The following is a 57,253-nucleotide window of genomic DNA, read 5'->3' on the forward strand; positions in this document are numbered from 1 at the left end:
GGAGGGGGCCGGTGGTGTAGGCGGCGAGGCGGGTCTGGTTGTTGGTGTCGGTGTGGGCGATGACGACGGCGTCGGTGATGTCGGGGAGGTCGCGCAGGGCGTTCTCGATCTCGCCGAGCTCGATGCGCTGGCCTCGGATCTTGACCTGGTGGTCACGCCGGCCGAGGAACTCCAGTTCGCCGGTGGGGAGGTAGCGGGCGATGTCGCCGGTGGCGTAGAGGCGGGCGCCGGGTGTGGTGCTGAAGGGGTCGGGGATGAACGCTGCCGCTGTGCGGGCGGGGTCGTGGAGGTAGCCGCGGCCCACGCCGGTGCCGGCGACGAAGAGTTCACCGCGGACGCCGATGGGCAGGGGGCGGAGGTTCTCGTCGAGGACGTGGAGGCGGGTGTTGCGCACGGCGGTGCCGATGGGGATGTGGGCGTGACGTGTTTCGGTGCCGGCGGTGAGGGTGGCGTGGGTGACGTCGTCGGAGCACTCGGTGGGACCGTAGGCGTTGACGATGTCGATCCCGGGGTGGCGGGCGAACCAGCGGGTGCACAGGTCCGGTGGCAGCGTCTCGCCCGTGACGACCAGCTTGCGCAGGGCGGGGAGTCCGGGCGCGGACCGGGGAACGGTGTCCCAGGCGTCCAGGGCCGCCCGGAGCAGTGACGGGACGACTTCGAGGATCGTGACGGCGTCCCTGTCGGCGCGGGTGAACAGGTCCGTCGCGTGATGGGCCGTCTCGTCCCCGTAGATCGTGGTGCGACCGCCCGCCACCAGGGCCGCGGTCATCTGCCACACCGAGATGTCGAAGGTCAGCGCCGCGTTCTGCGCGATCACATCACCGCTCGTCAACGCCAGATCATCGACCTTCGCCAGAAGATGGTTGTTCATACCCGCGTGATGGACCATGGCGCCCTTCGGACGCCCCGTCGACCCCGAGGTGTAAAGGACATAAGCCAGATCATCATCTGAAGCACGCACCGGGACGAGCTCATCGGGACCATCAGCCGTCATCGGGCAGACAAGGATGGCGGGGTGTGTGCCGGTTTCCGAGGCGATGGCATCGGTCTGCTCGGACTGGCCGGCCGTGGTGATGAGGTGGCGGGCGCCGGACGCGGTGACCATGTCGGCCTTCCGCGCCAGCGGGGCGTTCGGGTCCAGCGGCAGATACGCACCACCCGCGCCCAGGATGCCGAGGAACGCCACCACCGCGTCCACACCCCGCTCTCCGTGGTAGGCGACCCGGTCGTCAGCCGTGACACCCGCAGCGAGCAGCTCACGGGTGAGACGACTGGCCCGCCCCGCCAACTCCGCGTAGGTCAGGGAACCGTGGTCATCGGTGAGAGCGATGGCGTCCGGCCGGGTGGAGGCATGTTCCCTGACCCGGGAGACGAGACTGTCGAGCTGGTCGGAGCGGTCCGTCCTGTTCCAACCGGCCAGGATCCCGCTCTCCTCTCGGGAGACCGGGGCGAGTTCACCGACCGGTCGCGCGGGGTCGGCAGCCGCCGCACGGCAGGCGCGCTGGATGTCGTCGAGGACCGCGCGAGCCGTCTGCTCCGTGAAGAGGTCCGTGCTGTACTCCAGTACGAGGGAGAGTTCACCGCCCGTGGTCTCCTCGGCAAGGAGCATCAGGTCGAACTTGGCCGTGCTGTCGCCGACCGGCAGATAGGTGAGATCGAGGTCGCCGGGGGCCGCTTCGGTGGTCGGCGCGTTCTGGAAGGCGAGCATCACCTGGAAGAGCGGATTGCGCGAGCGGTCGCGGTCCGGAGCGAGCTCCTGGACCAGCCGGTCGAACGGCACATCCTGATGAGACAAGCCCTCAAGAGCGGTCCGGCTCACCCGGTCGAGCAGTTCCTCGAACGTCTCGTCCGCAGCCACCCGCGTACGAAGCGGCAGAGTATTGACGAAGAACCCGATCAGATCCTCCGTCTCGACCCGCGACCGGTTCGCCACCGGCACCCCGATCACCACGTCATCCTGACCCGACCGCCGCGACAACACCGCCGCCAGCACGGACTGCAGAACACTGAAGAGGGTCGTTCCCCGCTCCTGGGCCGTCTCCGCCAGCCGGGAAACCGTCGCGGTGTCGAGTGCTTCGGTGAGCTGGGCACCCCGATGACTCGGCGTCGCGGGGCGCGGCCGGTCGGTCGGCAGGTCCAGGGCGGGCGGTGCACCCGCCAACTTCTCACGCCAGTAACCGAGCTGCTCCTCCATGACATCACCGGCCAGCCAGGTACGCTGCCACGCCGCGTAATCCGCGTACTGCACGGAGAGCGGCGGCAGTTCACGCCCCGCGTAGGCGGCCTGGACCTCCCTCAGGAGCACCCCGACCGACCACCCGTCGGAGACGATGTGATGCATCGACAACGCCAGAACATGCTCGCCCTCACGCACCCGCATCACCACCACCCGCATCAACGGACCGGCCACCAGATCAAACGGCAAGCCCGCAAGATCCCGGGCAGCCTCCAACGCCGCAGCATCAGGATCACCCGCACCCGACACATCACGCACCACGAAATCGATCGCCGGCTCATCACCCACGACCTGCACCGGACCCGACACACCCTCAACAAACCGGGTCCGCAACACCTCGTGCCGCCCCGCCACCACCATCAACGCACCACGCAACCGCACAACATCCAGCACACCCGACAACCGCACCGCCGCCGGAACGTTGTAGAACGAACCCTCCGGATCCAACTCATGCAGGAACCACATCCGCTGCTGAGCGAACGACAACGGCAACTCCCCACCACGCTCCACCCGAACCAACTCCGGCAACGCACCCACACACCCCGCCGACACCACCACCGCAGCCAAGGACTCAAGCACCGGAGTCTCGAACAACGTCCGCAGCGGAAGCTGCACACCGAAGTCGGAACGGATACGGGCAATCAGCTGCGTGGCGAGAAGGGAATGGCCCCCGAGAGTGAAGAAATCGTCGTCCAGGCCCACCCGCTCCAAACCCAGCACCTCCGCGAACAGCGCCGCCAACCGGCACTCCTCCCCCGTCACCGGCGCCCGATAACTCACCCGCACCACCGACAGGTCCGGTGTGGGGAGTGCGGTGCGGTCGACCTTGCCGTTGGGGGTCAGCGGTATCTCGGCGAGCACGATGACGGAGGCCGGGATCATCGCCTCCGGCAGGGTCCTGGCCAGCGCCGTGCGGACCTCCGCCGAGTCAACGGCGCCGGTCACATAGCCGACGAGCGCGGTGCTGCCCGTGGTGTCGGACCGGGCGATGACGACGGCGTCCGTGATGTCGGGGAGGTCGCGCAGGGCGTTCTCGATCTCGCCGAGCTCGATGCGCTGGCCTCGGATCTTGACCTGGTGGTCACGCCGGCCCAGGAACTCCAGATCGCCGGTGGGGAGGTAGCGCACGAGGTCGCCGGTGCGGTACAGCCTGGCGCCCCGGACCGAGCTGAACGGGTCGGGCACGAACACGGCGGCCGTCTTCGCCGCATCGCCCAGATAGCCCCAGGCCATCTGGGTGCCGCCGATGTAGAGCTCGCCCGGCACCCCCACCGGCACCGGCGCCATCCGCTCGTCCAGGACGTACAGCGAGGTACCCGCGATGGGCCGCCCCGCGGGGATGCCCGGGCGCGCGGGCACGGCCTCGCCCGGGGCGAGCGGGTGGACACAGCACCCGACGACGGTCTCGGTCGGCCCGTACTCGTTGACGATCGACGCGTCGGGAGCGACCGCGCGGAACCGGTCGACGAGGACGGGGGACAGCGCCTCACCGCCGACGACGAAGCAGGCGTCGAGGCCCGCGAGGCCGCCCTCGGGGATGAGCCGGCAGAGGGCCTGGAGGTGGGAGGGGGTGAGCTTGATCAGGTTGGGCCGGACCGGGCCGGTCAGCACGGCGACCAGTCCGTCCAGCGGATCGGCCTCGTCCACGAGGTGGATCGTGCCGCCGGCGGTCAGCGGCACCCACAGGCTCGTCACCGTGAGGTCGAACGCCACGCTGGAGTGGACCGGGGCCACCGGGGCACGGCCCGCGCTGTACGCGTCGACGGCCCAGCGCAGGTAGTTGGCGAGGCCCTGGTGCGGCACGACGACGCCCTTGGGGCGGCCGGTCGAGCCGGAGGTGTACAGCACGTAGGCCGCGGCGCCCGCGCCGGCCACCTCCCGCACCGGGTGCTCGGGCAGGGCGGTGACGTCGACGACGGGGGTGGCGCCCGCCACGTCCCGTGCCCGTTCCCCGGAGCCGACGACGACGGCGGCCGAGGAGTCCCGCACCAGAGCGGCCAGGCGTTCGGCGGGCTGCCCGGTGTCCAGGGCGAGGAAGGCGGCGCCGCACTTCCAGGCGCCCAGCATCGCCGCGACGAGGTCGACCGAGCGCGGCAGCAGCACGCCCACCACCTGCCCGGGGCGTACGCCCGCCGCGAGCAGTGCGGCCGCGACGCGGCCTGCGCGGTGGTCGAGTTCGGCGTAGGTCAGCCGGGTGGTGCCCGCCACGACGGCCACGGTGCCGGCGGCGTCGGCCGCCTGGGTGTGGAACAGGTCGAGAGCCGTGATCCCGCCGTCCACGGCGGCGGCGCCGCGTGACCAGCCGGACAGCCGGACCTGGTCCTCGACCGACACCGCGGTCAGCGTGCACAGGGCCCGGTCCGGGTGGTTGACGGCGTTGCGGCTCAGTGCCAGCACCGCGTCGAGGAGCCGCTCGGCGGTCTGCCCGGTGAACAGTTCGGTGCTGTATTCGAGGGTCAGCCGGGCGCCGCCGGGGCTGTCCGCGACGAACAGGGTCAGGTCGAACTTGGCGGTGGGGTTGGGGATGTCGAAGCGGTCCGCGCGCAGCCCGGGGGCGAGGTCGAAGGCCTCCGGCATGTTCTCCTCGCTGACCATCGCCCGGAACAGTGGATGCCCCGTGCGGTCCTGCCCCTGGCCGAGTGCCCGCACGACGTCGCGGAACGGGACGTCGGCGTGGCCGAGCGCCGTGGCGAGCCGGCCGCGCACCTGGCCGAGGAGGGTGCGGAACCCCTGGCTCCGGTCGACCTCGGTACGGACGACGAGGGTGTTGGCGAAATAGCCGATCAGCTCCTCGGTGTGCGGGTGGTGGCGGCCCGCCGTGGGCACGCCGATCCGGATCTCGTGCTGGCCGCTGTACCGGGAGAGGGTGGCGGCGAACGCGGCCTGGAGTGCGGCGAACAGGCCCGTGTGCTGGGAGGCGGCCAGTTCCCGGAGCTGCTGGGTGACCCGCTCGGAGAGCACCGCGGTGATCCGTTCGCCCCGGTGGGTGGGGACCGCGGGCCTCGGGTGGTCGGTGGGCACGTCGAGGACGAGCTCCTCGGCGAGGTCGGCGCGCCAGTGGTCCAGCTGCTGTTCGCTCACGCCACCGGCCAGCCAGTCCCGGTGCCAGACCGCGAAGTCGGCGTACTGCAGCGCGGGGGCGGGCAGGGCGTCGGCGTTCCGCTCCGCGTACAGGGCGCGCAGTTCGGTCATGACGACGCCCATGGACCAGCCGTCGGTGACGATGTGGTGCATGGCGAGGAGCAGCACGTGGTCCTGTTCGGCGAGCCGGTAGAGCACCGGTCGCAGCAGCGGTCCCGCGGTGAGGTCGAAGGGGATGGCAGCGCGCGTGGCGCTGTCCTCGCGGCACTCCGCCTCGGCGGCCTCGGGCGTGAGGTGGTCCAGGGCGATGTGTTCCATGCGCCAGGCGGGCTCGGGGTGGAGGAACTGGGACACCTCCCCGTCCGACAGGCCGAAGGTGGTGCGCAGGATCTCGTGCCGCACACCGAGCAGCCGTACGGCGTCGTCGACAGCGGCGGCGTCGAGGGGGCCGGTGAGGCGCATGGCCACGGGCACGTTGTAGGCGCTCGACCCGGGTTCCAGCTCACCCTGCAGCCACAGGCCGAGCTGGCTCGGAGAGGCAGGCATGACGTAGACCTGATCTGTGGACATGGGGTTCCTCGCTGTTCCCTCTGGCGGTACTGCCGGTCGTTTCCGTGCTGCTGGTCGTCGCGGTGGTGCGGACGCGGGTCCTCGTGGTGCTGCTGGTCGTCGTGGTGGTGCGGGTCGTCCCGGGTGTTACGGGTGCGCGTGCGGACGCGGGTCGTCGTGGTGGTGCGGTCGTGCTCCTGCCGGGCCCGGACGGGGCGCGGGGGTTCGCCCCGTCCGGAGGGCGGCGTAGGCGTCAGGCGGGTTCCGCCGTCTCCGGGCCGGATTCCGACCGGGCCGCGAGGTCGTCCAGCGCGGCCACCCACCGGTCGGCGAGCTCGTCGGCGTCGTGCGGCGGCTCACGGTCGCCGGCGAAGGTCAGCACGAGTGCGTCCTCGGCGCCGCGCAGCACGTCGACCCTGATCGGGAACTCGGTCTGCGCCACGGAGAGACTCCGTCGCGCCAGCGGGTTCCCCGGCTGTACGGACTCGGAGACCGCGCCGAGCGAGGCGTCCACCGGGTAGTTGTCGAAGACGAGTACGGACTCCAGCGGGCGCCCGCCGGTCATCACGGCCAGCTCCACACCGCCGAACTCCTCCGCCTCCAGACGTTGCAGATGGAGCCTGCGCACGGCGGCCGTGACCGACTCGTCCGGGGCGAAGCGGAACCGGACGGGCAGGGTGCTGATGAACGGGCCCACCGCCGCCTCCGCCTCGGCCGTGGCCTGGCGGCCGTTGGAGGTCACGCCGAAGACGACGTCCTCGTGGCCCTCGCGGTCGGCGATGACCCGCGCCCAGGCGAGCTGCGCGAACGTGGCGTAGGTGGTGCCCGCGTTCCTGGCCGCCGCGTCGAGGCGCTCGGTGAGCCGCGGGTCGAGGGCCCGCTGCACCTGCGTCGGGCGCCCCTGGGTCCGCTGCGGTGCCCCGGCCCACGGTCCGGCGCTGCCCTCCATGACGCCGGCCCAGTGCGCGGCCGCCGCGTCCCGGTCCAGACTCCCCACCCAGGCGACGTGCTCCGCGAACGGGCGTGCCGGGGCGGCCTCGGGTTCGGCGCCGGTCGCGAACGCCTGGTAGGCCAGGAGCAGTTCCTGCCGCAGCCGCATGCAGGACCAGCCGTCGAGGAGGCTGTAGTGGTGGTGCTGGACGAGCAGTTGCAGATCGTCGGAGATCCGGTAGCGCAGCAGCCTGATCAGCGGCGGGCGGCCGAGGTCGAAGCCGGCCAGCCGTAGCTCGTCCAGCTCCGTGAGCAGCCGCCGTTCCTGCGTCGCCGGGTCGAGGCCGCGCAGGTCACGCTCCTCGAACCACGGCTCGACCCGGTCGGCGACGACCTGAACCGGGGTGTCGGTGTCCAGGCCTTCGTAGTACGTGCGGAGCACCGCGTGCCGGGCGAAGAGCCACTCCCACGCCTGGCGGAACGCCGTCTCGTCCAGCTCGCCGGGGAGCGGGAAGCCGGACTGGATGACGTACAGGCCGGGGAAGGGCCGCTGCCGGGCGGTGGTGAGCATGTGGTGCTGGATGGGTGCGAGGGGGTACCGGTCGAGCGGTACTTCCGCGCCGCCCGGGTTCCCGGGCGCCTGCCCGGCCTGCCGGGACTCCTCCGCCAGGGTCGTGGCGGAGGCGTCGACGGCCTCGGCGAGCTCCTCGACGGTCTGGTGCTGGAACACCATGCGCGGCGTGACGGCCAGGCCCGCGGCCCGGGCCCGGGTGACCATGCGGATGCAGGTCACCGAGTCTCCGCCGAGGGCGAAGAAGCCGTCCGTGGCGCTGATGGCCTCCAGCCCGAGCAGCTCCTGCCACACGCCCGCGAGCAGCAGTTCGGTGGGGGTCGCCGGGGGGCGTCCCGGCGAGCGCGTGGCCGCCGCGGCCGGGGTGCTCGGGGTGGGGAGCCGCCCGCGGTCGACCTTGCCGTTGGGCGACAGCGGCAGCTCCGCCAGCTCGACGAGGAACGCCGGCACCATGTAGCCGGGCAGTCGCGTGGCCAGGTCCTCGCGTACGGCGGCGGTGTCGACCGGGCCCGCGCCCTCCTCCCGTACGACGTAGCCGACCAGGCGGCGCTGTTCGCCGATCGTGACGGCCGCCGCGACGGCCTGGCCGACGCCGGACCGGTCGCGCAGGGCCGCCTCCACCTCGCCGAGCTCGATGCGGTGACCGGCGATCTTCACCTGGAAGTCGAGGCGCCCGAGGAGTTCGAGGCTGCCGTCCGGCCGGTAGCGGGCCAGGTCGCCGGTGCGGTACATCCGGTCGCCGGGCACCTCGCTGAACGGGTTGGGCACGAAACGGTCCGCGGTCTGCCCGGGGGCGTCCGCGTAACCCCAGGCCAGGCCGGTGCCGCCGAGGTACAGCTCGCCCGGTACGCCCTGGGGGACCAGGCGCAGGTCGCCATCGGTGACGTAGGCGGTCTGGTTGGCCATGGGAACGCCGTACGGGATGCTCTGCCACCCGGGATCGACCTGCTCGATCTCGAAGACGGTGGAGTCCATCGAGGCCTCGGTGGCACCGCCCAGGCTGATCACCCGGGCGTCGCGGGCCCGGGTGCGGAGCCGGCCGGGGAGGGTGACGGGGATCCAGTCACCACCGAGCAGGACCACGCGGAGCTCCGGGAGCGCCTCGACGCCGAGGTCGTCCATGCCGTCGAGCAGCAGTCCGAGCAGGGCCGGTACGGAGTGCCAGACGGTGACCCGGTGGTCCCGCATCAGGTCGAGCCAGTGGCTCGGGTCACGGTCCCGTTCCGGTGCGGGGAGGACCGCGCAGGCTCCGGCGATCAGGGTGCCCAGGAGGTCGTACGCCGTCATGTCGAAGCCGAGCGAGGACACCGAGAGGACGGCGTCACCGGTCGAGATGGTGAACCGCCGGTTGAAGTCGTGGAAGTTGTTCACCCGGCCGCGGTGGTCGAGCAGGACTCCTTTGGGCCGCCCCGTCGACCCCGAGGTGAAAATCATGTAGGACAGGTCGCCCGCGTCGGCCGGGCAGGGCACGGGGGCGTCGGACTCCGTGTCGAGTTCCCGGCGGACCTCGTCGGCGTCGAGCACGAGCACCGGGACGTCCACGGCGGGGAGCCGGCCGTGCACCGCCCCGGTGGTGACGACGGCCCGGATGCCGGCGTCCTGGAGCATCATCGTGAGCCGCTCGGCCGGCTGGTCGGGGTCGACCGGCAGGTAGGCCGCGCCCGTTCCGAGGACGCCGAGCACCGCGAGCGGCAGGTCGGCGGTCCGCTCGACGGCGACGGCGACGACGTCCCCCCGCCCCACCCCGCGCCTTCCCAGGACCCGGGTGAGCTGAGAGCTGCGCCGCGCCAGCTCCCCGTAGGTGACGGTGCCCGACGGGGTCCGCACGGCCGGGGCGTCCGGGCGGGCGGCGGCCTGCTCGGCGAAGAGGTCCGGCAGGGTGCGCTCGCGCGGGAAGTCGGCGGCGGTGGCGTTCCACTCCAGGGCGGCGCGCCCCTCCTCCTCGGCGGTGAGCACGCCGAGGTCGGCGACCGACGTGTGCGGCGCCTCGATGAGGGTGACCAGGGCCTGTTCCAGGTGGGCCAGCATGCGGTCGATGCGCTGGGCGGTGAAGATCCCGGCGTCGTACTCGCAGGACATCTCGATGCCCTGGGGCCCGTCCAGGAGGGAGAAGTCGAGGTCGAACTTGGCGGTGCCGTTGTGGGTGTCGAAGGTCTCGGCCTCGACGCCGGGCAGACCGAAGCCGTCGGCGACGCGCTGGTAGACGAACATCACCTGGAACAGCGGGTTGCGGTCCAGGCTCCGCTCGGTGCCGGTGCGGGCGACGATCTTCTCGAACGGCACGTCCTGGTATTCGTACGCGGCGGTGACGTCCTGCCGGATCCGGCGGACCGCTTCGGCGGCGGTGTGCGCGGCGTCGAGCCGCAGCCGCAGCGCGAGCGTGTTGGCGAAGCAGCCGATGAGGTGCTCGGTCTCCGCGGTGGGCCGGTTCATCGCCGGTGTGCCGACGAGCAGGTCGCTCTTGCCGCTGTAGCGGCGCAGCACCAGACCGAGCCCGGTGAGCAGCGTCATGAACGGTGTGACGCCGTGCTCCCGGGAGAAGGTGTGGACGCGTTCGGCGAACTCCGGCTCGATACGGCGGCGCCGGCGCCCCCCGGTGCGCTGTCCGTCGGCCGAACGGAGCCGGTCCGTGGGCAGGTCGAGGGAGGTGTCCGCGCCGTCCAGCCAGGTGCCCCAGAAGTCCAGGCCCTCGCTGAGCCGGTCGGCGCCGGTGCCGGACTGCTGCCAGCGGGCGTAGTCGGCGTACTGGACCGGCAGCTCGGGCAGGGCGAGCGGCTCGCCCTCCTGTACGGCGCGGGAGATGGCGGCGAACTCGCGGAACAGGATCTCCACGGACGCGCCGTCGGTGGCGATGTGGTGCACGATCACGGCGAGGACGTGGTCCTCGTCGCCGAGCCGGATCAGCACGGCCCGCACGGGCAGTTCGGCGGCGAGGTCGAAGTCGTACGCCGCGCGGCGGTCCACGATGGCGCGGGCCGCCTCCTCGCGCTCGTCGGCGGGCAGGCCGGTGACGTCCTCGACGGCCAGGGAGAACCCGGTGGCGTTCGGCGACGTCACGGCGACGGGTCCGTCGCTCCCGGCCTCCCCGTCCACGTAGCGGGTACGCAGGATCGCGTGCCGTTCGATGATGCGGCGCAGCGCCAGGTCGATGGTGCCGGCGTTGATCGCGCCCCGCAGCCGCAGCGCCATCGGCACGTTGTAGACGCCGGAGCTCTCCGGGTCCTGCTGCCAGAGGAACCAGAACTGCCGCTGCGCCGCGGACAGGGGTGCGGGACCGGTGTCGCCGCTCGGGGTGATCTGCGGCCGGCCGGCTGCCCGGCGCTCGCGCAGCATGCGGGCGAGCAGGGCCTGCTTGGCCGGGGACAGCCCGGCTATGCGGGTGTCGAGGTCGTTCATGCCGCGACGCTCCCGCGGCGTTCCCGCACGGAGCGGGGGGTGAGGTCGGTCCACACCTCGGCGATGTGGGAGAGGCATTCGTCGCGGGTGCCGGTGGCGCCGGTCTCGGTCCAGCCGGTCGGGAGCGGGCGCTCCAGGAACCAGACGGAGTACTGCTCCTCGGCGTTGACGACGACGCGGTACTGGAGGGTGTCGCTGCTCATGGGGTGCCTCACTTGGTGGTGGTGGATGCGAAGAAGTCGTTCACGACGCGACCGGCGCCGGCGGCCTGGGCGCGGGAGTGCACCCAGGAGCCGACGGCCAGGTCGAGGACGCCGAGGCCGAAGGGCGAGAAGACGACCGGCCTGGAGCGGTCGACCTCGACCCGCCCGAGCAGGACGTCGGCGAGTGTCCCGGTGATGAAGTCGCGCCCGTTCCCGGCCTGTTCGGTCAGGTGCAGCGAGGTGCGCTCGCGTACGGCGTGTTCGGTGTCGTCGGTGATGTTCTGTGCGGCGAGGATCATCTCCGGGGCGAGGTCGCGCAAAGAGAGGTGCAGCACGAGGGGGGCGTGGTCGAGGAGCCCGGGGTCGTGGATGTGCGGCTCGCCCGCGACGGTGGTGAGGATCACCAGGTCGCACTCGGTGAAGGCCTGGGCGACGTCGTCGGCGACGGTGAAGGCCTCGGCGCCCTCGGCGGTCAGCTCCTCGCCGAAGGAGCGGGCGGCGGCGGGGTCGAGGTCGTAGAGCGTGAAGCCGTCGATCTTCCAGTCCAGGTCGCGCAGGAACTTCCACACGTGCCGGGCGATCAGGCCGGTGCCGACGACGCCGACCCGGCGGGCGCTGCGGCCGCCGCCGAGGGTCTCGGCGGCGAGAACGGCGGAGGCCGCGGTGCGGGTCGCGGAGATGACGGAGGACTCCAGGCAGGCCGCCGGGTAGCCGGTGTCGGGGTCGTTGAGCAGCAGTACCGCGGAGGCGCGCGGGATGCCGTAGGTGCGCGGGTTGTCGGGGAAGCTGGAGATCCACTTCAGACCCGAGACACCGAACTCGCCGCCCAGGTGGGCCGGCAGCGAGATGATGCGGGACTTCGGGTTGTCGGGGAGGCGCAGGAAGCCGCTCTGCGGGTTGACGCTGTCGCCGTTGTCGTGCGTGAGGTAGGCGCGACGCACGAGATCCACACACCGCTCGCGGTGACCCTCGATCTGCGCGGCGACGGCTGCCTCGGGGATGAAGATGAGCGACGGCGGAGAGTCCGGGGTGCGGACGGACACGATGGTTCCTTTCGTACGGGCGGGACGAACGGTGGGGCGGGGTCAGAGCGCGGCCGTGGCCACGGCGTCGGGGGCGAGGGTGCGTTCCACCCAGTCGAGGTCGTAGACGGTGCGGGCGTAGGGGATGCCCCGGTCGGCGCAGAGGAAGACGGCGGTGGGCCGCTGGCCGGGGGGCACCGGGTGCTCGGCGAAGTACCGGCCGATCGCGGCGTAGACACTGCCGGTCGACCCGCCCGCGTACAGGCCGTGTTCGGCGTACAGGGTCCGGCAGCCGATCACGGTCTCGTACTCGCTGACGTGCATGACGTGGTCGATGACGGCCTGGTCGAGGAGGGGCGGCACCATGCTCGAACCGAGTCCGGGGATGTGCCGCTTGCCGGGGGCGCCGCCGAGGGCGACCGAGCCGTGGACGTCGACGGCGACGACGGTGGCCCCGGGGAACTGGTCCTTGACGCGTCGGGACAGTCCGGCGATGGTGCCGCCGGTGCCGACACCGACGAAGAGGTAGTCGATACGGGAGAACGCGCTGCTCAGCTCACCGCCGGTCAGCTGGTAGTGGGCGTCGGCCGCGTCGCCGTTGGCGTACTGGTTGGGCCAGTAGACGTCGCTGATCTCCTCGCACAGCTCGGCGACCCGCGCGAGCCGGGCCGGCAGCAGGGCGGCGCCGTCCGGGGCGATGACCTTCTCGACCCGCTCGCAGCACGAGCGCAGTACGGCTTCGGTCAGCGCGTTGCAGTTGACGTCGATGACGGGCACGAACCGGATGCCCAGGGACTGGCAGAAGACGGCGAGCGAGGTCGCGAAGTTCCCCGACGAGGACTCGACGACGGTCGTGTTCTCCGTGATGTCGCCGCGCTCGATGGCCTTCTTGAGGATCCAGTACGCGGAGCGGTCCTTGGTGCTGCCGTTGGGATTGACGGACTCCAGTTTCGCGAACAGGCTCAGGCTGTCGTCGGGCAGCCAGAGGAGCGGGGTGCGGCCCACGGAGGCGCCGATCATGTCGAGGCGTTTGCGCAGTGGGTTCACGGCCGGCTGCTCGGCTCGTAGCGGGGCAGCGGGAACTCGGCGGTCAGCTTGTCCACTTCGGCGCGCAGCTCGGCGGCGGTGAACTCGTCCAGGGTGAAGTCGCGGTCGCCGACGGGGCGCATGGTGGTGAGGACCGTGTGGATGATCCTGGCGCAGACGCGCATCTCGCGGGGGCCGAGGCCGCGTTGGGCGACGGCGTTCGTTCCGATGCGGACTCCGCTGGTGACGGCGGCGGGGCGGGTGTCGCCGGGGACCCGGTTCTTGTTCACGACGACGCCGATCGACTCCAGGGCCCGCTCGGCGGCCATGCCGCTGACGTTGTCGCGGGTCAGGTCGAGGAGCACGATGTGGTTGTCGCTGCCTCCGGTCACCACCTCGTGTCCGAGCGCCGTCAGTTCGGCGGCCAGGGCCGCGGAGTTGTCCAGGATGCGCTGGGCCGTCCTCCGGTAGTCATCGGTCGCGGCACGGTCGAAGGCCCGCGCCTTCGCCGCGATGGCGGGCAGGATGGGTGCGCCCTGGAAGTAGGGGAAGACGGCGCGGTCCAGCGTCCTGGCCAGGGTCCGGCCGGTGGCCGGCAGGACGGTGTCGGCGTCCCGGCCGGACATGATGACGCCGCCGCGCGGCCCGGCGAGCTGCTTGTGGGTGCAGCTGGTGGTGATGTGGGCGTGGTCGATGGGGCTGGGGTGCAGGCCCGCGGCCACCAGTCCGGCTATGTGGGAGATGTCGGCCATCAGCAGGGCGCCGACGCTGTCGGCGATGGCCCGGAAGCGCTCGAAGTCGACGGTGCGGGGGTAGGCCGTCGCACCGCAGATGATCAGCTTGGGCCGGTGTTCGGCGGCGAGGGCGGCGACCTCGTCGTAGTCGATGCGGCCCTGGTCGTCCAGGCCGTAGTTGACCGGGGTGAAGTACGTGCCGGAGTAGGCCACGCTGTAGCCGTGTGTGAGGTGCCCGCCGTGGTTGAGCCGCATCCCGAGCACGACGTCACCCGGGTTCAGGACCGCCGACAGCACGGCGTAGTTGGCCGTGGTCGCCGAGTGGGCCTGCACGTTGGCGTACCGGGCGCCGAACAGCTCGCGGGCCCGGTCGATCGCCAGCTGCTCGATCGGGTCGATGGCCTCGCAGCCCGCGTGGTAGCGGGCGCCGGGGTAGCCCTCGGCGGTGACGTTCATCGAGGAGGTCGCCAGGCAGGCGAGGACCGAGGGGTCGGTGACGCTGGAGGAGGCGACGAGCATCAGGGAGTTCTGCTGGCGGTGGTTCTCGCAGGCGATGGCGGTGACGAGTTCCTCGTCCTCCGAGGCCAGCAGCTGCGCGGCGTGCCGTGCGAAATCTTCGGTGGCGAGCATGGTCAATACAGCCCCTTGTGCAGTATCGGAAAGGTGGGATCGAAGAAGACCGGAGTGGACGGAGCCGGTGCGGGCCGGTGCGGAGGGCCGGGTACCGGGTGCGGACGCGCGGTGCCGGGAGGTCTCAGACCTTCTGCGGCACGGAGGCGGCCACGGAGGCGGGCCCGGAGACGGACCCGGCTGCGGGCGCGGTGGCGGTGGCGGGGAGCACGGGTACCGGTTCCATGAGGGACGGGTCGGCGTCACGGCGGAGGAACAGGCCCGGCAGGCACGTCGTGAACAGCGCCATGACCACCATCATGGAGTAGACCTCCTGGCTCAGCAGGCCCAGGCCGAGACCGACGTTGAGCACGATGAGCTCGGTGAGTCCGCGCATGTTCATGAGCAGTCCGAGCGTCCGGCTCTGCTGCCAGGACATGCCGAGGAGACGCGCGGGGACGGCCGCTCCGATGAGCTTTCCGGCGCAGGCGACCACCAGGATGAGCGCCAGTTCCAGCGAGTTCCCCACCGAGAGGGCGGTCAGGTCGATCGACATGCCGACGACGATGAAGAACAGCGGCAGCAGGAAGTTGCTGATCTGCTCGACGGGTTCGAGCGCGTACTTCTGCAGCTGCGGGTGGATCGGCCGCGGCATGACCATGCCGAAGACGAAGGCGCCGAAGATGGCGTGCACCCCGATCCAGGTGGTCGCGCAGGAGGCGAGGAACACGCCGGCACCCACCACGGCCACCAGGTACGGAGCCCCGGTGCCCAGGCTCATCCGGTCCACGAGGCGGGCCAGCAGCGGGCGCACGAGCAGGATCATCACCCCGAGGAACAGGGCCAGCCAGCCCGCCATGGCCGCGACCCCGAGCAGGGAGCCCGCCGTCACGATGACCACCACGAGGGCCAGCGTGCACCAGGCGATGGCGTCGCCGAACGCGGCGCAGGCCAGCGCCATCACGCCCACCTGCGTGTTCTGCATCCGGCGGTCCGTCAGGAAGCGTGCCAGGACGGGGAACGCCGTGATGGAGATGACGACACCGATGTAGAGGGTGAACGGGACCTGGCCCACCTGCTCGCCGTTGACGACGCTGTGCCCCCGGTAGAGCAGCAGCGCGAGCGGCAGCCCGAGCAGGAAGGGCAGGAGCATGGCCGACAGGGACACGCCCACGACCATCCGCCCCCGGCCGCGGAGCAGCCGGGAGTCGAACTCCCAGCCGATGAGGAAGACGAAGAGCACCACGCCCACCTGGGCGAGGACCGACAGGTAGGGCCGTACGTCGGCCGGGAACAGCACCTCGGTGAGGTTGCCCGGCAACAGGCCGAGGAGGGAGGGGCCGAGGACGAGCCCCGCGAACAGCTCACCGATGACACCGGGCTGCCGGAGGCGGGCCGCGAGGCGGCGCAGCACGACGCCGGTCAGCAGGATGATCGCGAAGCCCACCATCACCATCGCGGTGACTGACTCGCTGTCCTTGACGGGTCCGGCCATGGCCGCACCACCTTTCTGGTTCTGGGTTGTCGGAAGGTCCGGCCCCGATCACGCGGGCCGTCGGCCGCGCGGTCGGCGGCCGGCGTCGGCGGCCTCAGCGGGGCGAGGCGTACCGGGACCGGGGCAGAGCCACCGGCCCGGCCACGACCGCGGGCCGGGGAACGGCCGCTCCGGCGTCGAGGAGCTCCTGGACGCAGCGCGCCACGCCGCGGGCGGTCGGTTCGTCGAAGAAGGCGTTGAGGTCGATCTCCACGCCGTGCTGGGCCCGCAGCCGCGTCGTCAGCCGGATGGCGAGCAGGGAGTGGCCGCCGATCTCGAAGAAGTTGTCGTCCACCCGCACGTCGGGGGTCCCGAGCACATCGGCGAGGAGTGCCACCACCTCGCCCTCCAGCGGCGTCAGTTCCGTGTCGGCGTCCGGGGCCGCGGCACGGCCGGTGGGCGGTTGCGGCAGCGCGGCACGGTCGATCTTGCGGTTCGGGTTCTTCGGCAGCTCGGGCAGCGGGATCAGGACCGGCGGAATCATGTACCGGGGCAGCCAGTCGGCCAGGTACCCGGTCAGCTCTTGCGGCGACGGCGTGCCCGCGTAGTACGCGACGAGCCGCTTGTGCCCGGCGCTCTCGTCCACCACGGTCAGCGACTCCCGTACGCCCGGGTGGGAGAGGGCCGCGGAATCGATGTCGCCCAGCTCGATCCGGTATCCGCGGATCTTGACCTGGAAGTCGATGCGGCCGAGGAAGTCGAGCATGCCGTCCGGCAGCCGGCGCACCTTGTCGCCGGTCGCGTACATCCTCGCTCCCGGCTCGTCGCTGAACGGGTCGGGCAGGAAAGCCCCCGCGGTCAGCTCCGGCCGGCCGAGGTAGCCGCGGCCGAGCCCGTCGCCGCCGATGAAGAGCTGGCCGGGGACGCCCACGGGCACCGGGCGCAGCCACGCGTCGAGCACATGGACCTGGGTGTTGGAGATGGGCCGGCCGATCGGCACCCGCCAGGTGCCGTCCGGCACCTCACGGACGGCGAAGGTGGCGGCGATGCTGGTCGACTCGGTCGGGCCGAAGTCGTTGATGAGGAGTGGCCCGCCCAGCTCGACGACCTCCCGGGCCCGTTTGGGGTCCATCGTGTCGCCGCCGACGACGAGCTCCCTGGCGCCCGCGAACACCGTCGGGTCGTAGGCGGCGACCTCGGTGAACAGCGGTGTGGCGAAGACGACGGTGTCGACGGCGGCCGACCGCAGGGCCTCGCCGAGGACCGGCGGGTTCAGCACGGTGGCCTGGTCGAAGCCGTGCAGTTCGGCGCCGTTCAGCAGGGCGCCCCAGATCTCCAGGGTGGCCGCGTCCCACGCGGCGTTGGAGATCTGCGCCATCCTGTCGCCCGGCGCGATGTCGATGAAGTTGGTGTCGCGCACCAGGCGGATCACATTGCGGTGCGTGATGCAGATGCCCTTGGGGCGCCCCGACGATCCCGAGGTGTACATCACGTACAGCAGCGACCCGGGGCCGGCGCCGCCGTCCACAACGGTGTCGTGCGCGGGGTCGGCGGCGACGTCGGAGCCCAGGAACGAGTCGACGGGCACCACCGGCAGGCCGGCTCCCACCGGGGGCACCCGGTCGGCGGACGGGGTCAGCACCAGGGCCGGGCGCGCCTCGTCCAGGATCTGCCGCAGCCGGCGCCGGGGGTGGGAGGGGTCGAGCGGCAGGTAGGCGCCGCCCGCCTTCACGACGGCGAGCATCGCGACGACGACGGCGGGGTCGCGGTCCACGTACAGGCCGACCAGCGTCTCGGGGCCGACGCCGAGCTTCCTCAAGTGTGCGGCCAGTGCGTTGGAGCACCGGTCGAGTTCCTGGTAGGTACGCCGGAACTCGCCGTAGACCAGGGCGGGCGCGTCCGGGGCCGCCCGCACCTGATCGGCGAACAGGGCGCGGAGCGTGCTGTCCTTCGGGTAGGCGGTCGCGGTCTCGTTCCAGACGGCGGCCTCGCGCTGCTCGGCATCGGAGGCGTGCGGCAGCAGCCGCAGCGGCTCGGCGGGCGCCGCCGCGACCTGGGCGGCGAGCTGGGCGAAGTGAGCGGCGAACCGGTCGATCGTCGTACGGTCGAACAGGTCGGTGCTGTAGCTGATCAGGCCTTCGAGGCCGTCGCCCGCCTCGGAGAGCGTCATCCCGAGGTCGACCTGGGACGTCCTGCGGATCAGTTCGACCGACTCCACGTCCAGATCGCCGATCCGGGCGCGCAGGCCCCCCTTGCCGGTCTGGAGCGCGCCGAGCCCGTCCTGGCCGAGGAGGTGGGGGTTGGTGAGGCTGAACATGATCTGGTAGCCGGGTGAGCGGGAGGCGTCGCGGTGCAGCCGCATCCGCTGGACGAGTGCCGGGAAGGGCATCTCCTGGTGCGCGAGCGCCCCCACCACCGTGCGCCTGGTTTCCCGCACGCGCTCGGTGAACGTCGCGTCCTCGGTCACCCGGGAGCGGATGAGCAGCGGGTTCACGAAGTAGCCGATGACGTCGTGCAGATCGGCGTCGTGCCGCCCGGAGCCCGGCACGCCGACGAGGAAGTCCTTCTCGCCGGTGTAGCGGTGCACGAGGAGCTGGAAGACCGAGAGGAGGGCGACGAACAGGGTGGTGTCCCCGGCCTCCGCGTGGCGTCGCAGCTCCCGCGTGACCTCGGCGTCGAGGGCGAAGAGCACCGTGTCGCCGCGGTGGCTCCGCACCGGCGGCCGCGGCCGGTCGGCGGGCAGCTCGACGACCGGCTCGCAGCCGTCGAGCTCGGCCTTCCAGTACTCCCACAGCCGCTCGCCGCGCGGCGACCGGAGGAGCCGTCGCTGACGGTCGGCGAGCGAGAGGTAGGCCGCCCCGGCCGGCTCGGGCAGCGCCGGGCCCCGCCCGAGCTCCTGGGCGTAGAGGCGGCCGAGTTCGTCGGTGAGCAGCGCCATCGACCACATGTCGGCGGCGACGTGGTGAAGGGTGAGGGACAGGATGTCGCCGTCGGCGCGGCGCAGCAGGAGCGCGCGCATCACCCGGCCCTCGTCCAGGGCGAACGGGGTTCCCTCGCAGGCCCGTTCCAGCCGGGCTGCGAGGCCGGCGGCGTCGAGGGTGTGCGCGTCCTCCACCGTGAAGTCGGCGTCGAGCCGGGGCAGCACGCTCTGGTACGGCTCGCCGTCCGCCCAGCGCAGGGCGGTGCGCAGCACCGAGTGACGGTCCACGAGCCGCTGGAACGTACGGCGCAGGGCGTCGTGGTCCACCTCGACCAGCAGCCGTACGGCCAGGGAGATGTGCAGTGCGGACGTGCCGGGGTGCTGCTGCTCCAGGAACACCATGGCCTGCTGGTTCGTGGTCAGCGGCAGGCGGTCGCCGGGGGCGGCGGAGGCCTGCCGCGGGGCCGGTGCGGCCGGGGTGTCGAGGGTCAGTTCGTCGACGGAGGCGCCCGCGAGCAGCTGTTCCAGCGACAGTTCCACGCCGGCCGCCCGGGCGACGAGCGCCTGGAGCTCGACGGCGGCCAGCGAGTCGAGGCCCTGCCCGACCAGCGGTGCGGAAGGGTCCACGGTGACGCCGAGGCGGCGGGTGGCCAGGCCGGCGACGACGGCGCGCACGGCGTCGTCCGGTGCCCCCTGCTCCGGGAGGACGGCCGGCTGCGGTGACGTCGGGGCGTGAGGCGAGCCGTCGCCCGTGTCGGACCGGTGCACGGCCTTCATCGTGCCGTCGGCGAACGCCGCCCGGGCAGCGGAACGCTGGATCTTGCCGCTGGTGGTACGCGGAATCCGACCGGGCCGGACGAGCACCACGGTCCCGGGCGCCACGGCGTGCTCCCGCACCAGCGCGGAGCGGACGGCGCCGATGACCGCGCCGGCCGTCTCCGGCTCATGGCCGTGCGTCGTCTCCAGGACGAGGCAGATCTCCTCGCGGCCGTCCTGCTCGACGGCGAAGGCGGCGGCGCCCCGGCGCAGTGCGTCATGCGCGGCGAGTGCGGTGGTCTCCAGGTCCTGCGGGTAGTGGTTGCGTCCCCGGACCACGATCAGGTCCTTGCTGCGGCCGGTGACGTACAGACGGCCGTCGCGTACGAAGCCGTAGTCGCCGGTCCGCAGGTAGGTGCGGGCGTCGCCGGGCAGCCGGGCGCCGAACGTACCGTCCGCGGCGGCGCGCCCCCAGTACCCGTCCGCCACGTTCTCACCGGCGACCCAGACCTCGCCGACGGCGCCCGGGGCGCAGGCCTCGCCGCGCTCGGCGTCGGCGACGGTCAGCTCCAGGTCCACGGCGACGGGCCCGCAGTCGACCACGGGCAGTCCGTCCGGCGCGGGCTCGGGGAGACGGCCGGGGCCCAGGGTGTCAGCCCGGAAGGTCCGGGCGACGTGCTCACCGGCGACGCGCCGGCCGGACACCATCAGGGTCGCCTCGGCGAGGCCGTAGCAGGGGAAGAAGGCGTCACGGCGGAAGCCGAAGGGCGCCATGCGGGCGGCGAACCGGTCGAGGGTGCTCGCCCGCACCGGCTCCGCGCCGTTGAACGCCACCTGCCACCGTGACAGGTCGAGTCCGGCGAGCCGCTCCTCGGGAACGCGGTCCACGCACAGGTCGTACGCGAAGTTCGGACCACCGCTGATCGTGGCGCCCAGCTCGGATATCAGTTCGAGCCACAGAAGGGGGCGGGTGATGAAGGCCGTCGGGCTGAGCAGCGTGGCCTTCGCTCCCGCGTAGACGGGCTGCAGGATGCCGCCGATCAGGCCCATGTCGTGGTACGGCGGCAGCCAGCTCACCACCCCGGTGTCCGGACCCGCCGCGAACCGCTCCTTGATCTGCGCCGAGTTGGCCACCAGGTTGCGGTGGGTCACCCGGACCCCGCGCGGGGTTCCGGTGGATCCGGAGGTGTACTGGAGGAACGCCAGGCTGTCCCCGTCGATGTGCGGACGCCGCCAGTCCTCCGCGCCGGGCAGTTCGCCGTCCACGGACAGCAACTGGATTCCGGGGGCGTGGAGTTCCTCGGCGAGCTCGGCGGCGCGCGCCAGGTCACCGCCGGGTACGAGCGCGGCGGCGGGCCGCGAGTCGGCGAGGACGGCCAGGTGCCGGGCGGAGTACTTGCCGCCGCTCGGCGGGTACAGCGGGACGGCCACAGCGCCCGCGTACAGGCAGCCGAGGAACGCCACCACGTAGTCGAGGCCCGGCGGAAGCAGCACGAGGACCCGCTCGCCGGTGAGCCCCCGTGCGGCGAGCATGGCGCCGACGGCCCTGGACTGGGCGTCGAGTTCCGGGAAGGTCAGCGAGGGCCGCTCGTCCCGGTCGGGGCTCACGAAGGTGTAGGCGGTGCCACCGCTGAGCGCGGCGCGTTCGGTCACGACGTCCACGAAGGTCGGGGCGTCTTTGACCGAGAGGTCCGTGGGCGGGGCCGTCTTGTCCAGCAGGTCCATGGCAGGAAGGTTCCTCACGCAGTCGTACGGAGTCGGGGGCCCGGCGCGCGCCGCTCACGGCGGTGCGCGCCGGGTCTGGCCGGGCGGGCCCTCTCGGGCGGTCCGCTCGGGCCGTGCGCTCAGGCGGTGCGCTCAGGCGGTGCGCCAGCGGAGCCAGCGGCTGGCGCCGGCCAGGCCGACGGCGGTCATCGCGGTCAGCACGCCGATGTTGAGCAGGAAGGCCGAACCGAAGTCCCCGACGAGCGCGAGGCGCAGGGACTCCGCCGCATAGGTGGGCGGCAGCAGGTAGCCGAACACCTGGAGCGGCACCGGCAGCGACTCGATGGGGATGAGCACCGGCGCCACCAGGAGCAGCACGAAGATCATCAGATTGACGATGACGAGCAGCAGGTCCATGCTCCGCACGAGCGTCCCGATGGCCAGCCCGATGGCGGAGAGCGCCATACAGGCCAGCGGAAGGACCAGGAGGAGCGCGGGCGAGATGACGAAGTCGGTGTCGTACATCAGCTTCGCCGTGATCATCGGAGTGATCAGGCCCGGCAGGATCAGCAGGAGCCGGGAGAACACCATGGCGGCCAGGAACGAGATCCTGCTGATGGGCAGCGACGCGTAGTAGACCATCATGCCGTCCTGGCGCAGTGCGCCGATGCGCTGTGCCAGCGTGCCGATGCCTTCGTTGGCCACCGAGAAGATGGCCGCGCCGCTGACGATGAACAGCAGGCTCTCCTCGTCGGACAGGCCGTCACCGATCCGGGTCAGCCCGAAGACCATGGCGGCCGGCATCAGGAGGCCGAACATCAGCACCCATGACCAGGTGGTCCGGACCTCCAGCATCTGTTCCAGCCAGAGGAACTTGAGGTCGACGCCCATCCGCCGGGCCCGCGCGCCCAGGCCGGCCGGCGGCACGCCGTTGCCGGCCCCGGGGGCCTTCCCGGGTACGGGGGGTCGCACCGGAGCGGTGCGGGTCGCGGCGGTCGCCCCGGCTTCTCCGGGTGTGCCGGTTGAGCCGGGCGTCCCGGGCGTCCCGGGCGTCCCGGGCGTCCCGGTGATGGTCGGGGCCGTTGCCGTGCGGGGTCCGCTCGCCGTCAGGACGGCCGTCGCGGTGGAGCCGGCCAGTGCCTGCGGCGCCTCGGCCGAGGCAGGGGTCGCGGTGGCCGTGGCGGTCGTGGCGGCGGGCGAGGCGGTCGAGGCGGCGGGCTCCTCGGTGACCGGGACAGCCGCGGTCTCCGCGGTCGCCGCGGTTTGTGCGGTCGCCGCGGGAACTGGGTCCGAGCGTCCGTCGAGGGTGAGGTAGACGTCCTCCAGCGTCGGCCGGGTGAGCCGGAAGTCGGCCACCCGGTCCATGCCGAGCTCACCGTGGACCACCCGCATCAGCTCCGGCATCCGCGCCGAGTCCGTCTGGACCAGGTAGCTGCCGTCCCGCTTGCCCTCGGTGAGGGTGCCGACCGCGTCGAACAGCTCCCGCTCGCGGAGCGCGAGGCCGTCCTCGTCCTTGACGAACAGCTCCAGCCTGATGCGGTCCCCCAGCACCTCCTTGAGGTGGCCCGGGGTGCCCATCGCGGTGATCCGGCCGCCGTTCATGACGGCGACCTGGTCGACGGCCGACTCGGCCTCCAGCACGTTGTGCGTGACGAGCAGCACCGTCGTACCGTCCTCGGCGCTGCGCCGCGACACCATGTTCCACACCAACCGACGGTTGTGCGGGTCGAGTTCGTTGGTCGGCTCGTCGAGGATGAGCAGCTTGGGGCGGCCCATGAGGGCCATGCCGAAGTTGACGAGCCGCGTCATGCCGCCGCTGAGCTGGTCCACGTAGCGGTCCTGGACGTCCCCCAGCCCCAGCTCCTCGATCAGCTCGGTCGTCTGGCGGCGTGCGTCGGTCTCGGACTGGCCACGCAGCCGGCCGGTGTAGTGCAGCGCCCGCCGCACCTCCACCAGGCGCATCGACAGACCGGTCTGCGGCAGGAAGCCGGTCATGGCCTTGACCGCGTCCGGATGGGCGACGGCGTCGACGCCCTCGACCACGATCTCGCCGGAGGTGGGCCGCACCAGGCCGAGGAGCTGGGAGACCAGGGTGGTCTTGCCCGCACCGTTCGCGCCGAGCAGTCCGAAGACCTGGCCGCGGGGGATGCTGAAGGTCAGGTCGTCGTTGGCCTTGACGTCCGCGCCCGAACCTCCGGTCCGGAAGACCCGGGTGAGGTTGCGGACCTCGATCGCGCTGTCCCGTGATGTGTGGGTCATGTGTCCTCAGATCTTTTCCGTCGTACGGGCTATGACGGAGTCCTCCGGCAGAAAGCCGAACGCCACCGGGACGGTGTCCCGCGGTCGCGGCCCCACCAGCTCCGACACGTGTGGGGTCAGGCCGAGGGTGAAGTCCGCGGCGTCCACCGCGAGCCGGGTGCCGGCCGGGACCTCGCAGCTGATGTCGAAGCCGCGCGCTCCGTAGTGGTGGAAGACGACGTCCTTCGCTCCCCCCGTCTGTTCCTTGAGGGCCGCCCGGTCCAGGCGGGTGCCCGCGACCGTGCAGGCGGCCAGTGGTTCGCGCTCCAGGCGCACCTGGATCCGCCAGGCCGGCCGCTGCGACTCGGTCCGGAAGCGGACCGTGCGGGTGCCGTCGCCGGTGCTGTCGTCGACGACCGTGACCGTCGGCCGGGGGATGTCGAGACGGGGCGCCTTCGCCACCATCGCCGGCTCGTCGCCGCGCGGCGGGAAGTAGTCGCTCACGGGGGCCCGCCGCGGATCGTCGCCGAGCACCCGGCGCGTCCAGGCGTCGGGAGCCGGGTCTCCGCTGAACCACAGGGACTCGCCGGTCACGTCGTCACGCACGTACAGCAGCGAGTTGGGCCGCGGCCGCTCCGCGCTGAACCCTTCCCTGACGACGCCCGTGCCGAGCAGGGCCAGTGCGACACCGGCCGCGACCGCGGCGCTCCGGCCGTTCGCGGGGAGCCGGACCAGGAGGGGCAGGGCCGACACCGCGCCGGCCGTCACGAAGACCATGGCCACCGAGCCGAGCGGGATGCCGAGCGCCGTCAGCAGGCTGCCGGTGAGCGGTACGAACAGGACGGCGGCCACGGCGGGCCCGGCCGACCACAGCAGGGCGCCGGTCCACGACTCCCGTGCCCCGGGGAGCCCCTCGCCCTCCGCGCGTTCCCGGGTCCGGCAGGTCCACCACAGTGCGGGCAGCGTGGCGAGCAGCGGCCACTGCACGAGGTAACCGGCGCCGGGCAGTACGAGGGTGAGCACCGCGAGCAACAGGACGGCGAAGAGCAGCACACCGCCCGCCACCTCGGCCGGTCGGAACCGGCGCAGCAGCCGGGCAGCCGCGAGGAGCACCCCGCCCACGACAGCGCCGAACGCCGCCACGAACCAGCCCCGTCCGTACGGTTCGGTCAGGGGCAGTGCGGCCAGGTCGGGTGCGAGCAGCAGGGCGAGGGTCCACAGCCCGTGGACCACGCCGCCGGCCGCCACCGGCGCGCCGAGCGCCACCCCGGCCGCCGCCGCGAGCTGCCGGGGCCGCAGGGCCGAGCGGCGTACCGCCCCCACCAGCAGACCGCCGAGCAGCGCCAGCGTCACCCCGGCCAGGGGGAGTGCCCACGTCGCCGGGTAGTGCACGAGGACCCGGGCGAACAGGTCGAAGTAGATCCCGTTCGCGCCCCGGAAGTCGTCCGCGTCGGCGCCGTCCAGGGCTCGCACCATGCCGAGCATGGCGTCACCGTGGTGCTGCACGCTGTCGCGGTCGAGCTGTTCGACCGTGTCGGAGCGCGAGTGGTAGTCGTGGAACCCCTCGATGAAGGCGGAGTTCAGGCCCGCCACGCCCTCGTCGCGGAAGACCGTGAAGTCGCTGTCGTTGGGCAGATGCCTGTAGACCTCGTACGCCAGGGAGTTGGCCACCGGGCGCGGGTTGGCCTCGGCGAACGCGTCGATCAGCGGAAGGTTTCCCTCACCGGTCTCGAACATCATCAGCGGACCGCCGCTGCCGCGCGCCTCCCAGTTGAGCACCGCGCCGAACTCGTCGAGGCCGTGATCCCGTACGAAGAACTCGGCTCCCAGGGCGCCGAGTTCCTCGCCGTCGCTGAACAGGAGGACGACGTCGTTGCGTACGCCGCCGGAGGCCTTCAGGGCGCGCAACGTCTCCAGGAGGGCCGCGACAGCGGCTCCGTTGTCCGCCGCGCCCGGCCCGTTCGGCACGGAGTCGTAGTGCGCCACCAGCAGCAGCGCGTTCCCGTCACCCTTGGTGTCCGGCCCGCCCGTGCCGGGCAGCCTCGCGATGACGTTGTGCACGGTCGCCGAGGGAACGGGGCTGCCCATGTCGGGCTGCGCCACCTCACCCGACCGGACTTCGACCTCTGCCCCGAGCGCCCGCGCCGTCCGCACGAGGTAGTCGCGGACCCTGGTGTGCTCGGCGCTGCCGAGCGGGTGCGGCTTGCGGGCGATCTCGGTCAGGTGTCCGGCGGCGCGTGCGGCCGAGAACTCGGCTCGCGGCGCGTCCGTGCCCTTCGCGGGCGGCGGACGCAGCGCCAGTGTGGCCAGTGTGCCGAGCAGTGCGACGAGTGCCAGCACGACGAGCAGTACCGGGGTACGCCGGCCGGCGGCGGGTGCCGTACCGGGCACGGCCACGGGACCGGCCGGGTCCACCTTCACCGGGGCAGAGGTCGTGGTGGTCACGGTGTATCCGCGCCCTGCAGCTCGGGCTCCGGGGGAGCGACGAAGTCGACCTCGGCGGCGGACTGGAGACGGATCTCGTACGGGCGGCGCTTGATGTAGACGCCGTAGCCGTCGAGGATGCGGTGGTGGTGGTCGATGACCGCCTCGACGGGCAGGTGCGTGGCCGTCGTCGAGTGGCCGTCGGAGACGAGCGTCACGTCGTATCCCAGCGTGACCGCCTTGCGACAGGTGGAGTCGATGCACAGCTCCGTGACCAGGCCGGCGATCACCAGGTGCTGGACGCCCCGCGCCCGCAGCAGCTCGTCGAGGTCGGTCTCGTGGAAGGAGTCGCACTCCGCCTTGCGCACCCGGAGGTCACCCTCCTGCGCGCCGAGCCGGGCGTCGATCTGCCACTCCTCGGAGGTGGTGTCGCCGAGGTCGTCGTCCTGTACGTGGACGACGGGGATCCCCAGAGCACGTGCCTTCTCGGCGAGCGGACGCAGCCGGTCGAGCAGGGCGCCCGCGTCGGGCACCGCTTCGTCTCCGTTGAGCAGGCCGGCTTGGAGGTCCACCAGGACAAGGGCTGTGGTCATAGAGATACTCACTTTCGGTTGAGGGGGGTTTGTGGGCCGGTGCCGGCCGCGGCACCGCGGTGTCGCCACCGCGGGTGCGCGGCGACGCGCACCGGCCCGTGACGTGCGTTGCCGCCGCCGGCCGGAATGGCCGGCGGGAACAGCATCGGGTCCCGGCCGAATCACCGGAGTTTCCGGGGATACCGGGGTAACCGGGGTTACCGGAATTGCCGCTCGAATACCGCGAGATCAGCTGAACATCGCCTGCATGGTCTCGTGGGACGCGGGCTTCTGCTGGTCCTTCTCGCTGCCCCAGCAGGTGTTGAGGATGATGCGCGTCCGGTCGGCGTTCAGCGGAATCGTGCGGTGCAGGGTCGTGTCCGACCGCAGGAAATACATTTCGCCCGTGGCGTGCGGGTAGGTGCTGATCTGGTGCTTGGCGAGGTACTCGTGGACCCGCGGGTCCTCCTTGTTCCAGTCCGTGTGCGGCACGGCCTGGAGCTGACCGCCGAACTCCGCCTCCGGGGCCTCGATGATCCAGATGACGGTGAAGCTGAAGTCGCCCCAGTGCCAGCCGTGCGTGTCACCCTGCTTGTGCTGGCGGATGAGGACGTACTTCTCCTCGTCCCACGGGCACGGCAGGACCGGCTGGGCGGCGATGCGGGACAGCGCGCCCATCATCGCCTCGGAGCTGTAGACGGTCCGGATGAGCTCGCTGTCCTGCTCGATGGCCTTCTGGCTCACCGTGCTCATGAAGCGCGGGGAGTTGCTGGTCTCCTTGAGGTGGATGTCGATGCGCTGCTGGTGCAGGTCGAGGAGTCGGTGGCACTCCTTGGTGACCGTCTTGAAGAGGTCGTCGGAGACGAAATTCGACAGTTTCACGTAGCCGTTGCGCCGGAAGCTCTGCGAGAGCTCGACCAGCGTGGCGTCGTCGAGAGCTTCCGCGAAGTGGTTCGCCAGATCTTTCTCGATACCGGCCGGGTTGATTTCCTCGAATGACATGTGGGTTCTCCCTACGTCAGCACTGGAGCCCGCTATCGGAGTTCGTCGGGCGAGTTGTGAGGGAACATAATCAGCGCCCAAGAGGCCCCACAAGGAGATGGGCGCCAACTCCGTTGCCCTTGCCGGTGGTGCGGAAAACCTGCCCCGCCCCTGCCGGAACCGCCGGAAAACTGCCGCCCGACCGCCTTGTGTCGGTCATCGGGCCGATTCAGGCTCCTGTGGTTCGCGCACGACGCCCACCAACCGCCACCCGGAGAGGCGACACGATGACTGAACCCGTGGAACCGCAGCACGGAGTCTCAGCGAGACATCAGATCGAAGCCCTCTTGGCGGACTTGGCCCGGACCGGCCCCACACCGCCCGATCCGCTGGCCCGCGCTCAGCTCAGCGGCCTGCTCACGACCCTCTGCCTCTTGCAGGCGGCGGACCTCCCCGCGGACGCCGGACACCGCCTCAGCCTGCTCCGCAAGGCGCGCACGCACGCCCGCACGACCACCGTGCTCACCGCGTACCTGCTCAACGACTCGACCTTTCGCCGCTGAGGGCGTGCAGGCGTGCAGCTGTGGAGCCGTGCGGACGCTCCCGCCCGGCACGGTCGGCACACCTCCGGTCGGCGCATCCTCGGTCGAGGAGCGGCCCCGGGCCCTACGCCGCCCCCTGGCCGAGCATCGCCGGGAGCAGCCGCCGCAGCAGTGTGACGAACAGCGCGTCCCGGTCGGCAGGCGGTGCGCCGGCCGAGGTGAGGGCGGCGAGCAGGTGCGGGTGGCGGCCCTCGGCGGCGACGGCTGCCAGGTGGGCCGCCTGGGCGGACGGGTCGCCGCCGCCCGCCGCGCCGGTCGCCCGGCGGGCGAAGAGTACGGCCAGGCCGCCGAGGAGACCGATGGCCTCCAGCTTCTGCCCGGCGGTGCCCGGCGCGGGGGCCAGAATCCCGAGCGCGTGGTCGAGGTAGTCGATCGCGTGCGGGCCCAGCACCTCGCCGCGCCGGTCGTTCAGATCGGCCAGCCACGGGTGCCGGACGTGCGCGTCCCTGGACTGGAGGGCCAGGCCGACGAGAGCGTCCAGCCAGTCGCCTCCGGTGGCCCCGGAGAGGTCCAGTTCGCCCGCGACCGCGTCCGCCATGAGGTCCAGCAGCTCGTCCCGGCTCCCCACGTAGCGGTAGAGCGAGGCGGGCCCCGTGCCCAGCCGCTGCGCGAGCGCGCGCATCGACACGGCCGCCAGGCCCTCCGCGTCGGCGAGGGCGAGGGCCGCCGCCGTGATCTGGGTGCGGCTCCGTTCGGGTGCGGGGCCGCGCGCACCCCGCTCGGGGCGTGACCAGACGGTCGTCGGCCGGGTCTCGCGATCGGCCACGGTCCGCCACCTTCCCTTGAGGCCCCCGAACGGGGTCCGGAACTGGCTGTAGTCTAATACCGCGAACACCGTTCGCAGTATTGTTGTCCATCGGAGGAGCCCGCCATGACCTGGACCGAACGCCGCTTCGCCCGCAACGGTGCGGTCGAGCTCGCCCACGACCGGCTCCAGGAGGGCGCGGACGGCGAACCGCTGCTCCTGGTGATGGGGCTGGCGGTCTCCCGGCACTGGTGGCCCGGGGAGCTGTGCGCCGCCTTCGCCGGCGCCGGATTCGCCGTCGCCCGCTACGACCAGCGGGACGCGGGCGAGTCCACCCGGCTGCCGAAGCGCACCGCCCGGGGCAACCCCTTCGCCGCCCTGGCCGCCGGCCGAGGCGCGGCCTACACCGCCGAGGACATGGCCGACGACGCCGTCGCCGTCATGGACGCGCTCGGCTGGGAGTCGGCGCACCTCTTCGGGCACTCGCTGGGCGGCGTCGTCGCCCAGCGCGTCGCACTGCGCCACCCCGGCCGGGTGCGCACGCTGACCTCGTCCGCCGCGCTCCCCAGCGATGTCGGCGGGCTGGGTGCCTTCCGTCATCTGCGGCTCGGCACGCTCGCGAAGTTCGCCCGCGTCAAGCCCGCCCGGGACCGGGAGGAGCGGATCGCGGCCGGGCTCGCGGTAGCCCGGCTCGTCGCGTCGCCCGGCTACCCGTTCGACGAGGCGGAGGCCCTGGAGCGGATCACCGCCGACGTGGACACCGGCATCGCCGACCCGGACGCCCAATCCCGCCAGATCGGGGCGCGCTGGCACGGCCCGTCCCTGGCCGAACTGCGCGTCCCCGCGCTGGTGCTGCACGGCACGGACGACCCGCTGCTCAAGCCCTCGGCGGGCCGGGCCACCGCCGCGGCGATCCGCGATGCCCGGCTCGTCCTCCAGCCCGGTGTCGGCCACGACATCCCGCGCGAGCGGCACACCGCCGTCGCCGCCGAGGTACGGGCACTCGCGGACCGGGCCGCCCGGGTCGACGACCGCCCGTAACGGACCTCCCCGGGTCCGACGGCTCCGCGTACCGGCCCTCCCCCGGCTCAGGCGACCGCACGCGACAACCCCGGGGGCGGGCGACCACGTAACGCCCCTCGGTGCAGGTGACCGCGCAACACCTTCGCAAGGCAGGCGCCCCGGAACGCCCTCTCGGGTCAGGCGGCCAGCAGCACGCCACCCATCGGGCCCGACGGGCTCACGGGCCGGCGGCCGCCGGCCGCACCCGACCCGAGCGAACCCGACCCGGCCGCACCCGACCCGAGCGAACGCGACCGGGACCGCGCGGCCGTGAGGCTGACCAGCCGCTCCCCCGCCAGCGCCAGGACGTCGGCGAGGCACAGGCCGAGCGCCTGGGCCGCGGCGGCCAGCACCTCCGAGGAGGCCTCCTTGAGACCCCGCTCCACCTCGGAGAGATACGGCATGGAGATCCGGGCCGCCTCGGCGACGTCCTTCAACGTCCGTCCCTGGGCCTGGCGTTCGCGACGCAGCACCTCCCCGACGAGGTCACGCCAGAGCGGTTCCCGGGGGAGAGCCGGGACCGCCGCCGGGAGCGGGCGCAGAGGGATCACGTCGGCCTGGTTCGTCACTCGGATACTCACCCTCCCCAGCCTAGGAGCGCGGCGCCGCCCCGGCACGGGCCGGGCGTTGCGCTCCGGGCGGATCTGCTGGTGGCGAAGTCGCGTGACAGACGGCCGGTACCGGGGGACGGCCGGTCCCGAGGCAGACGGCCCGTCTTGAGCGGGGACGGCCGCCGCCGGTCCACCTGAACGCGCGCTCACCCGGCGACGGCGGCGGTTCGACGCCGGTAGTAGGCGATCGCGAGGACGATGGTGATGGGCCCCCACGCGGCGATGGGGGTGACGCACACCGTCGCCAGCGCGTTCCAGGCGCCGTTGGAGTACCCGACGGAGTCGATGACGCCGTACGGGGTGAGGTCACGGCCGTCGCCCAGCGGGACGGCGGTGAACAGGAAGGTGAGGATCAGGCCGCCGAGGACGGCGGGGACAACGGCCGCCATCGGCCGGACGCGTCTGCCGCCGATGACCGGTATCCCGGCGGGCGCCACCTCGCCCCAGCCCCGGACCAGCCCGATGGTCAGGATCGCGATCACTTCCGTCAGCACGCTGAGTCCGAGAACGTACGGGATGCTCAGCCAGTAGGCAGGCAGGCTGCCCTCCTGAGCCTCCTGCCCCATCGTGAAGTGCAGAGCGAAGGGCAGCCGCCACAGGCACGACGGCAGCAGAAGCACCGGAAGCGCGTAGGCGAGGCGCGTCGCCCAGCGCGGAACGGGCCGCTCGGTGTCACCGACGGACGGGGGCCGGTGCGGGATCTTCAGCGTCATGAATCCACCCTCGCCGAGCAGGCACGACGAGGAATCCCCCACGCGAGCCAACCCGCTCCCCCGCCCGGGGGAGACCGCACCTGGCAGCCTCACCCGCGCGGGGTAGCGGTTCCGGCGGCGACCGCATCGGCACCGGCGCCTCGCCGCGTACGGTCAGATCAGGCCCTGCGCCAGCATCGCGTCCGCGACCAGCTCGAAGCCGGCGATGTTCGCGCCCACCACGTAGTTGCCGGGGCTGCCGTACCGCTCGGCGGTGGTGTAGCAGGAGTCGTGGATGTGCCGCATGATCTCGGCGAGCCGCTCCTCGGTGTGGGAGAAGGTCCACGAGTCCCGGGACGCGTTCTGCTGCATCTCCAGCGCGCTCGTCGCGACCCCGCCCGCGTTGGCCGCCTTGCCGGGGGCGAAGGCGACGCCCGCCTCCTGGAACACCCGGACCGCCTCCGGGGTGGTGGGCATGTTGGCGCCCTCCGCGACCGCCTTGACCCCGTTGCGCACGAGGTCCAGCGCGTCGGTCTCGTGGAGTTCGTTCTGCGTGGCACAGGGCAGGGCCACGTCCACGGGGACCGACCACACCCCCGTACCGGGGACGAACCGGGCGTGCGCGCCGCGCCGTTCGGCGTACTCGGAGACCCGGCCCCGGCCGGCCTCCTTGATCTCCTTGAGGAGGGCGAGGTCGATGCCCTTCTCGTCGACGACGTAGCCGCTGGAGTCCGAGCAGGTCACCACGGTCGCGCCGAGCTGCTGGGCCTTCTCGACCGCGTAGATGGCCACGTTGCCGGAGCCGGAGACCGCGACCGTCTGGCCCTCCAGCGACTCGCCACGGCTGCGCAGCATCTCGGCGGTGAACAGGACCGTGCCGTAGCCGGTGGCCTCCGTACGGGCCTGCGCGCCGCCCCAGCCGAGGCCCTTGCCGGTGAGGACACCGGACTCGTAACGGTTGGTGATCCGCTTGTACTGGCCGAAGAGGTAGCCGATCTCGCGGCCGCCCACGCCGATGTCACCGGCCGGGACATCGGTGTACTCCCCCAGGTGACGGTGGAGTTCGGTCATGAACGACTGACAGAACCGCATGATCTCGGCGTCGGACCGCCCCTTGGGGTCGAAGTCCGCGCCGCCCTTGCCGCCGCCGATGGGCATGCCGGTGAGGGCGTTCTTGAAGATCTGCTCGAAGCCGAGGAACTTCACGATGCCGAGGTTGACCGAGGGGTGGAACCGCAGCCCGCCCTTGTAGGGGCCGAGCGAGCTGGAGAACTCCACCCGGAAGCCGCGGTTGACGTGGATGTCGCCGGAGTCGTCCGACCACGGCACCCGGAAGATCAGCTGGCGCTCGGGCTCGCATATGCGCTCGATGATGCGCGCGTCGATGAACTCGGGGCGCTGGGTCAGCACCGGCCCGAGCGTCTCCAGGACCTCGCGGACCGCCTGGTGGAACTCCTGCTCACCCTGGTTGCGGCGCAGGATCTCGGCGTAGAGCGGCTCGATGACGCGGGCCGCGGCATCGTGCGTGCGGGTGGAGTCGGGCGAGTCGGGGATGACCGGCATCTGATTCTGACCTTCCGTGGTCGGCTCGTGCGCGTCGACGCCCCCGCCCCGGGGAGCGCCACCGGTCCGCCTCCCCCGCCGGAGCCCCATGGACTCCCTCCCGGGAGCACCACGCGGCCGACGCCCGGCAGGGCATGCGCAGGACCGTCGTACGGGCCGATTCTCCCGTGCGGTCCGATGATCTTCGAGGGCCATCCACATATTGGCCATGATCAGCCGTTTTGATCAGCGCCCGGACCACCGCGCAGGGCCCTGAGCAGCCCCTGATCCGGCGTTCCGGGTGGCCCGCGCGGCTCGGGCCCACTGCCCCGCCACGCCTCCCCGAGTGGCCAAGGTCACATTCCGGATCGGCTCTCGCGGGAGCCTCGCAGCATCCAGAGCCCGGCCCCGGAGGCGAGCACCACCACGCCCGAGACGACGCTCAGGGCTATTTCGAGGCCGTTCCTGTCGACCGCGAAACTGAGGAAGACGTTGGCGACGAGCGCGGCGGACAGGACGAGCCAGAGCAGGGACTTCATGACGGCGATGCCTCCGTGGTCGGTCGGTGATGCGTCCAGCCTGTCGGCCGGGGCGCGCCGTGAGGAGGGAGCGGGCCCCCGTATCGGGGGTGCAGCAGGCTGCACCGCGGGGCGGGGTGCAGCAGGCTGCACCCCGCCCCGCGAGCGAGCGGCGCGGGTCGGCGGCGGCGAGCGGGGCCGGGGACCGGGCCGCGGGGAAGCGCGCGTGCGGCCGGCGGAGGCAACGGTAATGGTCCGGTGAAAACAAGGTCAGGGCACCGGAGTTACCCGCCAGGAACAGGGACACCCCGCCTGACGATCAGTCATGATGCCCCCATGACGAAGCCACGGGGGCGTCGGAGAGGACAGCCTCCTGACGCATTACGGGCGCTGTACGGCGTGCACCGGGCCGGGAGCGGCACCGCTCGGCCCCGGCCGGCCCCGCCCGCGACGCCGGGCCGGACGCCGTACGGCGACGCGCTCCCCCGGGCGGCGTATCCGGCGTACGCCCGCTCGACGTATCCCGCACCGGCGCCCCGGGGGCAGCCGCGCGTCCCCAAGGGCACAAGCGACATGCGGCGCTATTTGGCGGTCGGGATCGACAGCTATCTGTGCCTGCTGTCCGTCGGACTCCTGGTGCGGTCCTGCCTGAACTCCGGCGGGGCGGGGCACGCGGTCGCGCTGCTCGTCGTCCAGTTGGTGACGCTGTCGTTCGCCAACCAGGTGCTGCTGACGCTGGCAGTCCGGGCGAGCGCCGGAAAGCTGATCATGGGGGTCCGGGTGATCCGGCTGCCCGACGCGGGAAGGCCGGGGTTCCGCCTGCTGGTGCGGCGCTGGCTGTACGGGCTCCTCTGGCTGCCGCGCCGGCCCTGGCACCGGCTCCACGGCCCGGCGGCGGCGGGCCCCGACAGGGCCCCGGGCCGCCCCTCCGGGGCGCCCGAGGACCTCGCGGGGGTGCGCCAGGTCCGGCGCAGCGATCTGCGGGCGTACCGGGCGGCGCTGCGGGGGCCTACGGGCTGAGCCCGCTCCGTCGAACCTTCGGGTGAGAAGGCTCCCCCTCAGCGCCAGTCGCCGGCGATCCAGGCAACGAGGCGGGGGTGGGCGGTGTACGGGTCGCACGCGGCGACCACCCTGGTGGAGACGAAGTCCCGGGTGACGACCTGTCCGACATCGCGCGCCACCCGGCTGAAGCCACCGCTGACGTCCCCGGGTTCCCCGATCGTCAACCGGCCGGAGGAAACGGCTGTCGTCTCCTCCTCGCAGCCGACGTGAGGAAGGGGCTGGCCGAGGTACCAACCGCAGACGAAGACGGCGTACAGGGCGGCGGTGGCGCCCAGGCGGCGCGGCGTTATCCAGGTGATCCAGTGAGGCACCTGCCGGAGTGTTCCACGAACCGGGTTCCGGGGACGCGGCGTGCCGTCAGGTGATGGCCACAAGGACCGTTGCCACCTGAGCCGTCGCATCGGACCGCGGCGGTACGCGGCCGGTGCCCGGCCGGCGATACCACCGCCTTCCTACCGGATCCGCCCTACAGGCGGATCCGGATCGGCAAGCTGTCAGAAGGGCACAGCGGGGCAGCTCGTGCCCCGTGGCGGGACTGCCAGGTCCGTGAGGTAGCTGTCCACCGCGTCTTCCATACACGGGCCGCTGGTGACGCTGCCGTGGCCGTGGCCCTCGTAGGTGAGGAGCACGCCGCCGCGGCCGAGTTGCCGGGCCACCGAGACCGCCCACGGGTAGCCGGTGGCGGGGTCGTGCAGCGCGTTGGACAGCAGGATCGGCGGTGCACCGTGTACGTGCAGGCGGTGTTGCGGGTTGGCGGTCGGCGCGCCCAGACACGCCGCGACCATGTGCATCGGAAGCAGGTAGGGCAGGTCGGGCGCGGTCCTGTTCATCAGGGAGACGAGCGAGGCGTACTCCTGGTAGTCACGCACCGGCAGGCGCCAGTCGGAGCAGAAGACCGGGGTGGCGAGCGGCAGCGGCGCCATCGAGGTGGGCGACGGGGGCAGCGGCTCGCTCGCGTGCATGCGCGCGATCTCTTTGGCGAAGCCCGCGTGGTCGGCCGAGTAGAACCTCCGGAAGGCGATCCTGTTGACCAGGTCCGAAGAGGACAACGCGGTGCCCGGCTCGGCGGGGTTCTCCAACTCGCCGCGCCCGGCCCGGTCCAACAGGCCCTGCCAGACGGCGCGGACGTCGCGGCCGCCCAGCGCGCAGCCGGCGGCGCCGTCGCACCACTTCACGAACTCCCGGAAGGAATCCTCCGCCGCGGCCGCCCCGGACCGCAGGAAGTCTCGGGTGGTCGGGACGCTGTGGTCCATGACGCTCTCCAGCACCATCGCGCGCACACGGCGCGGGTAGGTCTCGGCGTACTGTGCCCCGAGCAGCGTGCCGTACGAACTGCCGTGGAAGGTCAGCTTCCGCTCGCCGAGGGCGGCCCGGAGAGCGTCCAGATCCCGGACCGTCTGGGCGGTGTCGAGGTGGTCGAACACCGGGCCGGTACGGGCCCGGCAATCGGCGCGGAGCCGCTTGTTGTACGCCATCGTGGCGTCGAAGTCCGCCTGGCTCCTCAGCTCCGGTGACGGCCGCTCGGCCAGCAGGTCGCCGGAGCAGGCCACCGGGTTGCTGCCGCCCACCCCACGCGGGTCGAAGCTGACGATGTCGAATCCGCGGCGGACCTCGGGGCTGAACCGGCCGATGTTTCCGACCACCATCTGCACACCCGAGTCGCCCGGCCCGCCGGGGCCGAACACCATCGAGCCAACGCGTGCCCCGGGCTCGGTGGCCTGGCGGCGGGCCACGGCCAGGTCCAGTTCCGGCCCGTCGGGACGGGCCCAGTCGACCGGCACCGAAAGGGTGGCGCACTCGGCTCCCGGCTTCGTCTCGGAGCCACAAGGTGCCCATCGCAGCGGTTCGGTGGCGGACGGCGCCGCCTGAACCACGGGAGCGGCGGCCAGGCCGGTGGTGACGGCCATGACGGCTCCCGCGGCCATGGCCGTGCCCCGCGCGGTGATGCGCCGCAGTGTGGATCTCCCCCTGAACAGCATGGATCCTCCTCGTGAAGAGAGCGGTTGTTCCAGGCGTGCGGACCCGGCCGGGGCACCCCCGTCACGTTAGATGCGCTGTCGCCGCCGTGGTGCCTCTGTCAGGGGTTTCTCCGGGGCGGACAGGGGGCCGCTCAGGGGCGGTGCACGGAAGCCGCCCCCGAACCGTTGACGCCGGTGGGGCCATGGGCGAGCGGGGTAGGGCGCGACGCGTGACCGGGGCCGCGCGGGTAGCCGGTCACTCGCCCGTCGATCTAACCTCGGCGTCCGACGAGGCGGACGAGCGCCTCGGTGGGCCGGCAGAGCCATTCGAGAAGCGGGTGGGTGACGACGAAGTAGTGGACGCTGACATGCCCCCGCTCCTTGTCGAGGATGGCCGGGGCCCCGTCGCGGCAGACGTAGCGCAGGTAGCGGCGTCGAATCGGCGCCCCGGCGATCAGCAACACCGGTGAGGCGACGAGGACGGCCGGCGGTATGAGGGCCTTCACGGCCGTGATCCTGGCTCTCTCGGCTCTCTTCTCATAGCGCATGCCGCCAGTGTGCTGACCCCTGTGGTCGCCTGTCAGTCCGTTCTGTGCCGTACGCCTCGCCGGTGGCGGGAGCCCGGCCCACGTCCACGGGGGGCACCGGACACGCCGAAGGCGGCGGTCCCGGAGTCTTCCGGGACCGCCGCCTTCGGGCGGGGACAGGGGTGGTGCCGAGGGGGAACGGCGGTCGGATCAGGCCTGGGAGCCGGCCGTCCACTCGGCCCAGCTCATGTTCCAGCCGTTGAGACCGTTGTCCGGGGTGATGGTCTTGTCCGGGGAGTTCTTGACGATGACCACGTCGCCGACGAGGGAGTTGTCGTAGAACCAGGCGCCGGGCGCGCTGGAGTCGTTCGCGCCCTTCACGTCGGCGAGGCCCACGCAGCCGTGGCTGGTGTTGGCGTTGCCGAAGATGCCCTTGCCCCAGTAGTTGCCGTGGATGAAGGTGCCCGACGTGGACAGGCGCATGGCGTGCGGCACGTCCTTGATGTCGTACTCGCCCTTGCCGTCGTCATCGGTGAAGCCGACGGTGGCGCCGTTCATCCGGGTCTCCTTGTGCTTCTCGGAGATCACCATCTGACCGTTGTACGTGGGGTTCTCGGGCGAGCCCGCGGAGATCGGGATCGTCTTGATCGTCTTGCCGTCGCGGGTGACCGTCATCGTCTTGGACTTCACGTCGACGGTGGAGACCTGGTCACGGCCGACCTTGAAGGTCACGGTCTTCTGCTGGACGCCGAAGACGCCGTCCGCACCCTCGACGCCGTCGAGGGCCAGCTTCAGGGTGACGGTGGAGCCGCCCTGCCAGTAGTCCTCCGGGCGCAGATCCAGGCGCTGGGAGTTGAACCAGTGGCCGACGACTTCCTGGCCGCTGCTGGAGGTCACGGTGACGCCGGCCTGGACGGCCTTCTTGTCCGTGATCGCCTTGTTGAAGTTGATCGAGACGGGCATCCCGACGCCGACCGTGGAGCCGTCCTCGGGGGTGAAGTTCCCGATGAAGCTGTTGTCGGGCGAGACGGTGGTGAAGGAGCTGTTCTCGTGGGCCTCGCGGCCCTTCGAGTCGGCCGCCGTGGCGTCGATCTTGTACGTGGTGGACCGCTCCAGCTGGCCCGCGGGCTTCCAGCTGGACCCGTCGGCCGCCAGGGTGCCCTCGACCGCGGTGCCGTCCGCGGTGGTCATGACGACCTTGGTGAGCTTGCCCTTGGCTACGGTGACCTGGGCCGCGTTGTTGATGCTGGCGTTGGTCGCGCCGTTCTTCGGCTTGATCGCTATCTGCGCCTCGGAGGCGTCCGCGGCTGCCGCCTTGTCCACCTCCTGCTGCGACGACTCCGCATTCCCGGCGCTCGTCTTGCCGCCCTTGTCGCCGTCGTCGCTACAGGCCGAAAGCACCAGCACGCCGCCGAGCAGTGCGGACATGGCCATGAGGCCCCTGCGCCGCTTGCTGTCCGTCATCACACGCTTCTCCATCGTTGCCGATTCCCCAAAATCCCCGGACGGGGCCGCCTGGCGGCTATTCCCCGTCAATGTTCCAAGAACACCCGGATAGGGTGCTCCGTTCCGCATCCACGACAGATGTGGGGAACACCACTCATCGACGCACGCCCGGCTGCGGTGGTTCCCGCGGCCCGGCCCGGGATTCCGTCGCCGTACAGCGCGGCCCCGGTCCGCCGGTGAGCGGGGCCGGGGCCGGTGTTCTCACACGTCACACCCGCTGCGCGGGGTCACCGTCCTCGCCGTCGTTCTTCCCATTGTGCGCGAACGTGTCGCCGTACCCCTCCTCGTCGTCCCCGTCCGGCGGCAGGAAGAGGTCCTCGTCGCCGTCGTCCGCGTCGTCCCAGCCCTCCGCGTCGGGGTCGTACTCGATGCTTTCACTGCTCCAGGAGGCCTGGGCCAGTTCGACCCCGGGCACCTCGCTGACCAGGTCGAAGGGATCGACCAGCGAGGCGAGGGCCTCTGCACCGTCTGCCCGGACCGTGGCCTCTGCATGCATCCGCTCCTCGGCGGTGTCGGTCCCCGCGACCGCCGCGACGGGCTCCCCGTACTCGGCGGCGATGGATTCGAGGGCGGTACCGGTCAGGGCGTCGAGGTCGGTGACCTCCAGCACCATCTCCACGCGAAGCCGAACAAACCTGGATGTCTCTTCTGTGCTCATAGGCCGGAGCGTAAGGCCCGGCGAGGCCGCGACTTTCCACCGACCCGCTGCTTTGCTTAGCATCGGCGCACGGGGCTAACTCATGGTTGTCGCAAGGGGATCGAATCTGTGTCCGTCGCTCGTCGCACACTGCTGACCACCACCGCCGCAGGCACGCTGCTGGCCGCTCTCTGGTTCGTCCCGTCGGCCAACGCGACCGGCGAGAGGGGCGCTCAGGGCGCCCCGGCCGCCGCTCCCGGCCGAGCCGCCGAACGGCCCGCCGGGAGCCCCGACGACACGTCCGGCGCGCTCCTCGCCGACACCGGGGCGGGCCCGGACACGACGCCGTATCTCATCGGCGGCACAGCCCTGTTGGGCCTCGGCGCGGGCTTCGTCACGTACTCGGTGCGCCGCTCCGGAGCCGGGACGCGCCCGGCGCTCTGAGCATCCCGTACGCGTGAGGAGGGCCCCGCACCGGTCGTGCGGGGCCCTCCTCCGTAGGGCTTCGGTGCGTACGGGACCGGCTCAGGCCAGCGGCCCCGTGACCGGCTCCACGGCCGCGACCAGGCGCCCCTCCCGTACGAACGTGTCGGCGGCGGCCAGGTCCGGCGCGAGGAAGCGGTCCGGGCCCGGACCCTCGGCGCCGGCGGCCCGCAGCGCGTCCACGGCCGCCTGCGAGGCGGGGGCGGGGCTGAGCCCCTGGGCGGCGCGGATCTCGACGGCGCGGGTAGCGGCGTACAGCTCGACGGCGACGATCCGGGCCAGGTTGTCCACGGCCGTACGGAGTTTGCGCGCGGCGGACCAGCCCATGGAGACGTGGTCCTCCTGCATCGCGGAGGACGGGATCGAGTCGGCGGAGGCGGGGACCGCGAGCCGCTTCATCTCGCTGACCAGGGCGGCCTGGGTGTACTGGGCGATCATCAGTCCCGAGTCGACCCCGGCGTCGTCCGCGAGGAACGGCGGCAGGCCGTGCGAGCGGTTCTTGTCGAGCAGCCGGTCGGTGCGGCGTTCGCAGATCGAGCCGAGGTCGGCGGCGACGATCGCGAGGAAGTCCAGGACGTACGCGACGGGCGCGCCGTGGAAGTTGCCGTTGGACTCGACGCGGCCGTCGGGGAGGACCACCGGGTTGTCGACGGAGGAGGCCAGTTCGCGGCCCGCGACCACGGCCGCGTAGTCGAGGGTGTCCCGGCCCGCGCCGTTGACCTGGGGCGCGCAGCGTACCGAGTAGGCGTCCTGGACCCGGGGCGCGTCATCCTGGTGATGCCCCGTCAGTCCCGAACCGGCGAGCACCCGCAGCATGTTGTCGGCACTGACACCCTGGCCGGGGTGCGGGCGGATGGCGTGCAGCTCGGGGGCGAGGACCTTGTCCGTGCCGAGCAGCGCCTCCAGGGAGAGGGCGGCGGTGATGTCGGCCGAGGTGTAGAGGTTCTTCAGGTCGGCGAGGGCCATGACCAGCATGCCGAGCATGCCGTCGGTGCCGTTGAGGAGGGCCAGGCCCTCCTTCTCGCGGAGCTCGACCGGGGTGATGCCGTGAGCGGCGAGGAGCTCGCCCGCCGGGCGGACGGTGCCGTCGGGGCCCTCCGCGTCGCCCTCGCCCATCAGGGTGAGCGCGCAGTGCGAGAGCGGGGCGAGGTCGCCGGAGCAGCCGAGCGAGCCGTATTCGTGGACGACGGGCGTGATGCCCGCGTTCAGCAGGTCGGCCATGGTCTGCGCGACCTCGGGGCGCACACCGGTGTGGCCCGAGGCGACCGTCTTCAGCCGGAGGAACATCAGCCCGCGGACGACCTCGCGCTCGACGCGGGGGCCCATGCCGGCCGCGTGCGAGCGGACGATGTTGCGCTGGAGCTGCGCCCGCAGTTCCGGGCTGATGTGGCGGCTGGCGAGGGCGCCGAAGCCGGTGGAGACGCCGTAGACCGGCTCGGGCTTGGCGGCGAGCGCGTCCACGATGAGACGGGCGGCGGCGAGGGCTTCCACGGCGGCGGCGGAGAGCTCGACCCGGGCGCCGTGGCGGGCCACGGCGACGACGTCCTCGGCGGTGGTTCCGGACGTCCCCACCACAACAGTGTGCATATCCATATTCAGCAGCGTACGTATTGAAAGCCTTCATGTCACTAGTGGTGCCGCGCAGGGCCCCTTACGGGACAGCGTGAGTACGTGAGCGCCTTGCCCGCCGCGCGCGCGGCCGGGAAGCTGCCCGCATGCGTCGACTCCTGCTGCTCGCCCCGTTGTTGCTGTTCTCCGTCTCCGGCTGCGGAATGCTCCAGTCCTCCGAGGGGGAGGCCACGGACTCCGCGCGGGACGTGGCCAGGAAGGCGGGCGAGCGGCTCTACGGTCAGCGTCCGCGCACGGCGGAGGAGGTCGGGTACATCGCCTCCGGCCTCGAAGGGGTCGAGGTATTGCGGGTAAGGGGCGCCTCGACCCGCGAAGGGGACGGCGTCGAGGTGGTCGTCCGCACGTCCGGCACGGCGTACGACCAGAAGTTCGACCCCGAGCCGGTCACCGTGCGGCGCTGTTTCGCGGTCCGGGTGTCGCCGGAGTCGGAGTGGCGCGAGGACCCGCGCGACGTGGACTGCCCGGACGGCCCCCGGCTGACCTTCGCCCCGCCGCCCGAACCGCCCGCGCTGCCGCACGAGGAGCTGCGCGCGAAGCTTCCCCGGGTGCCGGCGGGCGGCCGGGTGGACGAGGCCGAGGTGCGCCGGGTGGTCGCCGCGCTGGACATGGACGAGGCGGTCCGTACCGAGGTGAAGTCGGGCGTCGGCCGGGTCGGTGTCCTCCTGTCGGTGGAGGGCAACGGCTACGGTCCGCAGGACTGCCTCCTCGGCCGGGTCGGCCCGGGCGCCACCGAGGTGTGGGTGCCGTCCCGGATACAGCGGATGCGCGGAGAGGGCGGCTGCACCATCGAGAACGCCCTGGAGCGGATGCCGCCGCCGCACTGAGGGCCGACGCGCCGCCGCGCGCCGGGACCCGACGCGTCGCCGCACTGAGGCCCGACGCGTCGCCGCGCGCCGGGACCCGGTACGCCGCTGAGCCCTGGACGACGCGCCCGCGCTCGGCCCGAACGGCGGCGCACCCGCGCTCACGGCCTGTTGCCGCGCAGCCTGCGCCGGTCGTGCGCGGACTTCGGCGGGGAGTCCGCGAGCCGGATGACCTCGCCGTCCCGGCCGGCCACCACGGGGCCCGGCGAGCGGGCGGCCTTGGCCCGGTACTGGGCGGCGTCCGCGAGCCGGAAGAGCCTGCGGGCCGAGCGCACCGGGCCGATCGGGTCGCCGGTGGAGGCGACCCCGCAGGCGACCCCGTCGCCCAGCTCGATCACCGCCGCCCGGTCGCACAGCTCGGTGGCGACCCCGACCACCGCGTCGGCCGGGGGGCCCGCCGCCAGCAGGCAGAACTCGTCGCCGCCCAGCCGGGCCGCCAGCGCCTCCGGCAGCATCGCCCCGCACAGCGACAGGACGGAGCCGAAACGTTCCAGCAGACGGTCGCCGACGGCGTGGCCGTGGGTGTCGTTCACCGCCTTCAGTCCGTTCAGGTCGCAGACGACGAGGCTGACGACCGTGTCGTCCACGCGGTGCCGCTCGACGGCCTCGTCGAGCCGGATGTCGACCGCGCGGCGGTTCGCCAGACCGGTCAGCGGGTCGGTGAAGGCCAGCTTGCGGACCTCCTCCAGGCGCTCGGTCTGGGCGATCCCCGAGGCCACGACGGCGGCGAGCACGGTCGCGAAGTTCGCGTCCGCCCGGTCGAAGACGGGATGCCCGGCCTGTCGCGCCACATACAGCTCGCCCCACGCCCGGCCGTGCAGCACGATCGGCGCGACCACACAGCAGCCCCGGCCGCGCCGCCGGAGCGCCGCGACCCGCTGGTGGCAGTACGGGCGGGCGCCGCGCGCCGGACCGCCCGCGCCGGGCTGCCCGTCGGCGGTCTCCACCCAGGCGTCGGGCTCGCCGCCGCCCGCCCAGCGCTCGTGCAGGAACTCGGTGATCTCCGGGAACTCGTGGACCGGGTAGGCCTCCTCCTCGGGGAACTCCTCCTCCCCCTCGGCCCGTTGCCCCGCGTTCACGAGCACCCGCAGCCTGCCCCGGTCCCGCTCCCACACGGAGAGCGCGGCGAAACTGCCGCCCAGCGCCTCACAGGCGCCCAGCGCCGCAGCCCGCCACGATTCACGCGGCGTGTAGGCCGCGGCCATGGCCTGCGCAAGCGAAACCACGGCTCGCAGCCGCTCATCGTCACCACCCATTCCTACAGCTTATGTAGATTTGTCCCCTTTTGATCCTTTTGATCAGTTTGAAGCGTAACTAATTTCAACTATTTCCCGGCAGGGCGCTCACTCCGCGTCACGAACATCCCGGGGTTCACTCACCGGGCCAGTCGGGGCGGCGCTTCTCGTTGAACGCGGCCACCCCCTCCGCCCGGTCCCCGGAGAAGGCCACCGACCGCCAGGCGGCGTCCTCCACCTCCAGGCCCGCCCGCAGGTCGAGCCCCTGCCCCAGCCGGAGCGCCTTCTTGGCCGCACGCAGCCCGACCGGCGAGTTGGCGGCGATCCGGCCGCCCAGCGCGAGGGCCTCCTCGCGGTCCCGGCCCGCCTCGACCAGCTCGTCGACCAGCCCCAGTTCGCGGGCCTCGGCGGCCTCGACGCGGCGGGCGCTGAACACCAGCTCGGCGGCGCGCGCCGCCCCCACCCGGCGCGGCAGCAGTTGCGTACCGCCGCCGCCCGGGATGACGCCCACGGACACCTCGGGCAGCCCGACCACGGCGGTGGCGTCGGCGACGATCACATCGCAGGCGAGGGCGAGTTCGAAGCCGCCGCCGAGGGCGAAGCCGTGCACGGCGGCGATCACCGGCATCGGCAGCTCCAGGACCCCGGTGTAGGCGGCGCGGGCGGTGGGACGCTGACGTACGAGGTCGGCGTCGGTAAAGGAGTTGCGCTCCTTGAGGTCCGCGCCCACGCAGAAGGCCCTCTCGTGGCTGGAGGTCAGGACGGTGGCCCGGACGTCCCGGTCGGCGCCGAGCGCGTCGCAGGCGGCGGCGATGGAGCGGGCCATGTCGGTGGAGACGGCGTTCATGGCCTGGGGCCGGTCGAGGACCAGCTCGGCGACGTGGTCCTGCCCCTCGTGCCGTCGTACGACGACGAACTCCCCGTACCGCTGCTCGGACGTGACGGTCATGGCTGCTCCCCTGTCATGGACGGCCTGTTAACGAGCGTTACCGTCACGGATCCTAGACAGGGCGCCCCCGACCGCGACAGGGCGGGACGGGGCCGGGGGGCGTGACGACCGGGACAGAGGCATGACGACGGGGACGGCGAACGCCCGACGGCTGGGGCGCGACAAAGGGGCGGGCCGCGCTCAGGAGCCGGTCTTCCCCCGCCGGGCCAGCAGCCACGGCTCCACCACGCCGAGCCCGCGCACCGGGCGCTGCCACATCGGCTGGAGCCCGAAGCGGTACGTGGGCAGCGGCGGCTCGTCGTCGGGCTCGCGGCCCTCCTTCTCGGCGACCCGGGCCCGTTCGGCGGCGGCCGCGACGGCCTCGGCGGCCTGCGCCTCGGACTCCGGGGCGTCGCCGTGCCGGACCAGCTCCTTGGCGAACGCCCCGTCGACCAGGACGGCGTCCTTCGGAGCTATCGAGGTGAGCCGGCTGGCGAGGTTCACCGTGGTGCCGAAGACGTCGCCCATCCGGGTGGTGACCGTGCCGAAGGCGATGCCGACGCGCAGGGCGGGCATCGTCTCGTCCTGGGACATGGCCTCGATCAGCCGGAGCGCTATCTCGGCGGCGGTGCCCGCGTCGTCGGCGGCGAAGAGGACCTCGTCGCCGAGGGTCTTGATGAGCCGGCCGCCGTGCGCGGCGACCAGGTCGGCGGCGGTCGTCTCGAAGGACTCGACCAGTTCGCCGAGCTCCTCCTCCTCCAGCCGCCGGGTGAGCCGGGTGAAGCCGACCAGGTCCGCGAAGCCGACGGCGAGCCGCCGGTCGACCATCTCCTCGTCGTCCGCGGCCTGCACGACCCGGCCGGTGGCGGCGGCGAGCTGGCGCCGCCACACGTAGACGAGGAACTCCTGGAGCTCCGGGAGCAGCAGCTCGACCAGCGGATACGTGACCTCGGTGCGGGTCATGCCGGGCTCGGGCGGCTCGGTCAGCCCCTCCAGGAACGAGTCGATCTGCCACTCGGCCAGCCGGGCGGTGGTCTGCCCGGTGGAGCGGGCGACCTGGATCGCCATCGGTTCGCTGAGCAGCCCCGCCTCGACGAGACCGGCGAGCCGCCGCAGGGCGAGCACGTCGGCCTCGGTGAGCGCCTTGGCCTGGCCGATGTCGGCGAAGCCCATGGCCCGCCAGAACCGGGAGGCCAGGTCCATCGAGACCCCGGCGGTGCGGGCCGCCTGGAAGGGCGTGTAGCGCCGGTCGGCCCCCAGGATCAGCGCTTCGAGGCGGATGGCGAGGGGGTCGTCGGTCGGTTCCACCGTGTGGTCGACCTCGTGGTGGGGTGTGGCGTGGACCGAGGAGTCCGACCCGGGCTCCTCACCCGCGCCGGACGTCGTGTCGCCGACGGTCACCAGCCGCCTCCTGCCCGTTCCCTGCGCACTGCCCTGCCGATCTGTCGCTGGATCGCCTCAACGATACGGCAGGTGTGCCCCAGCTCACGTCCTTGGTTGTCCGTCATCGGTGCGTCGCGCGTGACATCTCAGGCATACGCGGTATCCACCGGTACGCCCGTCGGCGGCACACGGCCGATCAGGTCAGGCCGCCCGCCGCGCCCCGCAGGTGGACGATGTCCCCGGCCGACACCGGCCGCTGGAGCCCGTCCTCGGTGGAGAGGACGAGACGCCCGTCCCCGTCGATCGCGACCGCCTCGCCGACCAGGGACGCGCCCCCCGGCAGCTCCGCCCGCACGGTCCGGTCCAGCGTCGCGCAGCCCGCCGCGTAGGCGGCCTGGAGCCCGCTCGCGGCCGCGTCGCCGTCCGCCGCCCTCCACCGGCCGTACCAGTCCTCCAGCGAGCGCAGGACGGCGCGCAGCAGGGTCTCCCGGTCGGTGGAGACCGCACCGGCGAGGGCCAGCGACCCGGCGGTGGGTGCGGGCAGCTCGTCGGCGCGGAGCGAGACGTTGATGCCGAGGCCGACGACGATGCCGTTCCCGGCGAACTCGCCGAGGATGCCGCCCGTCTTGCGTTCCTCCCCGTCCACCGCGACCAGCAGGTCATTGGGCCATTTCAGCGACATGTCGACACCCGCCGACTTCGCGAGCCCGGTCGCGGCGGCGACCCCGGCCAGCAGCGGCACCCACCCCCACCGCTCCACGGGGATGTCGCCGGGCTCCAGGCAGACCGAGAAGAACAGCCCGGAGCGGGGCGGCGCGGTCCAGGTGCGCTCCAGCCGTCCGCGCCCGGCGGTCTGCTCCTCGGCGACCAGCACCGTGCCCTCGCCCGCCGCCCCGTCGCGGGCCTGCCCGGCGAGGTCGGTGTTGGTGGATCCGGTGGACTCCACGACCTCCAGCGACGTCCACAACGCGTCCGGCCGCAGCAGTCCGCGCCGCAGCGCGGTCACGTTGAGGGGCGGCCGGCCGAGGTCCGACCAGCGGTTGTGTGGCGCATCCGGGGGTGTCATGCAACCCAGCCTAGGTGTGGCAAAGGACGCACTGCCTTTCCGGAGGCGCGCCGATACCCTACGAGTCAGTAGCCAGAGCCGGACTGACGGCTGGCCGTCCCCCCGTGACCGGTGCCAGACGTCGTCCCCGTGACCAGGCAGGGAGCCGCCCCCCGATGTCCGAGCCGCTAAGCGACATCCACACCACCGCGGGCAAGCTCGCGGACCTGACGCGCCGCATCGACGAAGCGACGCACGCCGGTTCGGCCCGCGCGGTCGAGAAGCAGCACGCCAAGGGCAAGCTGACGGCCCGTGAGCGGGTCGGTCTGCTCCTGGACGAGGGCTCCTTCGTGGAGCTCGACGAGTTCGCCCGGCACCGCTCCACCAACTTCGGCATCGAGAAGAACCGCCCGTACGGGGACGGTGTCGTCACCGGTTACGGCACGGTCGACGGCCGCCCGGTCTGCGTGTACTCGCAGGACTTCACGATCTTCGGCGGTTCGCTGGGCGAGGTCTACGGCGAGAAGATCGTCAAGGTCATGGACTTCGCGCTGAAGACCGGCTGTCCGGTCATCGGCATCAACGACGGCGGCGGCGCGCGGATCCAGGAAGGCGTCGTCGCGCTCGGCCTGTTCGCCGAGATCTTCCGCCGCAACGTGCACGCCTCCGGGGTGATCCCGCAGATCTCGCTGATCGTCGGCCCGTGCGCGGGCGGTGCGGTCTACTCCCCCGCGATCACCGACTTCACGGTGATGGTCGACCAGACCTCGCACATGTTCATCACCGGTCCCGACGTCATCAAGACGGTCACCGGCGAGGACGTCGGTTTCGAGGAGCTGGGCGGCGCCCGTACGCACAACACCACCTCCGGGGTGGCGCACCACATGGCGGGCGACGAGAAGGACGCCATCGAGTACGTCAAGTCGCTGCTGTCGTACCTCCCGTCGAACAACCTCTCCGAGGCCCCGGTCTTCCCGGAGGAGGCGGACCTCGCCACCACCGACGAGGACCGCGAGCTGGACACGCTCATCCCGGACTCGGCGAACCAGCCGTACGACATGCACACCGCGATCGAGCACGTGCTGGACGACGGCGAGTTCCTGGAGACCCAGGCCCTGTTCGCGCCGAACATCATCACCGGCTTCGGCCGGGTCGAGGGCCACCCGGTCGGCATCGTCGCCAACCAGCCGATGCAGTTCGCCGGCTGCCTGGACATCAACGCCAGCGAGAAGGCGGCGCGCTTCGTCCGCACCTGCGACGCGTTCAACGTCCCCGTCATCACCTTCGTGGACGTGCCGGGCTTCCTGCCGGGCGTGGACCAGGAGTACGGCGGCATCATCCGGCGCGGCGCGAAGCTGATCTACGCCTACGCGGAGGCCACGGTCCCGCTGATCACCGTCATCACCCGCAAGGCCTTCGGCGGCGCGTACGACGTGATGGGCTCCAAGCACCTGGGCGCCGACCTGAACGTCGCCTGGCCGACCGCCCAGATCGCCGTCATGGGCGCCCAGGGCGCGGTGAACATCCTGCACCGCCGCACCATCGCCGCCGCCGACGACCCGGACGCGACGCGGGCCGAGCTGATGACGGACTACGAGGACGCGCTGCTCAACCCGTACGTGGCGGCCGAGCGCGGCTACGTCGACGCGGTCATCATGCCGTCCGACACCCGGGCCCACATCGTCAAGGGGCTGCGTCAGCTGCGGACGAAGCGGGAATCACTGCCTCCGAAGAAGCACGGCAACATCCCGCTCTAGCCGCGTCCCATCAGCCGCTCGCAGAAAGGTCTGCCCATGATCAAGGTCGTACGGGGCAACCCCACCCCGGAGGAGCTGGCCGCCGCACTGGCGGTGGTCCGGGCGCGCGCCGTGGCGGCGTCCGCCGTCTCGTCCGGCGCGCCGCTGCCGCCCGAGCAGTGGTCCGACCCGGGGCGCATCGCCCGTACGGGCCGCCCGCGGCCGGGCCCCCGGGCCTGGGCACGGACGTACTGGCCGGCCTGATGCGCGCGAAGCCGCCCCCGTCCGCACGGGGGCGGCTTTGAGTACCCGTACTCAGGCGTAGGGGCGGGCGGCGCAGCAGGATCGGGAGCATGCTGTGGTCCGATCCCGAGAACAAGCCGCCGAAGGAACTGCGCGACGCCCAGGCCATGATGCGCAGAGCGGGCGTCCTGGTGGCGCTGGCCATGCTGGTGGCGATGTTCGTCCTCGGCATCCGCTGAGGGGCCACCCGCCGCCCTCCGGGAGCCGGGCCCGTGGCCCCACGGCGTCGGCGGGTCCTTCTACGATGGCCCGCATGACTGATCAGCGCCGTCTCGTGCTCGCCTCCGCCTCCCCCGCCCGTCTCGGTCTGCTGCGGCAGGCCGGATTCGCTCCCGAGGTGATCGTCAGCGGGGTGGACGAGGACGCCCTGAGCGCACCTACCCCCGCCGAGCTGGCGCTCGTCCTGGCCCGGGCCAAGGCGGCGGCCGTCGCGGAGCGCGCCGAGGCGGCGGGCGCCCTGGTCATCGGCTGCGACTCGGTGCTGGAGCTGGACGGCGAGGCGCTGGGCAAGCCGGCCGACGCCGAGGAGGCCACCGCCCGCTGGAAGTCGATGCGCGGACGGTCGGGCGTCCTGCGGACCGGGCACAGCGTGATCGACACCGCCTCCGGCCGTACGGCCTCGGCGACGGCGTCGACGGTCGTACGGTTCGGCGAGCCGAGCGACGCCGAGGTCGCCGCCTACGTGGCCTCCGGCGAACCGCTCCATGTCGCGGGGGCGTTCACCCTGGACGGCCGCTCGGCGCCGTTCGTCGACTCCATCGAGGGCGACCACGGCAATGTCATCGGGCTCTCGCTGCCGCTGCTGCGCCGGCTCCTGGGCGAGCTGGACGTCTCCGTCACGGAGCTGTGGGTCTGATCCGTCACGGAGCTGTCGGTCCGAGACCCGCGGCGGCCCCGGCGGACGGCTGCTGGGCCGTCCGGGCCGCCGCCGGGCCCGCCCCGTCCTCGGCCCGGGTCCCGGGCCCGTACGCCAGCAGGGTGAGCACCAGCAGGGCCAGCACGAGCATCATGAACGCGAAGGCGCTCCAGCCCACCAGGCCGACGGTGACCGCGCCGAGGACGCCGTGCACGACCGCGCAGCCGATCAGGGCGACGCGTCCGAAGCGCCCCGGGGCACGGTCGCGGGCCCCGGCCAGCAGAGCGATCAGCCCGCACAGGACCAGCAGCAGCCCGGAGACGCCGCCCATCGCCCAGGTGCCGGTGGACATGGCGTCCGGGTCCAGGCCGGCGAGCGACATGTTCTGGTTCTCGGCGACCGTGGCCAGGACGGCGTTGATGAGCACGATGCCCACCGCCTCCCCGAACAGCACGAGCGCGGTCACTATCGCCACCGGTCTGCGCATGACCGATCCACCCCCTGTTACCTGCAGTACGTGCGTAGCGCGGACCCTACTCATGGGTATTCCTTCGGACAAGGGGTCGGACAGGCCCGTACGCCGGGCAAAGAATCCATCGACCGTTCGTAGGGACCCCACAAAGAAATGCTGTGAGGCGTTGACCCTAAAGACAGAGACCTGCACCACACCGGCTGGTTACTGTGCGGTTGAGGATCGCGGCGTACCGTGGTGCCACAAGGGATTCCACTACTGGGGCAAGCCTCGGATCACACTCCGTGTGGGCAAGCTCACCAATGGGGACGGGTCGTACAGCCGTGTCGGTAGTCCCTAAACTCAGCTTGTTTCGAGGAGGGAGTCATCGTGCGCAAGGTGCTCATCGCCAACCGTGGCGAAATCGCTGTCCGCGTTGCTCGGGCGTGCCGGGACGCGGGGATCGCGAGCGTCGCGGTCTACGCCGAGCCGGACCGGGACGCGCTGCATGTCCGGGCCGCAGACGAGGCGTTCGCCCTGGGCGGTGACACCCCGGCCGCCAGCTATCTGGACATGGCCAAGGTGCTGCAGGCCGCCAAGGACTCGGAGGCGGACGCGATCCACCCCGGGTACGGATTCCTGTCGGAGAACGCGGAGTTCGCCCAGGCCGTCCTGGACGCCGGGCTGACCTGGATCGGCCCGCCGCCGCAGGCCATCCGCGACCTGGGCGACAAGGTGGCCGCCCGGCACATCGCGCAGCGCGCGGGAGCCCCGCTGGTGGCCGGCACCCCGGACCCGGTCTCCGGGTCCGACGAGGTCGTCGCGTTCGCCGAGCAGAACGGACTGCCGATCGCGATCAAGGCCGCCTTCGGCGGCGGCGGTCGCGGCCTGAAGGTGGCGCGCACCCTGGAGGAGATCCCGGAGCTGTACGACTCCGCGGTCCGCGAGGCCGTCGCGGCGTTCGGCCGGGGCGAGTGCTTCGTCGAGCGCTACCTCGACAAGCCCCGCCACGTGGAGACCCAGTGCCTGGCCGACACCCACGGCAACGTGGTCGTCGTCTCCACCCGCGACTGCTCGCTCCAGCGCCGCCACCAGAAGCTCGTGGAGGAGGCCCCGGCCCCCTTCCTCAGCCAGGCGCAGAACGACGAGCTGTACGCGGCGTCCAAGGCGATCCTGAAGGAAGCCGGCTACGTCGGCGCCGGGACGGTCGAGTTCCTCGTCGGCGTCGACGGCACGATCTCCTTCCTGGAGGTCAACACCCGCCTCCAGGTCGAGCACCCCGTCACCGAAGAGGTCACGGGCATCGACCTCGTACGCGAGATGTTCCGCATCGCCGACGGCGAGGAGCTCGGCTACGGCGACCCCGCGTTGCGGGGTCACTCCTTCGAGTTCCGTATCAACGGCGAGGACCCGGGCCGCGGCTTCCTGCCCGCCCCCGGCACCGTCACCACCTTCGCGCCGCCGACCGGCCCCGGTGTCCGCCTCGACGCGGGCGTCGAGTCCGGCTCGGTCATCGGCCCGGCCTGGGACTCCCTGCTCGCCAAGCTCATCGTGACCGGCGCGACCCGCGAACAGGCGCTCCAGCGCGCCGCCCGCGCGCTCGGCGAGTTCACCGTCGAGGGCATGGCCACCGCCATCCCCTTCCACCGTGCCGTCGTCGCGGACCCCGCCTTCACGTCGGACCCGTTCACCGTCCACACCCGGTGGATCGAGACCGAGTTCGTCAACGACATCAAGCCCTTCGCCGCCCCCGCCGACGCGGACGCGGAGGACGAGGCCGGCCGGGAGACCGTCGTCGTCGAGGTCGGCGGCAAGCGCCTGGAGGTGTCGCTGCCGTCCTCGCTGGGCATGTCGCTGGCCCGCACCGGTCTCGCCGCCGGCGCGAAGCCCAAGCGCCGCGCCGCGAAGAAGGCCGGCTCCGCCGCCTCGGGCGACAGCCTCGCCTCGCCCATGCAGGGCACCATCGTCAAGATCGCGGTGGAGGAGGGCCAGGAGGTGAAGGAGGGCGACCTCGTCGTCGTCCTGGAGGCCATGAAGATGGAGCAGCCGCTCAACGCGCACCGCTCCGGCACCGTCAAGGGCCTCACCGCCGAGGTCGGCGCCTCCGTCTCCTCGGGCGCCCTGATCTGCGAGATCAAGGACTGACCGTCCGCCGCACTCCGAAGGGGCCCGGTCCACGTCGTGATGACGCGGGCCGGGCCCCTTCGTCACAGTGGCATCCTGGAACCCACAGAAGGTCCGAGGACCTAGGGAGGGGCGGAAGCCATGGCAGGGGCGATCCCGATGGAGACGAGCACGGCACAACCACCGGTCCGGCCGATGCGCGCGGACGCGCGCCGGAACCACGACCGGCTGGTCGGCGAGGCTCGCAGGTCCTTCGCCGAGCACGGCACGGACGCGTCGCTGGAGGACATCGCCCGCCGGGCGGGGGTGGGCATCGGCACCCTCTACCGGCACTTCCCGAACCGGGACGCCCTGATGAACGCGGTCTTCCAGGACGCCCTGAGCTCGCTCCTGGACCGCTCCCGGGAGCTGGCGGCGGCGGAAGCCCCGTGCCGGGCGCTGGTGGACTGGCTGGGCGCGATCGTCACTCATGCGGGTGAGTACCGCGGCCTGGCCCACGGCCTGATGTCCGCCTCACGCAACGGGACCTCGGCACTCGTCCAGTGCCATCTGCCGCTCCGGGAGGCGGGCGCGGGGCTGCTGCGCCGGGCCCAGGAGAGCGGGTCGGTGCGGGCGGACGTCTCGATCGACGATCTGCTCCAGCTCACCAACGCGATCGCGCTGGCGGCCGAGCAGTCACCCGACGACCCGGAGCTGGCGGAGCGACTGCTGCGGCTGACGCTGCGCGGGCTGAAGTAGCCCGCTCTCCGGCCCCTTCCCGAAGCCGGGGCTCCGCCCCTGAGCCGCACGATCCAGCCCCTCCGGCGTTTGGGGAGCGGGGGTTCGGGGGCGGCGCGCCCCCGACGTGGGCCTACCGGCGTCGCAGGTCCGCGACCCGCGCCCGCTCCCCGGGGACGTCCGCCAGCGCGGAGGCGCTGCGGAGCTGCGGCCCGAGACCGCCGTTCTGCGTGCGCCGCTGGCCGGGGAGCGGCATGTCCCGGCGGGGCTGACGCCCCGGAGGGGGTCCGTCCCCGCCGGACGCGTCCGCGTCCGGGCCGGCCACCGTGATCTCCACGCCCTGGTCCGCCAGGGACTGGAGCTCGGCGGCGGCCCGCTCGTCGTGGAGCGGGGGCTCGTCCGTCACCAGGCGGGTGATCAGTTCGGTGGGCACCGTCTGGAACATGGTGTCCGAGCCGAGCTTGGTGTGGTCCGCCAGGACGACCACCTCCGCGGCGGCCTGGACGAGAGCCCGGTCGACGCTGGCCGAGAGCATGTTGGAGGTGGACAGGCCACGCTCCGCCGTGAGACCGCTCCCCGAGATGAAGGCCCGGGAGACCCGCAGCCCCTGGAGGGACTGCTCGGCCCCGCTGCCCACCAGCGCGTAGTTGCTCCCGCGCAGGGTGCCGCCGGTCATGACGACTTCGACCCGGTTGGCATGGGCCAACGCCTGGGCCACCAGCAGGGAGTTGGTGACGACGGTCAGGCCGGGGACCCGCGCGAGCCGGCGGGCCAGCTCCTGCGTGGTCGTGCCGGCGCCGACCACAATGGCCTCGCCCTCGCCGACCAGGCCTGCGGCCAGGTCGGCGATGGCCGTCTTCTCCGCGGTGGAGAGATGGGATTTCTGCGGAAAGCCGGACTCCCGCGTAAAACCGCCCGGCAAGACCGCACCGCCGTGCCGGCGGTCGAGGAGTCCTTCTGCCTCCAGTGCCCGCACGTCCCGCCGTACGGTCACTTCGGAGGTCTGGACGACGCGGGCGAGCTCACGGAGCGATACCGCCCCGTTGGCACGCACCATTTCGAGGATCAACTGACGACGTTCTGCAGCGAACACGAAACTGACAGTAACCTGGCCGCGGGTGAGTTTTCAGCAGTTTGCGCCGAATAACAGAAGTTGTACTTCAAAGGGGCCCCCAAGTGGTATAGGAGGCCCCTTTGTTGTTCGGCAGTGATCGTCAGGCGACCGCCGCGCCGCCCGGACTGCCGCCCAGTTGCGGCGAGATGCCGGAAATGCCGCGCTTCCCGGCCTCTCAGCCCTCGCCCGTGAGCTTGCGGGTGTGCAGCTGCCGGGCCACTTCGGCGATCGATCCGGACAGCGACGGGTACACGGTGAATGCGTTTGCGATCTGTTCCACCGTCAGGTTGTTGTCGACCGCGATCGAGATGGGGTGGATCAGCTCGCTGGCGCGCGGCGCGACCACGCAGCCGCCGACCACGATCCCGGTACCGGGACGGCAGAAGATCTTGACGAAGCCGTCGCGGATGCCCTGCATCTTGGCGCGCGGATTGCGCAGCAGCGGCAGCTTCACCACCCGGGCCTCGATCTTGCCGGCGTCCACCTCGGCCTGGCTGTAGCCGACGGTGGCGATCTCCGGGTCGGTGAAGACGTTGGCGGAGACGGCCTTGAGGTTCAGCGGGGCGACCGCGTCACCCAGGAAGTGGTACATCGCGATGCGGCCCTGCATCGCGGCGACCGAGGCCAGCGCGAAGATCCCGGTGACGTCACCAGCGGCGTAGACACCGGGGGCGCTGGTGCGCGAGACCCGGTCGGTGAGGACGTGTCCGGAGTCCTTGAGCCGTACGCCGGCCTCCTCCAGGCCCATGCCCGCGGTGTTCGGGATCGCGCCGACCGCCATCAGGCAGTGCGAGCCGGTGATGACCCTGCCGTCGGCCAGCGTCACCTCGACCCGGTCGCCGACGCGCTTGGCGGACTGGGCGCGGGAGCGGGCCATGACGTTCATCCCGCGGCGACGGAAGACGTCCTCCAGGACGGCGGCGGCGTCCGGGTCCTCGCCGGGCAGCACCCGGTCGCGGGAGGAGACGAGGGTGACGCGCGAGCCGAGGGCCTGGTAGGCCCCGGCGAACTCGGCGCCGGTGACACCGGATCCGACGACGATGAGCTCCTCGGGAAGCTCGTCGAGGTCGTAGACCTGGGTCCAGTTCAGGATGCGCTCGCCGTCGGGCTGCGCGTCCGGGATCTCCCGGGGGTGGCCGCCGGTCGCTATCAGCACGGCGTCGGCGGTCAGCCGCTCCTCGGTGCCGTCGGCGGCGGTGACGACGACCTGGCGCGACCCGTCGGCGGCCTGGAGCCCGTCGAGCCGGCCCCGGCCGCGCATCACGCGGGCGCCGGCCCGGGTGACGGAGGCGGTGATGTCGTGGGACTGGGCGAGCGCGAGGCGCTTGACCCGGCGGTTGACCTTGCCCAGGTCCACGCCGACGACCCGGGCGGCCTGCTCCACGTGCGGGGTGTCGTCGGCGACGATGATGCCCAGCTCCTCGTACGAGGAGTCGAAGGTGGTCATCACCTCGGCCGTGGCGATCAGGGTCTTCGAGGGCACGCAGTCGGTGAGGACCGAGGCCCCGCCCAGACCGTCGCAGTCGACGACGGTCACCTCCGCGCCGAGCTGGGCGCCCACCAGGGCCGCCTCGTAGCCGCCGGGGCCGCCGCCGATGATCACGATCCGGGTCACGAAATGTCCGCCTCGCGTTGTGTAACCCGCGGCCGTCTGCCGCCCCGGCCGGGGGTCCGGGGGATCGCCCCGGGGGAATGCAGTACGTACTCCATTGTCCCGCACGCGCCAAAGTGCTTCGCCCCGGGGCCCTCCATACGGGAAAGAGGGCGTCCACCGCACGGGAACGAACCGCCGGGAACGGAACCGGCGACCCGTCCCGCACTCCCCCGACCGGGGCCTTCGTCACAGGAACCGCCGCTCCCGCGCCCACCTCCCGTACCCTCGGTCCCATGTCGCTCTACGCCGCGTACGCCGGCAACCTCGACGCGCGGCTGATGACCCGCCGCGCTCCGCATTCCCCGATGCGCAGCACCGGCTGGCTCAACGGCTGGCGGCTGACCTTCGGCGGGGAGCAGATGGGCTGGGAGGGGGCGCTGGCCACCGTGGTGGAGGCGCCGCGCTCCCAGGTCTTCGTCGCGCTGTACGACCTGGCGCCGATGGACGAGGACTCCATGGACCGCTGGGAGGGCGTCGGGCTCGACATCTACCGGCGGATGCGGGTGCGCGTGCACACCCTGGACGGCGAGGAGCCGGCCTGGATGTACGTGCTGAACGGATACGAGGGCGGGCTTCCCTCGGCACGCTATCTGGGCGAGATCGCGGACGCCGCGGAGTCCGCCGGCGCACCGCACGACTATGTGATGGAGCTGCGTAAGCGCCCCTGCTGACCAGGGCGGACCGCGGCCCGGCCCGGCTCTCTTCGTGCGAAAGCACAAAGACCTTCTGCGCGTCTTTGCGCCCGTACATCTACGCGCGTAGGGATTCAGCGGTTACGCTCATCCGCGTGAACGCATCTGTTATTCCGGACAACATCCAGGGCGACCCGCAGGCAGCCGCCGCCGGGGCCGCCGCACGCCTGCGCGAGCTGACCGGCGCCGAGACCCATGACGTCGCCCTGGTCATGGGCTCCGGCTGGGCGCCCGCGGGCGAAGCACTCGGCGTCCCGGAGGCCGAGTTCCCCGTGACCGACCTGCCCGGCTTCCCGGCGCCCGCCGTCGAGGGCCACGGCGGCACGGTCCGCTCGTACCGGATCGGCGAGAAGCGCGCGCTGGTCTTCCTCGGCCGCACGCACTTCTACGAGGGCCGGGGCGTCGCCGCCGTCGCCCACGGGGTCCGTACGGCGGTGGCCGCGGGCTGCAAGACGGTCATCCTGACGAACGGCTGCGGCGGGCTGCGCGAGGGCATGCGCCCGGGACAGCCGGTCCTGATCAGTGACCACATCAACCTGACGGCCGCCTCCCCGATCATCGGCGCCAACTTCGTCGACCTGACCGACCTGTACTCCCCGCGGCTGCGCGCGCTGTGCAAGGAGATCGACGACACCCTCGAAGAGGGCGTCTACGTCCAGTTCCCCGGCCCGCACTACGAGACCCCGGCCGAGATCAACATGGTCCGGGTCATGGGCGGCGACCTGGTGGGCATGTCCACCGTCCTGGAGGCCATCGCGGCCCGGGAGGCGGGCGCCGAGGTGCTCGGCCTCTCCCTCGTCACCAACCTGGCGGCGGGCCTGTCCGGAGAACCCCTCAACCACGAGGAGGTCCTCCAGGCCGGCCGCGACTCGGCGACCCGGATGGGCGCGCTGCTGTCGAGGGTGCTCGACCGCGTCTGAGCCGAGCCCTCCGGCGACGGGCCTTCCCCCGCTCACTCCGGAGACCGGCCTTGGCTGAGCCCCTCGGGACGGGCCCTGGCTGAGCCCCTCGGGGATTGACTCTCCCCGTTCCTGCCTCTTCCCGGCTCCCCTGCCCCTCCTCGGCACGCCCGGCTGCCTTTCCAGCCCGTCCGGCGCTTGAGGACCGGGGTCCGGGGCAGCGTCCCGGGGGCTGTCACGTGTTCGGCCGGTC

The 57,253-nt window shown here is 72.3% G+C and carries 43 protein-coding genes; 13 read left to right on the top strand and 30 right to left on the bottom strand.

The annotated features are described in order from the left end of the window. The 12 genes from HET64_RS03970 to HET64_RS04025 all read right to left on the bottom strand — a co-directional run. Positions 1-5,887 (bottom strand): non-ribosomal peptide synthetase (locus tag HET64_RS03970; RefSeq protein ID WP_215102330.1); only part of this gene is annotated, 5,887 nt, incomplete at its 3' end. Positions 5,888-6,119: 232 nt separating this feature from the next. Continuing rightward, positions 6,120-10,763 (bottom strand): non-ribosomal peptide synthetase, encoded by a 4,644-nt coding sequence (locus HET64_RS03975; protein ID WP_215102332.1) that lies wholly within the window; start codon positions 10,761-10,763, stop codon positions 6,120-6,122. Continuing rightward, complete coding sequence (locus HET64_RS03980) at positions 10,760-10,966, bottom strand: MbtH family protein (protein WP_215102333.1); 207 nt, start codon at positions 10,964-10,966, stop codon at positions 10,760-10,762. Before HET64_RS03980 ends, HET64_RS03975 begins: the two co-directional genes overlap by 4 nt. An 8-nt stretch (positions 10,967-10,974) precedes the next feature. After that, positions 10,975-12,009: a 2,3-diaminopropionate biosynthesis protein SbnB gene (sbnB, locus tag HET64_RS03985; protein WP_215102335.1), complete on the bottom strand. Its 1,035-nt coding sequence runs from the start codon at positions 12,007-12,009 to the stop codon at positions 10,975-10,977. A 42-nt stretch (positions 12,010-12,051) separates the two neighbouring features. Next, positions 12,052-13,035: a 2,3-diaminopropionate biosynthesis protein SbnA gene (gene sbnA, locus HET64_RS03990; protein ID WP_215102337.1), complete on the bottom strand. Its 984-nt coding sequence runs from the start codon at positions 13,033-13,035 to the stop codon at positions 12,052-12,054. After that, positions 13,032-14,378, bottom strand: a complete 1,347-nt coding sequence (glyA, locus tag HET64_RS03995; RefSeq protein WP_215102339.1) for a serine hydroxymethyltransferase — start codon at positions 14,376-14,378, stop codon at positions 13,032-13,034. The genes sbnA and glyA overlap by 4 nt, the downstream gene beginning before the upstream one ends. A gap of 124 nt (positions 14,379-14,502) precedes the next feature. Beyond that, positions 14,503-15,852, bottom strand: a complete 1,350-nt coding sequence (locus tag HET64_RS04000; RefSeq protein ID WP_215102341.1) for a cation:proton antiporter — start codon at positions 15,850-15,852, stop codon at positions 14,503-14,505. A gap of 94 nt (positions 15,853-15,946) precedes the next feature. After that, a complete protein-coding gene (locus HET64_RS04005; protein WP_215102343.1) occupies positions 15,947-21,232 on the bottom strand; it encodes a non-ribosomal peptide synthetase in 5,286 nt (1,761 codons plus the stop codon). A gap of 132 nt (positions 21,233-21,364) precedes the next feature. Beyond that, positions 21,365-23,470, bottom strand: coding sequence for an ABC transporter ATP-binding protein/permease (locus tag HET64_RS04010; protein ID WP_215102345.1), 2,106 nt, complete (start codon positions 23,468-23,470; stop codon positions 21,365-21,367). Positions 23,471-23,476: 6 nt separating this feature from the next. Next, on the bottom strand, positions 23,477-25,894 hold the full coding sequence (locus tag HET64_RS04015) for a M20/M25/M40 family metallo-hydrolase (RefSeq protein WP_215102347.1): 2,418 nt from the start codon (positions 25,892-25,894) through the stop codon (positions 23,477-23,479). Continuing rightward, positions 25,891-26,466, bottom strand: coding sequence for an isochorismatase family protein (locus HET64_RS04020; RefSeq protein ID WP_215102349.1), 576 nt, complete (start codon positions 26,464-26,466; stop codon positions 25,891-25,893). Before HET64_RS04020 ends, HET64_RS04015 begins: the two co-directional genes overlap by 4 nt. 228 nt (positions 26,467-26,694) lie before the next feature. Next, positions 26,695-27,447 carry an ArpA protein gene (locus tag HET64_RS04025; RefSeq protein ID WP_215102351.1) on the bottom strand — a complete coding sequence of 251 codons (753 nt, stop codon included), beginning with the start codon at positions 27,445-27,447 and terminating at the stop codon, positions 26,695-26,697. A 326-nt stretch (positions 27,448-27,773) separates the two neighbouring features. Between HET64_RS04025 and HET64_RS04030 the strand changes: the two genes are divergently transcribed. After that, positions 27,774-27,989 carry a hypothetical protein gene (locus HET64_RS04030; protein WP_251144744.1) on the top strand — a complete coding sequence of 72 codons (216 nt, stop codon included), beginning with the start codon at positions 27,774-27,776 and terminating at the stop codon, positions 27,987-27,989. A 103-nt stretch (positions 27,990-28,092) separates the two neighbouring features. Here HET64_RS04030 and HET64_RS04035 read toward each other — a convergent pair whose 3' ends face one another. Continuing rightward, positions 28,093-28,794, bottom strand: coding sequence for a TetR/AcrR family transcriptional regulator (locus HET64_RS04035; RefSeq protein WP_215102356.1), 702 nt, complete (start codon positions 28,792-28,794; stop codon positions 28,093-28,095). A 105-nt stretch (positions 28,795-28,899) separates the two neighbouring features. On the opposite strand from HET64_RS04035, the gene HET64_RS04040 reads away from it, so the two are divergent. Beyond that, positions 28,900-29,814, top strand: a complete 915-nt coding sequence (locus tag HET64_RS04040) for an alpha/beta fold hydrolase (RefSeq protein WP_215102358.1) — start codon at positions 28,900-28,902, stop codon at positions 29,812-29,814. Positions 29,815-29,972: 158 nt separating this feature from the next. Here HET64_RS04040 and HET64_RS04045 read toward each other — a convergent pair whose 3' ends face one another. The 4 genes from HET64_RS04045 to HET64_RS04060 all read right to left on the bottom strand — a co-directional run bounded on the left by HET64_RS04045 (position 29,973) and on the right by HET64_RS04060 (position 33,219). Next, positions 29,973-30,416, bottom strand: a complete 444-nt coding sequence (locus HET64_RS04045) for a helix-turn-helix domain-containing protein (RefSeq protein ID WP_215102360.1) — start codon at positions 30,414-30,416, stop codon at positions 29,973-29,975. Positions 30,417-30,592: 176 nt separating this feature from the next. Further along, positions 30,593-31,159: a hypothetical protein gene (locus HET64_RS04050; protein ID WP_215102362.1), complete on the bottom strand. Its 567-nt coding sequence runs from the start codon at positions 31,157-31,159 to the stop codon at positions 30,593-30,595. 153 nt (positions 31,160-31,312) lie between these two features. After that, complete coding sequence (gene gdhA, locus HET64_RS04055; protein WP_215102364.1) at positions 31,313-32,701, bottom strand: NADP-specific glutamate dehydrogenase; 1,389 nt, start codon at positions 32,699-32,701, stop codon at positions 31,313-31,315. Between the two features lie 335 nt (positions 32,702-33,036). Continuing rightward, positions 33,037-33,219: a hypothetical protein gene (locus HET64_RS04060; protein ID WP_215102366.1), complete on the bottom strand. Its 183-nt coding sequence runs from the start codon at positions 33,217-33,219 to the stop codon at positions 33,037-33,039. A gap of 552 nt (positions 33,220-33,771) precedes the next feature. Between HET64_RS04060 and HET64_RS04065 the strand changes: the two genes are divergently transcribed. Beyond that, positions 33,772-34,218 (top strand): RDD family protein, encoded by a 447-nt coding sequence (locus tag HET64_RS04065; RefSeq protein ID WP_215102416.1) that lies wholly within the window; start codon positions 33,772-33,774, stop codon positions 34,216-34,218. Positions 34,219-34,256: 38 nt separating this feature from the next. Here HET64_RS04065 and HET64_RS04070 read toward each other — a convergent pair whose 3' ends face one another. The 5 genes from HET64_RS04070 to HET64_RS04090 all read right to left on the bottom strand — a co-directional run bounded on the left by HET64_RS04070 (position 34,257) and on the right by HET64_RS04090 (position 38,864). Continuing rightward, positions 34,257-34,571 carry a hypothetical protein gene (locus HET64_RS04070; RefSeq protein WP_308369792.1) on the bottom strand — a complete coding sequence of 105 codons (315 nt, stop codon included), beginning with the start codon at positions 34,569-34,571 and terminating at the stop codon, positions 34,257-34,259. A gap of 183 nt (positions 34,572-34,754) precedes the next feature. Beyond that, positions 34,755-36,239 (bottom strand): alpha/beta hydrolase, encoded by a 1,485-nt coding sequence (locus HET64_RS04075; protein WP_215102368.1) that lies wholly within the window; start codon positions 36,237-36,239, stop codon positions 34,755-34,757. Positions 36,240-36,490: 251 nt separating this feature from the next. Continuing rightward, entirely contained in the window at positions 36,491-36,724 is a 234-nt protein-coding gene (locus HET64_RS04080) for a hypothetical protein (protein WP_308369794.1), read from the bottom strand. Between the two features lie 231 nt (positions 36,725-36,955). Then, positions 36,956-38,224: an Ig-like domain-containing protein gene (locus HET64_RS04085; protein ID WP_215102372.1), complete on the bottom strand. Its 1,269-nt coding sequence runs from the start codon at positions 38,222-38,224 to the stop codon at positions 36,956-36,958. A 235-nt stretch (positions 38,225-38,459) separates the two neighbouring features. Further along, on the bottom strand, positions 38,460-38,864 hold the full coding sequence (locus HET64_RS04090; RefSeq protein ID WP_215102420.1) for a hypothetical protein: 405 nt from the start codon (positions 38,862-38,864) through the stop codon (positions 38,460-38,462). A gap of 153 nt (positions 38,865-39,017) precedes the next feature. Here HET64_RS04090 and HET64_RS04095 point away from each other — a divergent pair, with 153 nt between their 5' ends. Then, on the top strand, positions 39,018-39,332 hold the full coding sequence (locus HET64_RS04095) for a hypothetical protein (RefSeq protein ID WP_215102379.1): 315 nt from the start codon (positions 39,018-39,020) through the stop codon (positions 39,330-39,332). A gap of 81 nt (positions 39,333-39,413) precedes the next feature. Here HET64_RS04095 and hutH read toward each other — a convergent pair whose 3' ends face one another. After that, a complete protein-coding gene (gene hutH, locus HET64_RS04100; protein ID WP_215102381.1) occupies positions 39,414-40,964 on the bottom strand; it encodes a histidine ammonia-lyase in 1,551 nt (516 codons plus the stop codon). A 122-nt stretch (positions 40,965-41,086) separates the two neighbouring features. Between hutH and HET64_RS04105 the strand changes: the two genes are divergently transcribed. After that, positions 41,087-41,824, top strand: coding sequence for a translation initiation factor IF-2 (locus HET64_RS04105; protein WP_215102383.1), 738 nt, complete (start codon positions 41,087-41,089; stop codon positions 41,822-41,824). A 140-nt stretch (positions 41,825-41,964) separates the two neighbouring features. Here HET64_RS04105 and HET64_RS04110 read toward each other — a convergent pair whose 3' ends face one another. The 4 genes from HET64_RS04110 to HET64_RS04125 form a co-directional block, all read right to left on the bottom strand. After that, positions 41,965-43,119 (bottom strand): diguanylate cyclase domain-containing protein, encoded by a 1,155-nt coding sequence (locus tag HET64_RS04110; protein ID WP_215102392.1) that lies wholly within the window; start codon positions 43,117-43,119, stop codon positions 41,965-41,967. Between the two features lie 115 nt (positions 43,120-43,234). Beyond that, a complete protein-coding gene (locus HET64_RS04115; protein WP_215102394.1) occupies positions 43,235-44,047 on the bottom strand; it encodes an enoyl-CoA hydratase/isomerase family protein in 813 nt (270 codons plus the stop codon). Positions 44,048-44,227: 180 nt separating this feature from the next. Beyond that, positions 44,228-45,427 carry an adenylate/guanylate cyclase domain-containing protein gene (locus HET64_RS04120; RefSeq protein ID WP_215102396.1) on the bottom strand — a complete coding sequence of 400 codons (1,200 nt, stop codon included), beginning with the start codon at positions 45,425-45,427 and terminating at the stop codon, positions 44,228-44,230. Positions 45,428-45,605: 178 nt separating this feature from the next. Beyond that, on the bottom strand, positions 45,606-46,475 hold the full coding sequence (locus HET64_RS04125) for a biotin--[acetyl-CoA-carboxylase] ligase (protein ID WP_215102398.1): 870 nt from the start codon (positions 46,473-46,475) through the stop codon (positions 45,606-45,608). A gap of 155 nt (positions 46,476-46,630) precedes the next feature. On the opposite strand from HET64_RS04125, the gene HET64_RS04130 reads away from it, so the two are divergent. From HET64_RS04130 to HET64_RS04140, 4 genes are all read left to right on the top strand, one after another. Continuing rightward, positions 46,631-48,211 (top strand): acyl-CoA carboxylase subunit beta, encoded by a 1,581-nt coding sequence (locus HET64_RS04130; protein ID WP_215102400.1) that lies wholly within the window; start codon positions 46,631-46,633, stop codon positions 48,209-48,211. Between the two features lie 36 nt (positions 48,212-48,247). Beyond that, positions 48,248-48,454 (top strand): acyl-CoA carboxylase epsilon subunit, encoded by a 207-nt coding sequence (locus tag HET64_RS04135; RefSeq protein ID WP_215102402.1) that lies wholly within the window; start codon positions 48,248-48,250, stop codon positions 48,452-48,454. A gap of 89 nt (positions 48,455-48,543) precedes the next feature. After that, positions 48,544-48,672, top strand: coding sequence for a morphogenic membrane protein MmpB (mmpB, locus tag HET64_RS39590; RefSeq protein WP_285801827.1), 129 nt, complete (start codon positions 48,544-48,546; stop codon positions 48,670-48,672). A 65-nt stretch (positions 48,673-48,737) separates the two neighbouring features. After that, positions 48,738-49,349 carry a nucleoside triphosphate pyrophosphatase gene (locus HET64_RS04140; RefSeq protein WP_215102404.1) on the top strand — a complete coding sequence of 204 codons (612 nt, stop codon included), beginning with the start codon at positions 48,738-48,740 and terminating at the stop codon, positions 49,347-49,349. A gap of 4 nt (positions 49,350-49,353) precedes the next feature. On the opposite strand, the gene HET64_RS04145 is transcribed toward HET64_RS04140, so the two are convergent. Beyond that, entirely contained in the window at positions 49,354-49,836 is a 483-nt protein-coding gene (locus HET64_RS04145) for a hypothetical protein (protein ID WP_215102406.1), read from the bottom strand. A gap of 354 nt (positions 49,837-50,190) precedes the next feature. Between HET64_RS04145 and HET64_RS04150 the strand changes: the two genes are divergently transcribed. Further along, the gene (locus tag HET64_RS04150; RefSeq protein ID WP_215102408.1) at positions 50,191-51,945 is read left to right on the top strand and encodes a biotin carboxylase N-terminal domain-containing protein; all 1,755 of its coding nucleotides are present in this window, start codon (positions 50,191-50,193) and stop codon (positions 51,943-51,945) included. Positions 51,946-52,065: 120 nt separating this feature from the next. After that, on the top strand, positions 52,066-52,662 hold the full coding sequence (locus HET64_RS04155; protein WP_215102410.1) for a TetR/AcrR family transcriptional regulator: 597 nt from the start codon (positions 52,066-52,068) through the stop codon (positions 52,660-52,662). 112 nt (positions 52,663-52,774) lie between these two features. On the opposite strand, the gene HET64_RS04160 is transcribed toward HET64_RS04155, so the two are convergent. Both HET64_RS04160 and HET64_RS04165 read right to left on the bottom strand, forming a co-directional pair. Continuing rightward, the gene (locus HET64_RS04160) at positions 52,775-53,734 is read right to left on the bottom strand and encodes a DeoR/GlpR family DNA-binding transcription regulator (protein WP_215102412.1); all 960 of its coding nucleotides are present in this window, start codon (positions 53,732-53,734) and stop codon (positions 52,775-52,777) included. A 196-nt stretch (positions 53,735-53,930) separates the two neighbouring features. Beyond that, a complete protein-coding gene (locus HET64_RS04165; RefSeq protein WP_007458836.1) occupies positions 53,931-55,370 on the bottom strand; it encodes an NAD(P)H-quinone dehydrogenase in 1,440 nt (479 codons plus the stop codon). Between the two features lie 272 nt (positions 55,371-55,642). Here HET64_RS04165 and HET64_RS04170 point away from each other — a divergent pair, with 272 nt between their 5' ends. Then, positions 55,643-56,080, top strand: coding sequence for a gamma-glutamylcyclotransferase (locus tag HET64_RS04170; RefSeq protein ID WP_007458837.1), 438 nt, complete (start codon positions 55,643-55,645; stop codon positions 56,078-56,080). Positions 56,081-56,196: 116 nt separating this feature from the next. After that, positions 56,197-57,021: a purine-nucleoside phosphorylase gene (locus tag HET64_RS04175; RefSeq protein ID WP_215102414.1), complete on the top strand. Its 825-nt coding sequence runs from the start codon at positions 56,197-56,199 to the stop codon at positions 57,019-57,021. Positions 57,022-57,253 lie beyond the last annotated feature (232 nt).

It is taken from the genome of Streptomyces sp. McG3 (assembly GCF_018619185.1).
In the GTDB taxonomy this organism is placed as follows: Bacteria; Actinomycetota; Actinomycetes; order Streptomycetales; family Streptomycetaceae; genus Streptomyces.

What these genes read in the sequence shown, in the direction of transcription:
- HET64_RS03975 (WP_215102332.1), bottom strand. Translation starts at nt 10,763, where the DNA reads ATGAACGACCTCGACACCCGCATAGCCGGGCTGTCCCCGGCCAAGCAG.
- HET64_RS03980 (WP_215102333.1), bottom strand. Translation starts at nt 10,966, where the DNA reads ATGAGCAGCGACACCCTCCAGTACCGCGTCGTCGTCAACGCCGAGGAG.
- glyA (WP_215102339.1), bottom strand. Translation starts at nt 14,378, where the DNA reads ATGCTCGCCACCGAAGATTTCGCACGGCACGCCGCGCAGCTGCTGGCC.
- HET64_RS04000 (WP_215102341.1), bottom strand. Translation starts at nt 15,852, where the DNA reads ATGGCCGGACCCGTCAAGGACAGCGAGTCAGTCACCGCGATGGTGATG.
- HET64_RS04005 (WP_215102343.1), bottom strand. Translation starts at nt 21,232, where the DNA reads ATGGACCTGCTGGACAAGACGGCCCCGCCCACGGACCTCTCGGTCAAA.
- HET64_RS04010 (WP_215102345.1), bottom strand. Translation starts at nt 23,470, where the DNA reads ATGACCCACACATCACGGGACAGCGCGATCGAGGTCCGCAACCTCACC.
- HET64_RS04020 (WP_215102349.1), bottom strand. Translation starts at nt 26,466, where the DNA reads ATGACCACAGCCCTTGTCCTGGTGGACCTCCAAGCCGGCCTGCTCAAC.
- HET64_RS04025 (WP_215102351.1), bottom strand. Translation starts at nt 27,447, where the DNA reads ATGTCATTCGAGGAAATCAACCCGGCCGGTATCGAGAAAGATCTGGCG.
- HET64_RS04040 (WP_215102358.1), top strand. Translation starts at nt 28,900, where the DNA reads ATGACCTGGACCGAACGCCGCTTCGCCCGCAACGGTGCGGTCGAGCTC.
- HET64_RS04050 (WP_215102362.1), bottom strand. Translation starts at nt 31,159, where the DNA reads ATGACGCTGAAGATCCCGCACCGGCCCCCGTCCGTCGGTGACACCGAG.
- gdhA (WP_215102364.1), bottom strand. Translation starts at nt 32,701, where the DNA reads ATGCCGGTCATCCCCGACTCGCCCGACTCCACCCGCACGCACGATGCC.
- HET64_RS04060 (WP_215102366.1), bottom strand. Translation starts at nt 33,219, where the DNA reads ATGAAGTCCCTGCTCTGGCTCGTCCTGTCCGCCGCGCTCGTCGCCAAC.
- HET64_RS04065 (WP_215102416.1), top strand. Translation starts at nt 33,772, where the DNA reads ATGCGGCGCTATTTGGCGGTCGGGATCGACAGCTATCTGTGCCTGCTG.
- HET64_RS04075 (WP_215102368.1), bottom strand. Translation starts at nt 36,239, where the DNA reads ATGCTGTTCAGGGGGAGATCCACACTGCGGCGCATCACCGCGCGGGGC.
- HET64_RS04085 (WP_215102372.1), bottom strand. Translation starts at nt 38,224, where the DNA reads ATGGAGAAGCGTGTGATGACGGACAGCAAGCGGCGCAGGGGCCTCATG.
- HET64_RS04090 (WP_215102420.1), bottom strand. Translation starts at nt 38,864, where the DNA reads ATGGTGCTGGAGGTCACCGACCTCGACGCCCTGACCGGTACCGCCCTC.
- hutH (WP_215102381.1), bottom strand. Translation starts at nt 40,964, where the DNA reads ATGGATATGCACACTGTTGTGGTGGGGACGTCCGGAACCACCGCCGAG.
- HET64_RS04105 (WP_215102383.1), top strand. Translation starts at nt 41,087, where the DNA reads ATGCGTCGACTCCTGCTGCTCGCCCCGTTGTTGCTGTTCTCCGTCTCC.
- HET64_RS04110 (WP_215102392.1), bottom strand. Translation starts at nt 43,119, where the DNA reads ATGGGTGGTGACGATGAGCGGCTGCGAGCCGTGGTTTCGCTTGCGCAG.
- HET64_RS04115 (WP_215102394.1), bottom strand. Translation starts at nt 44,047, where the DNA reads ATGACCGTCACGTCCGAGCAGCGGTACGGGGAGTTCGTCGTCGTACGA.
- HET64_RS04125 (WP_215102398.1), bottom strand. Translation starts at nt 46,475, where the DNA reads ATGACACCCCCGGATGCGCCACACAACCGCTGGTCGGACCTCGGCCGG.
- HET64_RS04130 (WP_215102400.1), top strand. Translation starts at nt 46,631, where the DNA reads ATGTCCGAGCCGCTAAGCGACATCCACACCACCGCGGGCAAGCTCGCG.
- HET64_RS04135 (WP_215102402.1), top strand. Translation starts at nt 48,248, where the DNA reads ATGATCAAGGTCGTACGGGGCAACCCCACCCCGGAGGAGCTGGCCGCC.
- mmpB (WP_285801827.1), top strand. Translation starts at nt 48,544, where the DNA reads ATGCTGTGGTCCGATCCCGAGAACAAGCCGCCGAAGGAACTGCGCGAC.
- HET64_RS04140 (WP_215102404.1), top strand. Translation starts at nt 48,738, where the DNA reads ATGGCCCGCATGACTGATCAGCGCCGTCTCGTGCTCGCCTCCGCCTCC.
- HET64_RS04145 (WP_215102406.1), bottom strand. Translation starts at nt 49,836, where the DNA reads ATGCGCAGACCGGTGGCGATAGTGACCGCGCTCGTGCTGTTCGGGGAG.
- HET64_RS04155 (WP_215102410.1), top strand. Translation starts at nt 52,066, where the DNA reads ATGGCAGGGGCGATCCCGATGGAGACGAGCACGGCACAACCACCGGTC.
- HET64_RS04170 (WP_007458837.1), top strand. Translation starts at nt 55,643, where the DNA reads ATGTCGCTCTACGCCGCGTACGCCGGCAACCTCGACGCGCGGCTGATG.